Annotated in this window: 44 protein-coding genes and 1 tRNA gene (1 of these 45 only partly in view); 30 read left to right on the plus strand and 15 right to left on the minus strand. The window is 66.2% G+C overall.

The window, feature by feature from the left end; all coding sequences use genetic code 11:
- Positions 1–897 carry the 3' portion of an IMP dehydrogenase gene (gene guaB / locus PV761_RS05235; RefSeq protein WP_028269502.1) on the plus strand. The gene continues 615 nt to the left of window position 1, outside the view, so only the last 897 of its 1,512 coding nucleotides appear in the window; its start codon lies off the left edge, out of view; its stop codon occupies positions 895–897.
- 133 nt (positions 898–1,030) lie between these two features.
- Complete coding sequence (locus PV761_RS05240; protein WP_028269501.1) at positions 1,031–2,890, plus strand: ABC transporter ATP-binding protein; 1,860 nt, start codon at positions 1,031–1,033, stop codon at positions 2,888–2,890.
- Between the two features lie 139 nt (positions 2,891–3,029).
- Here PV761_RS05240 and PV761_RS05245 read toward each other — a convergent pair whose 3' ends face one another.
- Positions 3,030–4,952: a S8 family serine peptidase gene (locus PV761_RS05245; protein WP_347894928.1), complete on the minus strand. Its 1,923-nt coding sequence runs from the start codon at positions 4,950–4,952 to the stop codon at positions 3,030–3,032.
- Between the two features lie 218 nt (positions 4,953–5,170).
- Here PV761_RS05245 and PV761_RS05250 point away from each other — a divergent pair, with 218 nt between their 5' ends.
- From PV761_RS05250 to guaA, 6 genes are all read left to right on the plus strand, one after another.
- Complete coding sequence (locus PV761_RS05250) at positions 5,171–6,307, plus strand: GuaB3 family IMP dehydrogenase-related protein (RefSeq protein WP_028269499.1); 1,137 nt, start codon at positions 5,171–5,173, stop codon at positions 6,305–6,307.
- A gap of 145 nt (positions 6,308–6,452) precedes the next feature.
- On the plus strand, positions 6,453–8,204 hold the full coding sequence (locus PV761_RS05255) for a glycerol-3-phosphate dehydrogenase/oxidase (RefSeq protein ID WP_028269498.1): 1,752 nt from the start codon (positions 6,453–6,455) through the stop codon (positions 8,202–8,204).
- A gap of 51 nt (positions 8,205–8,255) precedes the next feature.
- Positions 8,256–8,744: a PTS sugar transporter subunit IIA gene (locus PV761_RS05260; RefSeq protein ID WP_028269497.1), complete on the plus strand. Its 489-nt coding sequence runs from the start codon at positions 8,256–8,258 to the stop codon at positions 8,742–8,744.
- 134 nt (positions 8,745–8,878) lie between these two features.
- Positions 8,879–9,793, plus strand: coding sequence for an SURF1 family protein (locus tag PV761_RS05265; RefSeq protein ID WP_347894931.1), 915 nt, complete (start codon positions 8,879–8,881; stop codon positions 9,791–9,793).
- On the plus strand, positions 9,790–10,317 hold the full coding sequence (locus PV761_RS05270) for a DUF3817 domain-containing protein (RefSeq protein WP_347894933.1): 528 nt from the start codon (positions 9,790–9,792) through the stop codon (positions 10,315–10,317). The genes PV761_RS05265 and PV761_RS05270 overlap by 4 nt, the downstream gene beginning before the upstream one ends.
- Positions 10,318–10,414: 97 nt before the next feature.
- Positions 10,415–12,004 carry a glutamine-hydrolyzing GMP synthase gene (gene guaA, locus PV761_RS05275; RefSeq protein ID WP_347894939.1) on the plus strand — a complete coding sequence of 530 codons (1,590 nt, stop codon included), beginning with the start codon at positions 10,415–10,417 and terminating at the stop codon, positions 12,002–12,004.
- Positions 12,005–15,802: 3,798 nt separating this feature from the next.
- On the opposite strand, the gene PV761_RS05280 is transcribed toward guaA, so the two are convergent.
- From PV761_RS05280 to PV761_RS05295, 4 genes are all read right to left on the minus strand, one after another.
- The gene (locus PV761_RS05280; protein ID WP_347894990.1) at positions 15,803–16,348 is read right to left on the minus strand and encodes a pentapeptide repeat-containing protein; all 546 of its coding nucleotides are present in this window, start codon (positions 16,346–16,348) and stop codon (positions 15,803–15,805) included.
- 133 nt (positions 16,349–16,481) lie between these two features.
- On the minus strand, positions 16,482–17,210 hold the full coding sequence (gene cpaB, locus PV761_RS05285) for a Flp pilus assembly protein CpaB (RefSeq protein WP_347894941.1): 729 nt from the start codon (positions 17,208–17,210) through the stop codon (positions 16,482–16,484).
- A gap of 145 nt (positions 17,211–17,355) precedes the next feature.
- The gene (locus PV761_RS05290; protein WP_028269492.1) at positions 17,356–17,595 is read right to left on the minus strand and encodes an FmdB family zinc ribbon protein; all 240 of its coding nucleotides are present in this window, start codon (positions 17,593–17,595) and stop codon (positions 17,356–17,358) included.
- 138 nt (positions 17,596–17,733) lie between these two features.
- A complete protein-coding gene (locus PV761_RS05295) occupies positions 17,734–18,330 on the minus strand; it encodes a 5-formyltetrahydrofolate cyclo-ligase (protein ID WP_156037051.1) in 597 nt (198 codons plus the stop codon).
- A 112-nt stretch (positions 18,331–18,442) separates the two neighbouring features.
- Here PV761_RS05295 and galU point away from each other — a divergent pair, with 112 nt between their 5' ends.
- The 6 genes from galU (at position 18,443) to PV761_RS05325 (ending at position 24,058) form a co-directional block, all read left to right on the plus strand.
- Positions 18,443–19,348 carry a UTP--glucose-1-phosphate uridylyltransferase GalU gene (gene galU, locus PV761_RS05300; protein WP_028269490.1) on the plus strand — a complete coding sequence of 302 codons (906 nt, stop codon included), beginning with the start codon at positions 18,443–18,445 and terminating at the stop codon, positions 19,346–19,348.
- A gap of 6 nt (positions 19,349–19,354) precedes the next feature.
- Positions 19,355–19,972 carry a GNAT family protein gene (locus PV761_RS05305; protein WP_028269489.1) on the plus strand — a complete coding sequence of 206 codons (618 nt, stop codon included), beginning with the start codon at positions 19,355–19,357 and terminating at the stop codon, positions 19,970–19,972.
- A gap of 128 nt (positions 19,973–20,100) precedes the next feature.
- Complete coding sequence (locus PV761_RS05310) at positions 20,101–21,066, plus strand: hypothetical protein (protein WP_347894945.1); 966 nt, start codon at positions 20,101–20,103, stop codon at positions 21,064–21,066.
- Positions 21,067–21,271: 205 nt separating this feature from the next.
- A tRNA-Ala gene (locus PV761_RS05315) sits at positions 21,272–21,344 on the plus strand.
- A 104-nt stretch (positions 21,345–21,448) separates the two neighbouring features.
- Entirely contained in the window at positions 21,449–23,041 is a 1,593-nt protein-coding gene (locus PV761_RS05320) for an ABC-F family ATP-binding cassette domain-containing protein (RefSeq protein WP_347894947.1), read from the plus strand.
- Between the two features lie 180 nt (positions 23,042–23,221).
- Complete coding sequence (locus tag PV761_RS05325) at positions 23,222–24,058, plus strand: S1 family peptidase (RefSeq protein WP_347894949.1); 837 nt, start codon at positions 23,222–23,224, stop codon at positions 24,056–24,058.
- Here the strand turns inward: PV761_RS05325 and PV761_RS05330 are convergent.
- Positions 24,039–24,422 carry a hypothetical protein gene (locus PV761_RS05330; RefSeq protein ID WP_028269485.1) on the minus strand — a complete coding sequence of 128 codons (384 nt, stop codon included), beginning with the start codon at positions 24,420–24,422 and terminating at the stop codon, positions 24,039–24,041. The genes PV761_RS05325 and PV761_RS05330 overlap by 20 nt on opposite strands.
- A gap of 154 nt (positions 24,423–24,576) precedes the next feature.
- Between PV761_RS05330 and PV761_RS05335 the strand changes: the two genes are divergently transcribed.
- Entirely contained in the window at positions 24,577–27,297 is a 2,721-nt protein-coding gene (locus tag PV761_RS05335; RefSeq protein ID WP_347894952.1) for a PEP/pyruvate-binding domain-containing protein, read from the plus strand.
- Here the strand turns inward: PV761_RS05335 and zapE are convergent.
- Genes zapE through PV761_RS05350 form a run of 3 tightly spaced genes read right to left on the minus strand, consistent with a single transcriptional unit; the run spans position 27,294 to position 29,284 of the window.
- The gene (zapE, locus tag PV761_RS05340; protein WP_347894954.1) at positions 27,294–27,767 is read right to left on the minus strand and encodes an AFG1/ZapE family ATPase; all 474 of its coding nucleotides are present in this window, start codon (positions 27,765–27,767) and stop codon (positions 27,294–27,296) included. The two genes, PV761_RS05335 and zapE, sit on opposite strands and share 4 nt — an antisense overlap.
- Before the next feature lie 11 nt (positions 27,768–27,778).
- On the minus strand, positions 27,779–28,774 hold the full coding sequence (corA, locus tag PV761_RS05345; RefSeq protein WP_347894956.1) for a magnesium/cobalt transporter CorA: 996 nt from the start codon (positions 28,772–28,774) through the stop codon (positions 27,779–27,781).
- Between the two features lie 15 nt (positions 28,775–28,789).
- Positions 28,790–29,284 (minus strand): Lrp/AsnC family transcriptional regulator, encoded by a 495-nt coding sequence (locus PV761_RS05350; RefSeq protein ID WP_347894957.1) that lies wholly within the window; start codon positions 29,282–29,284, stop codon positions 28,790–28,792.
- Between the two features lie 178 nt (positions 29,285–29,462).
- Here PV761_RS05350 and PV761_RS05355 point away from each other — a divergent pair, with 178 nt between their 5' ends.
- From PV761_RS05355 to PV761_RS05365, 3 genes are all read left to right on the plus strand, one after another.
- A complete protein-coding gene (locus PV761_RS05355) occupies positions 29,463–30,704 on the plus strand; it encodes an MFS transporter (RefSeq protein ID WP_347894958.1) in 1,242 nt (413 codons plus the stop codon).
- Positions 30,705–30,866: 162 nt separating this feature from the next.
- Complete coding sequence (locus PV761_RS05360; protein ID WP_347894959.1) at positions 30,867–31,598, plus strand: helix-turn-helix domain-containing protein; 732 nt, start codon at positions 30,867–30,869, stop codon at positions 31,596–31,598.
- On the plus strand, positions 31,595–31,834 hold the full coding sequence (locus PV761_RS05365) for a 2-nitropropane dioxygenase (protein ID WP_347894961.1): 240 nt from the start codon (positions 31,595–31,597) through the stop codon (positions 31,832–31,834). The genes PV761_RS05360 and PV761_RS05365 overlap by 4 nt, the downstream gene beginning before the upstream one ends.
- Before the next feature lie 20 nt (positions 31,835–31,854).
- Here the strand turns inward: PV761_RS05365 and PV761_RS05370 are convergent, their stop codons facing one another.
- Positions 31,855–32,358, minus strand: coding sequence for an Lrp/AsnC family transcriptional regulator (locus tag PV761_RS05370; protein WP_028269478.1), 504 nt, complete (start codon positions 32,356–32,358; stop codon positions 31,855–31,857).
- Positions 32,359–32,491: 133 nt separating this feature from the next.
- Here PV761_RS05370 and PV761_RS05375 point away from each other — a divergent pair, with 133 nt between their 5' ends.
- Positions 32,492–33,655, plus strand: a complete 1,164-nt coding sequence (locus tag PV761_RS05375) for a PLP-dependent aspartate aminotransferase family protein (RefSeq protein ID WP_347894962.1) — start codon at positions 32,492–32,494, stop codon at positions 33,653–33,655.
- Here PV761_RS05375 and PV761_RS05380 read toward each other — a convergent pair.
- Entirely contained in the window at positions 33,652–34,941 is a 1,290-nt protein-coding gene (locus PV761_RS05380) for an MFS transporter (protein ID WP_347894992.1), read from the minus strand. The two genes, PV761_RS05375 and PV761_RS05380, sit on opposite strands and share 4 nt — an antisense overlap.
- A gap of 97 nt (positions 34,942–35,038) precedes the next feature.
- On the opposite strand from PV761_RS05380, the gene PV761_RS05385 reads away from it, so the two are divergent.
- Positions 35,039–36,022, plus strand: coding sequence for a LysR family transcriptional regulator (locus PV761_RS05385; protein WP_347894963.1), 984 nt, complete (start codon positions 35,039–35,041; stop codon positions 36,020–36,022).
- 78 nt (positions 36,023–36,100) lie between these two features.
- On the opposite strand, the gene PV761_RS05390 is transcribed toward PV761_RS05385, so the two are convergent.
- Positions 36,101–37,150 (minus strand): nitronate monooxygenase, encoded by a 1,050-nt coding sequence (locus PV761_RS05390; RefSeq protein ID WP_347894964.1) that lies wholly within the window; start codon positions 37,148–37,150, stop codon positions 36,101–36,103.
- Positions 37,151–37,291: 141 nt separating this feature from the next.
- Here PV761_RS05390 and PV761_RS05395 point away from each other — a divergent pair, with 141 nt between their 5' ends.
- The gene (locus PV761_RS05395; RefSeq protein WP_051628699.1) at positions 37,292–38,164 is read left to right on the plus strand and encodes a BadF/BadG/BcrA/BcrD ATPase family protein; all 873 of its coding nucleotides are present in this window, start codon (positions 37,292–37,294) and stop codon (positions 38,162–38,164) included.
- Between the two features lie 78 nt (positions 38,165–38,242).
- Here the strand turns inward: PV761_RS05395 and PV761_RS05400 are convergent, their stop codons facing one another.
- Positions 38,243–39,334 (minus strand): pirin family protein, encoded by a 1,092-nt coding sequence (locus PV761_RS05400; protein WP_347894966.1) that lies wholly within the window; start codon positions 39,332–39,334, stop codon positions 38,243–38,245.
- A gap of 354 nt (positions 39,335–39,688) precedes the next feature.
- Here PV761_RS05400 and rsgA point away from each other — a divergent pair, with 354 nt between their 5' ends.
- The 7 genes from rsgA (at position 39,689) to PV761_RS05435 (ending at position 46,933) form a co-directional block, all read left to right on the plus strand.
- Positions 39,689–40,849: a ribosome small subunit-dependent GTPase A gene (gene rsgA / locus PV761_RS05405; RefSeq protein WP_347894968.1), complete on the plus strand. Its 1,161-nt coding sequence runs from the start codon at positions 39,689–39,691 to the stop codon at positions 40,847–40,849.
- Between the two features lie 247 nt (positions 40,850–41,096).
- Positions 41,097–42,197 carry an ATP-binding cassette domain-containing protein gene (locus PV761_RS05410; RefSeq protein ID WP_347894970.1) on the plus strand — a complete coding sequence of 367 codons (1,101 nt, stop codon included), beginning with the start codon at positions 41,097–41,099 and terminating at the stop codon, positions 42,195–42,197.
- The gene (locus tag PV761_RS05415; RefSeq protein WP_028269470.1) at positions 42,197–42,907 is read left to right on the plus strand and encodes an ABC transporter permease; all 711 of its coding nucleotides are present in this window, start codon (positions 42,197–42,199) and stop codon (positions 42,905–42,907) included. Before PV761_RS05410 ends, PV761_RS05415 begins: the two co-directional genes overlap by 1 nt.
- The gene (locus PV761_RS05420; protein ID WP_028269469.1) at positions 42,904–43,650 is read left to right on the plus strand and encodes an ABC transporter permease; all 747 of its coding nucleotides are present in this window, start codon (positions 42,904–42,906) and stop codon (positions 43,648–43,650) included. Before PV761_RS05415 ends, PV761_RS05420 begins: the two co-directional genes overlap by 4 nt.
- Positions 43,647–44,603, plus strand: coding sequence for an ABC transporter substrate-binding protein (locus tag PV761_RS05425; RefSeq protein ID WP_347894973.1), 957 nt, complete (start codon positions 43,647–43,649; stop codon positions 44,601–44,603). The genes PV761_RS05420 and PV761_RS05425 overlap by 4 nt, the downstream gene beginning before the upstream one ends.
- Before the next feature lie 154 nt (positions 44,604–44,757).
- Positions 44,758–45,978, plus strand: coding sequence for a pyridoxal phosphate-dependent aminotransferase (locus PV761_RS05430; protein ID WP_028269467.1), 1,221 nt, complete (start codon positions 44,758–44,760; stop codon positions 45,976–45,978).
- Positions 45,979–46,078: 100 nt separating this feature from the next.
- On the plus strand, positions 46,079–46,933 hold the full coding sequence (locus tag PV761_RS05435; protein WP_347894976.1) for a polyphosphate kinase 2 family protein: 855 nt from the start codon (positions 46,079–46,081) through the stop codon (positions 46,931–46,933).
- 8 nt (positions 46,934–46,941) lie between these two features.
- Here the strand turns inward: PV761_RS05435 and PV761_RS05440 are convergent, their stop codons facing one another.
- Positions 46,942–47,172, minus strand: coding sequence for an exodeoxyribonuclease VII small subunit (locus PV761_RS05440; RefSeq protein WP_028269465.1), 231 nt, complete (start codon positions 47,170–47,172; stop codon positions 46,942–46,944).
- A gap of 54 nt (positions 47,173–47,226) precedes the next feature.
- A complete protein-coding gene (gene xseA / locus PV761_RS05445) occupies positions 47,227–48,513 on the minus strand; it encodes an exodeoxyribonuclease VII large subunit (protein ID WP_347894978.1) in 1,287 nt (428 codons plus the stop codon).
- 186 nt (positions 48,514–48,699) lie between these two features.
- Between xseA and PV761_RS05450 the strand changes: the two genes are divergently transcribed.
- A complete protein-coding gene (locus tag PV761_RS05450) occupies positions 48,700–49,569 on the plus strand; it encodes a hypothetical protein (protein ID WP_347894980.1) in 870 nt (289 codons plus the stop codon).
- Positions 49,570–49,578: 9 nt separating this feature from the next.
- Positions 49,579–50,658: a 4-hydroxy-3-methylbut-2-enyl diphosphate reductase gene (locus PV761_RS05455; protein ID WP_028269462.1), complete on the plus strand. Its 1,080-nt coding sequence runs from the start codon at positions 49,579–49,581 to the stop codon at positions 50,656–50,658.
- Positions 50,659–50,705: the final 47 nt, after the last annotated feature.

Raw genomic sequence — 50,705 nt, forward strand, 5'->3', positions numbered from 1 at the left:
AAGGACTTCACCAAGGCGGAGCAGTATCCGCTGGCCACCAAGGACGACGAAGGCCGCCTGCGCGTTGGCGCCGCAATCGGCTTCTTCGGTGACGGCTGGGAACGTGCCATGGCCCTGATCGATGCCGGCGTGGACGCGCTGTTCGTGGACACGGCCAACGGACACTCCCAGGGCGTGCTGGACATGATCCGCCGCCTGAAGTCCGATCCTGTCGCCGCCCACGTGGACATCATCGGCGGCCAGGCAGCCACCCGGGAAGGCGCCCAGGCGCTGATCGACGCCGGCGCCGACGGCATCAAGGTGGGCGTGGGTCCGGGATCCATCTGCACCACCCGTGTTGTGGCCGGTGTGGGCGTTCCGCAGATCACCGCCATCTACGAGTCCGCGAAGGCGGCCATCCCGGCCGGCGTTCCGCTGATTGCCGACGGCGGCCTCCAGTATTCGGGCGACATCGGCAAGGCGCTGGTTGCCGGCGCCGACACCGTGATGCTCGGCTCCCTGCTGGCCGGTTGCGACGAATCGCCGGGCGAGCTCATCTTCGTGAACGGCAAGCAGTTCAAGAGCTACCGCGGCATGGGCTCCCTCGGGGCCATGCAGACCCGCGGCAAGAACACGTCCTACTCCAAGGACCGCTACTTCCAGGCCGACGTCTCCGGCGACGACAAGCTGATCCCGGAAGGCATCGAAGGCCGCGTGGCCTACCGCGGCCCGCTGGCATCCGTTGCCTACCAGCTGGTGGGCGGCCTCCGCCAGACCATGTTCTACACCGGTGCGCCGACGGTTGCCGAGCTGAAGGCCCGGGGCAAGTTCGTCCGCATTACCCCGGCCGGCCTCAAGGAATCGCACCCGCACGACATCCAGATGACGGTGGAAGCGCCCAACTACGGTTCGCGCTAGCCCCCAGCGCCGCCCTGACCTGGCTTCGCTGCGGCCAGGGAACCCGGGCGCCGTGGGCCACCCTCTTCAAGCAGGCCGCGGGGAACTGACCCCGCGGCCTGTTTGTGTCTGTGCGCGGGATTAGGCTGGAGCCATGTCCGAACCACGCCACCCCGCCGAACTAAACCCGAAAAGGGAACCCCAGCGGCGGCTGGCCCTTAGGCCCTATGCGCGGGCCGTGGCGCAGGTGCTGCGGGTCAGCTTCCGGGCCTCTCCTGCCGCCGTCGTGATGAAGGTGGTGGGCTCGCTCATCTCGGCCCTCCTGCCCCTGGTCACCACCTACTTTGCGGCGCTGACCACCACCGCGTTGGCGGCCGCGTACGCCGGCGATGCCGCCGCCGGCCAGCAGGCGATTGTCTATGTCATCATCACGGCCGCGCTGGGGCTGTTCTGGGGCGCCTTCAGCAGCGTGGACCGGTACATCCAGCAGCTCATGAGCTTCAGGGTGGGGGCCATTGTGGGAGACCTCATGTATGAGCGGTTCCTGGCACTCGAGTTCTGGCGGTACGACGACAAGGAAACGGTGGATCTGTACGACCGCGCCAAGCGGTTTTCCGATTCCTATGCCCGGGTCCTTGACCGGATCGCGGCGATCTTCACGCAGCTTGTCTCGGTGATCCTTGCGGTCGGTGCACTGCTGCTGGTCAGCTGGTGGATCGCCGTGATCGTCCTGGTGGCCATCGTCCCGAGCGTCTACCTGCAGTTCAAACTCTCCCGCGAACAGATTGCCCACTGGAACACGCAGGTGGACTCCCGCCGCCAGCGCCGGATGATCGAAACGAACCTGCTTCGGCCGCAGCACATTGCCGAGATGCGCCTGTACGGAATCGTCGGGTACCTCATGGGGCTTCGCTCCCTGCTCCGGGACGCCGATGAGAAACGGCGGCTGGACTTCCAGAAGCGCTATATCCCCAAGCAGCTGGCGGCGGACGCCCTGCAGTACGGCGCCGAGGTCGTTTCGCTGATCTGGGTGGTGGGCCAGATCATCGCCCGCGCCCAGCCGGTGGGGCAGTTCCTTTACGTCCAGCAGATCGTCAGCAGGGCGCTCTCCACGGCCAACAACCTCGTTTCCTCGTTGAGCTCCATCGACGAGGACCTGGCGAACCTCAAAGACTACGAACTCTTCATGGCGATGCCGGTGCACACGGACCACGCCCCGCCGCTGCTGCAGGCTCCGAAAACCGTGGAGCTGCGGGACATCCGCTTCACCTACACAGGCAGCGACATCGAGGTGATCCGCGGCATCAGCATGACCATCCGCGAGGGCCAGCACATCGCCATCGTGGGGGAGAACGGTGCCGGGAAGTCAACGCTGATCCGGATTCTGGCGGGACTGTACCACCCCGATTCCGGCCAGGTACTGCTCGACGGCGTCGACCTCGCCGCCGTCGACGTCAAGTCCTGGCACCGGCACCTGGCGGTCCTCAGCCAGGAGTTCCTCAAGTACGAGTTCGCGACGGCGGCAGAGAACATTCTCTTTGGCGACATAGATTCACCGCGGGACGAAGACCGGATCCGGCGGGCCGCGTCCGACGCCGAGGCCCTCGAGTTCATCAACAAACTGCCGAACGGCCTGGACAACCACGTCAGCAACTGGATGGAGGATCCGCGGGGCCGGAAGGGAAGCGGTTTGAGCGGCGGCCAGTGGCAGCGGCTGGCGATGGCCCGGAACTTCTATCGGAACGCATCCTTCATGGTGATGGACGAGCCGACCTCGGCGATTGACGCCCTTGCCGAGCACCGGATCTTCACCCGGCTTTTCGCCGACCGCAGCAGCACCATCATCGCCATCAGCCACCGGCTAGCCACCATCGAGAAAGCTGACATCGTCTACATGCTTGAAGACGGCCGGATCGTGGAACAAGGCACGCACCGCGAGCTTGTGGCGCTCCGTGGCCGGTACTTCCGGATGTTCGAATCCCAGCTCACCGTGGACGAAGCCGAGGGCATCTGACGCGTGCGGGACCGGCCGCGCCGCCGGGGACCCACGCCCGCACAGGGAACCGCCGTCCGCGCAGGGAACCGCCGTCCGCGCAGCATTGCGCGGACGGCGGTTCCGGACTTGGCTATGCCAGAAGCGGATATGGCGGACGCTAGGAAGTGGTCACGGCAGTGTCATCAAGGAAGAAGTACGTCGACAGCGATGAATCCTCGACGCCCAGGAAGCGCAGGGTCACGCTCTTCCCCTTGTAGGCGGAAAGGTCCAGCTGCTTCTGGACGTAGCCGGTGGACTCGTTGAGGTTGGAGTACGAGGCGAGCGTGGTGGTGGTGCCACCGCTGATCACCTGGACTTTCAGGGTGTCGTAGGCCGAGCTTGCGGTGGTCTCGTCCGACTGCACTTTGAGGTAGAAGGACAACGACGCGGCTGACACGGTGGAGGGGACTGCCAACGCCTGGTCCAGCTTGTAGGAGGTGGCCTGGCCCCAGCCGTTGAGTCCCGCGAAACCGGAACCCGTCCGGGCGTTCGTGCCGGTCTCAAAGGTATCGGCGTGGTCAGAGGTCCAGGAAACTGCGCCCTCTTCGAAACCCGGGTTCAGCAGGAGGTTGCCCGACGGCGGGGGAGTGGTGCCGCCCAGCAGGCCCATGGTCTTGGTCGCGTCCGAGAGTCCCGCGCCGCAGCCGGTGGTGCAGCCGCCCGGCATGGCCCGGGTTCCCTGCTTGAGGGTGGATTCAACCTGGGCCGGGGTGAGCGAGGACGTCTTGGATTTAATCAGCGCGGCGAGTCCGGCCACGTGCGGAGCGGCCATGGACGTGCCCTGGTAGTTGGCGTAGCCGGCCGCGGACGGTGTGGTGGTGCCGGTGTTGATGGTGGAGAGGATTCCGCCGCCGGTTACCCTGACATCGCCGCCCGGCGCGGTCAGGTCAACCGAGGCGCCGAAGTTGGAGTAGTAGGAGAGGGTGCCGCTCGGATTGCTTGCGGCCACGCTCACCACGCTGTTGCAGTTGGCGGGACGGAAGCCGGAAGCATCCTGGTTGCTGTTGCCAGCTGCCACCACCACCGTGGCCCCGCGCGAGACGGCCGAATCGATGGCCGCCTGGTAGGTGCTGCCGCAGGCGCCGGAACCGCCCAGGCTCATGTTGATCACCTTGGCCGGGTTGGCGTTGGCCGGGATGCCCGAGACGGTGCCGCCGGCTGACCAGATGATTGCATCGGCAATGTCCGAGAGCGAACCGCCGCACTTTGCCAGGACACGGACCGGCACCACTTTTGCGTTGGGCGCGACGCCGGCCACCCCGGTGGCGTTTCCCCTCACAGCGGAAATGGTCCCGGCGACGTGTGTTCCGTGCCAGGAACTGTTGCCGGCCGTCGTCTGGCCGCATTCGCCGGCTGCGTACCAGTCGCCCTGGTCCTGGGCACTGGCGTCCCGTCCGTTCCCGTCCCGTGCCGCGGTGGCGTCCGAGACAAAGTCATAACCGGGGAGCACATTCGCATCCAGGTCCGGGTGGGCGGTGATGCCGGTGTCGATCACGGCCACCGTCACGCCGGTTCCGGTTGCAACGTCCCACGCACCGGGGATCCGCATCCCGTTCGTGGCGGTGAAGTCCCACTGTTCGCCGTAGCGCGGATCATTGGGCGTGAGCGCCACGGTCATCCGGGCGTCAGGCTCGACGGATTCGACTGCACCCGACGCCGCAATTTCGGCCATGAAGTCCTCGGCAGCCTGCCCGGACAGGGCCTTGTCCGCCTCGATCAGCGTTCCGCCGGTGGCCAGGGTGCGCACTTCCTTCACGGTCACGCCCTGTGACTTGGCCGCCTTGCCCCAGGCGTTGGCGCGGCCGTTCGGGGTGGCATTCGCCGCACTCTCCTTGTAGTCCACGATGAACTTCGTATAGGCCTCGCCGGCGGCCACGCCCGGCACCGGAGAACTCTGGACCGCGGCTGGCGCGGACCCTTCCCCGGCTTCGGTCGTGGCGAACACCGGTGAGCTGGCGAAGGCCAGGGTACCGACTGCTGCGGCGAGCGACAGGGCCAGGACGCGGTGGCGCCTGATGGATGCACTAGCTGATCTTCCCAAGGGATCTTCTTTCTCGGATCGGGCACAGGGTGGCCCGGATGATGGAGTGATGGATGGTCACGTAGTGGATCAGGTGGTAACCGAGAGTAAACGTAAGGGTATTTTCTAGACTTGTAAACAGTTGACAAAAGCGGTCAATAAAGTGTGGACTATCAGTTTCCGGACCGTCTTGCGGGAGCCGCCCCGCCGTATCCCGCGTGGTCAAGTAAAGTGGTCACGTGACCTATGAGATTGAGATTGGCCGTGGCAAGCGTGGGCGTCGTGCCTACTCCCTGGATGACATCGCGATCGTCCCCAACCGTCGGACGCGTGATCCCAAGGACGTCTCCGTCGCGTGGCAGATAGATGCCTACAAGTTCGACATGCCCGTCATTGCGGCCCCCATGGATTCAGCCATGTCGCCCGAGACCGCCATTGCGCTGGGCCGCCTCGGCGGACTCGGCGTGCTGGACCTGGAAGGGCTGTGGACCCGGTACGAGGACCCCCAGTCCGTCCTCGACCAGATCGCGGCCCTGGAGGACGAGACCAACAGCCCCGCCGTCACCCGACGGATGCAGGAGCTGTACCAGGCGCCCATCCAGCCCGAATTGATTACCTCCCGCCTGGCCGAAATCCGTGCAGCCGGGGTGACCGTTGCCGGATCGCTGACGCCGCAGCGCACGCAGGAACACTACAAAACCGTCGTCGCAGCCGGCGTGGACATTTTCGTCATCCGGGGAACCACCGTCTCGGCAGAGCACGTCTCGAAGGACCACGAGCCGCTGAACCTCAAGCAGTTCATCTATGAGCTCGACGTCCCCGTGATCGTGGGCGGCGCCGCCGGCTACACGCCCGCGCTGCACCTCATGCGCACCGGCGCGGCCGGTGTTCTGGTGGGTTTCGGCGGCGGTGCCACCACCACCACCCGCCGGGCGCTGGGCATCCATTCGCCGATGGCCTCCGCCATCTCCGACGTCGCCGCCGCGCGCCGTGACTACATGGACGAGTCCGGCGGCCGCTACGTTCACGTTATTGCCGACGGCGGCATGGGATCCTCCGGTGACATCGTCAAGGCCATCGCCATGGGCGCTGACGCCGTTATGCTCGGCAGCGCGCTTGCCCGCGCCGAGGAAGCACCGGGCAAGGGCTGGCACTGGGGCCAGGAGGCACACCACCTCGAACTCCCGCGCGGCGACAGGGTCAACGTCGGCACCGTCGGTCCGCTCGAGGAGGTCCTCTTCGGGCCCGGCCACCACACCAACGGCACGTCCAACCTGATCGGTGCCCTGCGCCGGTCGATGGCCACCACCGGCTATTCGGACCTGAAGGAATTCCAGCGGGTCGACGTCGTAGTATCCCCCTACTCGGGAAACTGACGCACCCTCCTGCTGAAGGCACCGTGGGTGCCGGTCCCGGCGCCCCGGAACCGGCACCCATAGTGCCTTAAGCGGGGCCTGCCCATCCGCATGCCTAGGAAGTAGTCTGGTGAACTACGAGGTTTGATGCGGATGGAGGCGTGAAATGAACAGTTCTTCCGGAGGTTCGTCCTTTGCCCAGGGGGCGCTCGGCCCCGCAGCCCGGGAGGCGTCAATGGCGGCGCTCAAGGCAACAATGGAGCCGGGCAAGGAACTCGACATCCTCATCGTCGGCGGTGGCATCGTGGGTACGGGCGCCGCCTTGGACGCCGTCACGCGCGGCCTGAGCGTAGGCATCGTGGAGGCCAGCGACTGGGCCGCGGGTACGTCGTCGCGCTCGTCCAAGCTCATCCACGGCGGTCTGCGCTACCTCGAGATGCTGGACTTCGGGCTGGTCAAGGAGGCGCTTCACGAACGCGGCCTGCTGCTGTCGGAGATCGCACCCCACCTGGCCCGGCCGGTGCCGTTCCTCTACCCCCTGACCAAGCCCTTCCTGGAGCGGCCCTATGTGGGCGCCGGAATTGCCCTCTACGACGTCATGTCCATCTCCAGCGGCCACCAGCGGGGCGTGCCCTTCCACAAGCACCTGAGCCGCCGCGGGACCCTGCGTGCGGCGCCAAGCCTGAAAGACGATGCGTTTGTCGGGTCCATCCGCTACTACGACGGCCAGGTGGACGACGCCAAATACGTGGCCAACCTGATCCGCACAGCCGCGTACTACGGCGCCCACGCGGTCAACCAGACGGCTGTGGTCGACTTCCTGCGCGAAGGCGAGCGGGTGGTGGGCGCCAAGGTGGTCAACCGCGAGGACGGCTCCACGTTCAGCATCCGGGCCAAACAGGTCATCAACGCCACCGGCGTGTGGACCGATGAAACCCAGGCCATGGTGACCGACCGCGGGCAGTTGAAGGTGCGTGCGTCCAAGGGCATCCACCTCGTGGTGCCGCGCGACCGGTTCCAGTCCACCGTCGGCCTGATCCTGCGGACCGAGAAATCGGTGCTGTTCGTGATCCCCTGGGGCCGGCACTGGATCATCGGCACCACTGATACCGACTGGCACCTGGACAAAGCGCACCCGGCGGCGTCCAGCAAGGACATCGATTACATCCTTGAACACGTCAACAAGGTGCTGAAGCGGCCGTTGACCAGAGAAGACGTGGAAGGAGTCTATGCCGGGCTGCGTCCGCTCCTTGCCGGGGAGAACGACTCGACCGCCAAGCTGTCCCGCGAACACGTGGTGGCCCACCCGGTGCCCGGCCTCGTGGTGGTGGCGGGCGGAAAATGGACCACGTACCGCGTCATGGCCAAGGACGCCGTCGATGAAGCGACGCGAAGCATGGACGAACGTGTCGCCCCCAGCTGCACCGATACGATTCCGCTGCTGGGTGCCAGCGGGTTCAAGGCGGCGTGGAACCGCCGGAACCGGACGGCCGAAGAGTACGGCGTGCACGTGGCCCGAATCGAGCACCTCCTCAACCGTTACGGATCGATGGCCACGGAGGTCCTGGCGCTCATCAAGGAGAACCCGGCCCTGGCTGAACCGCTGCCCGGCGCCGACGACTACCTGCAGGCCGAGGCCGTCTATGCGGCCACGCACGAAGGCGCGCGTCATGTACACGACGTTTTGACCCGCAGGACGCGCATTTCCATCGAGTCCTGGGACCGGGGTGTGTCCGCTGTCCCGGTAGTCGCTAAGCTGATGGGAGAAATTCTTGGCTGGAGCGATGCGCAGCGCGAAAGCGAAATCAAGCATTACCTTGCCCGGGTGGAAGCTGAACGGCTGAGCCAGGAGCAGCCCGACGATGAATCTGCCGACGCCGCGCGGCTGGGTGTGGAGGACATCGTCCCGTTGCGCTGACACAAGGCGGATAACTGACCCGCGCCTCCTGCCTCACTGAAGGGACAACTCTTGGCGGAACCACTGGACCGGTACGATGCCGAACTCACCACACCGGAAATGGTGATTCTTGAGCTTGATGCCAAGGACAAGACGGATGCGGCCACCCAGCTTGCCGAACGGCTCTACGCGGCCGGCCGCGTCTCGGACCTCGACGGCTTCCTGAAGCACGTCAACGCCCGGGAGCACCAGCTGGCCACGGGGCTGCCCGGCGGAGTCGGGCTGCCGCACGCCCGCAGTGAGTTCGTGTCCCGGACGTCGATTGCCGTTGGCATCACCAAGTATGGACATGCCTTGGACTTCGGGGCGGCTGACGGGCCGGCAACGGTCATCCTGTTGATTGCGACGCCGGCAAGTTCCTTCTCGGACCACCTGGAAGTACTTGCCACGCTGGCCCGCTCGCTGTCCAAGGAGTCGTTCCGCGAATCCCTGCGCCGGGCCTACGACCCCGAGGTCATCGCCGAACTCATCAACTCCAGCCTGGTGTTCTTCGACCACTAGAGATTGGGGCAGGCCCTTTCGTGTCGACTTCGTCGCCACGTAGGGACCCGGCTGCCCCACTCTAGGGCCCGCAGCTGTCCGCTCGCGCAATCGGCGGTTCGTTGTTCTACACAAGGACGAAGTACGGTTAATGGGTGTTGAAAACTGCCCTCAAACCCCGCTGGATCGCAGGCCTGGTGTTTGCGATCGTCATTTCCGGGGTTTTTGTGCTGCTGAGCCAGTGGCAATTCGGCCGGTCAACCCAGCCGGAAGCACCCGTTTCGACCGGCACCGAAGAGAGCAAGCCGCTCACCACAGTGCTGCAACCGGGTGACTTCTTTCACGGCTCAGTGGCGGACCAAATGGTCACCGCCAAGGGATCCTACGACCCCGACAAGCAAGTGCTGGTCCCGGGACGGCTTTACGACGGCGCCACGGGCTACTGGGTGGTGTCGGCATTTTCGGTCCAGGACGCCCCCGTCCTCAACGGCGTCGGGGCGTCGCCCCAAACGTGGATCCCGGTGGCCCGCGGATGGGTGGAGGACCCCGCGGAAGCCGGCACGCCGCCGTCGGGCATTATTGAACTGACCGGACGGCTCCTGCCGTCCGAAGCCCCGCTGCCCAACATTGCCCCCGAAGCCGGACGCGCCACGGCAGTCTCCGTGGCGGAACTGATCAATGTCTGGGAAGTCAGCAGCTATCCGGGGTTCGTGGCAGCCACTTCCGAGCTGGCGGGAGGCACGGACGTCAGCCCGGCGGCTGTCAGCAGTGAACTGAAACCCTTGCGCATTGGTCCGCAGCCCCCGGCCCAGCAGGTGAACTGGCTCAACCTCTTCTACTCCGTGGAGTGGATCGTTTTCGCCGGCTTCGCGTTGTTCATCTGGTGGCGCATGGTGAAGGACGACTACCGCCGCGACCTTGAGGACGAGCTCGACGACGAACACGACGAACACGACGCCGGGCCTCCGCCGGCCGAGCCCCACGCCAGCACACCGGAAAATTCCAGCCCGCCTGAACAACCCAGCCCGCCTGAACAACCCAGCCCGTCTGAACAAAAGGTACAGCCATGATCGATCCCAAGCCGGCCATCCAGCCACAGCCAACCGAGACCAGCGGATCAGGCACCGCAAAAAAGGGCACCGTGAAGAAGCGCAGGTTCGGCGGAACGGAAGCCCAGATCCGGTCCGCACTCAAGTTCTACAAGGTCCTGGCGTACATGACGGGCGGAATGCTGCTGCTGCTCTGCGCCGAACTGATTGCGCGGTACGCCTTCGGCCAGTACCTGTTCGCCGGTGGAACCAACGCGGTGACGGGCCAGCCGTTTGGCTTCGGGTTCGCCGACGCCGAGCCGCAGGGCGTCCTCGGGGGAGTGAACCTCTCCGTGGCGGTGCTCATTGTGCACGGCTGGATGTACGTCGTGTACCTGATGTCCAACTTCCGCCTGTGGTCGCTGATGCGGTGGCCGTTAGCGAAACTGATCATCCTCGCACTGGGCGGTGTGGTTCCGTTCCTGTCCTTCTTCGTGGAGAAGAAGTTCCACGCAGAGGTGGAAGCGGAACTCGCAGCGAATCCGCAGGCGTCCAAGCGCTACTGACCCGCGCCGGTGTGAGATCCCTAACGCGGGAGTGGTTTTACGCCGCGGACAGCCGTCTCAAGGTGCGACGGGGCAAACGCCCAAGTAGTCTAGGACGGTGACTACTCCCACTGCATCCCAGACTTCCCAGAAGCCGGTGCTGGTTGTTGACTACGGTGCCCAGTACGCGCAGCTGATTGCACGCCGCGTCCGGGAAGCAAACGTGTATTCGGAAGTGGTTCCGCACACGTACAGCACCGAGCAGCTCCTGGCTAAGGACCCCGCTGCCATCATCCTTTCCGGCGGCCCTTCCAGCGTGTACGCGGAAGGTGCTCCAAGTGTGGGTGCCGACCTCTTTGAAGCCGGGATCCCCGTCTTCGGCATTTGCTACGGCTTCCAGGCCATGGCCAACGCCCTGGGCGGAAAGGTCGACAAGACCGGCCTGCGTGAGTACGGTTCCACGCAAACCACCCTCCTGGGAGAGGGCCGCTCGGTCCTCGAAGGAATGCCGCAGCACCAGAACACCTGGATGAGCCACGGCGACTCCGTGCACGAGGCGCCTGAGGGCTTCGAAGTGCTCGCGACGACGGCGGGCGCCGAGGTTGCCGCCTTCGCCAACGAAGAGAAATGCCTCTACGGCGTGCAGTGGCACCCCGAGGTAAAGCACTCGGCTTACGGCCAGCAGGTGCTCGAGAACTTCCTGTTCAAGGGCGCCAAGCTGGAACCGAACTGGACCACGGGGAACATCCTCGAGGAACAGGTGGACCGCATCCGCAAGCAGATCGGTGATGCCAGGGTCATTTGCGGCCTTTCCGGCGGCGTGGATTCGGCTGTCGCGGCTGCCCTGGTCCAGCGTGCCGTGGGCGACCAGCTGACCTGCGTGTTCGTGGACCACGGGCTGCTGCGCGAGGGCGAGGCCGAGCAGGTTGAACGCGACTTCGTGGCAGCCACGGGCGTCAAGCTCTACGTTGCCAACGAGCAGGAGCGGTTCCAGGCGGCACTGGCCGGGGTCAGCGATCCGGAGACCAAACGCAAGATCATCGGCCGCGAGTTCATTCGCGCCTTCGAAGAAGCCGAACTGGCCATCATCGCCGAAGCCGCTGCGCACGGCGAAAAGATCAAGTTCCTCGTCCAGGGCACCCTGTACCCCGACGTCGTCGAATCCGGCGGCGGAGAGGGTGCTGCGAACATCAAGAGCCACCACAACGTGGGCGGCCTGCCGGAAGACCTGCAGTTCGAGCTCGTTGAGCCGCTGCGGGCCCTGTTCAAGGACGAGGTCCGCGCCGTGGGCGCCCAGCTGGGACTGCCGCAGGAAATCGTCGGTCGCCAGCCTTTCCCCGGCCCGGGGCTCGGCATCCGCATCGTCGGCGAAGTGACCAAGGAACGCCTTGACCTGCTGCGCAAGGCTGATGCCATCGCCCGTGCCGAGCTGACCGCGGCCGGCCTGGACAACGAGGTATGGCAGATGCCGGTGGTGCTGCTGGCGGACGTCCGCAGCGTCGGCGTCATGGGTGACGGCCGTACCTACGGCCACCCGATCGTTCTCCGTCCCGTGTCGTCCGAAGACGCCATGACCGCCGACTGGTCACGGCTTCCGTACGACCTGCTGGCGAAAATCTCCAACCGCATCACCAACGAGGTGGAAGGCGTCAACCGGGTAGTGCTCGACGTGACCAGCAAGCCGCCGGGAACCATCGAGTGGGAATAGCAGTGTGAGTGGCCGGTCTCAGGGATGAGGCCGGCCACTTTGCTTTATTCTCGCTTTATCCGGCTCAATTTTGGCCCGCTCCAGTGTTGCGGACCCTCACTGGGCCCCGATTCGGGCTACGCTCGAAAGTATGCCGGTATGGTCCAGGGCGTCACGTGCAAGCGCAGAAAAGAAGGCAGTAGTGTCAGTTGGTCAAGGCCTCCCAGAGGGCTCCGAGGAGCTCAGGAAGTGGCTGTCCGGGCTTAAGCCGGTCACCGGAGCAGACACAATGCTTCGTTTCACCAAGACCCCGGAAGGCTCCATCGACCTCACGCATGCGCATCCCTCCGGACTGGCGCAGCTCATGGCGGGGCGGCGCACCCGCCTGTCCACGCTGATCCGCGACCACGATCAGTACGTGGTGGCCGCCCGGGCCTCGCGCAACCTTCGCTCCAAGATTTTCGAGCTCAGCAACGACCGCGGCATCGATGCCGGGTATTTTTCGGCCGGTACGGTGTCCTGGACGTCGGCTGTGGGCGGAAAGCCGCAGCGGGTGTCCGCTCCTGTGATGCTCACCGCCATTTCGTTGACCGTCCGTCCGGGCGAGGACGACTACGAACTCCAGCTCACGGAGCAGGCGCAGATCAATCCGGCGCTCATCCGGCACCTGAAGACCATCCACGGCATTGTTTTCGACGTCAACGCTGTGACCCGGATGGCCTACAGCACGGCCCGGTTCGACCCCCTGCCGGTCCTGGACCGCCTGGGCACGCTCATCAAGCCCATCCACGGGGCCGAGGTGGAGCACAACCTGCTCGTTTCAACCTTCGCGGACCTGTCGGGGAACCTTGAAGACCCGTGGATCAACCAGAACAACGCCCTCGTCGCTGCCCTGGCCCGTACCGCCGCCGGCGAGGCCGTGGACGTGGCCGAACTGGCGGAGGACCGCTTCCAGGACATCGACCAGCGCGACCCGGCCCAGGAACTGCTGCTTCTCGACGCCGACTCGGACCAGCAGTACGTGGTGGACGCCGTGCGCGCCGGGGACTCCCTCCTCGTCAGCAGCCCGCCGGGAACGGGCCAGACCCAGACTGCCATCAACACCATCGGCGCCCTGGTGGACGAAGGCAAGACCGTCCTTGTGGTGGGTGACCGCCGCGCCAGCCTCAGCGAGATCGGGGCCCAGCTTGAGACGCTGGGCCTGGAGTCCATCCTGTTTGCGCTCTCCGGAACGGTCACGCCCCTGCAGCTCAAGGGACAGCTGGTCCGGTCCATTATGCGGAACGAAAAGTCCCTTCAGCCCCAGCTGGAAAACCTGCACACCACCCTTGCCGAGCACCGCCACGCTCTCATGGACCATGTGGACTCCCTGCACAACGTCCGCCAGCGGTGGGGTTGCTCGCCCTACCAGGCCATGCAGTCGCTTGCTGAGCTGACGTCCATCCAGCCTGCTCCCGCCACCACAGTGCGCCTCAAGCGAAGTGTCCTGGACAACATCCGCGACCGTGAGGAACTGGCCGGCCGCCTTCACCGTGCGGCCGAATTGGGCAGTTTCAGCCGGGCCGCGACTGCCAGCCCCTGGCACGGAGCGCGGCTCCTGACCCGCAAGGAAACCGAGGAAGCGCAGGACGTTGCGCGTACGGTTGGGAAGAACCTCCCCGTGCTGCGTCACCGGATGAACGACGTGGCAGAGCACGCACAGATCCGCCTGGGTGCGACCTTCTCCGAATGGGGTGCCCAGCTCGAGTTGCTGATGGCAGTCAGGGAGAGCCTGGACAAGTTCACCCCGGACATCTTCGACCGTCCGGTCCACGACCTCATCTCCGCGACGGCCACCTCCCCGTGGCGCCGCGAACGCAACATCGAGATGCCCTCCATGCAGCGTTCCCGCCTCCGCCGCGTGGCCAAGGAATACGTCCGTCCCGGCGTCCACATCGCCGACCTCCACAGCTCCTTGGTGCTTGTCCAGGAGCAGCGGGCGCTCTGGGCGGACTACGCCACCACGCAGCGTCATCCGGCAGTGCCTTCCGGCCTGGGCGAAGTGAACGTGATGTACCGCAGCCTGGAACGCGAGCTGGCGCAGCTGGGTGCCGCCGTGAAGCACACGGCAGCAGGCGGGGACCTCCAGAACACTCCGTACGAGGAATTGATGGAACGCCTGGAGCGGCTTGTGGCCGACACCCGGACGCTCAAGACCCTCCCGGAGCGCACGCTGCTCATCGAGAACATGCGCGAGCACGGGCTCGGGGAACTGCTCGCCGACCTGGCGGATCGTGAAGTGCCCGCGGAGTCCGTTGCCTCGGAGCTGGAACTCGCCTGGTGGCAGTCGGCCCTCGAAGCCATGATCAGCGGCGACGACTACCTGGCAATGTCCGACGGCGATGCCCTGCGCCAGCTCGAAGCCGAATACCGCCTGGCGGACAATGCCCATATTGCCAGCGGTGCTGCCCGGCTGCGGTGGACACTGTCGGAGCGGTGGCGCGCCGGCATTGCCGAGAACCCGCGGCAGGCGGACCTGCTCCGCAGCCTCCTGAAGGACGGCCGCGTCACGTTGGCCGCCCTCACGGCGCAGGCCCCGGCACTGGTTCCCATGCTGGTGCCCGTGTGGTCCGTGAGCCCCTACCTCATGACCGGATTGCTGCCAGCGGAGCAGAAGTTCGACGCCGTGGTCATCCTCGACGCCGAAGCGACCTCCCTCCAGGCAGTCCTTCCGGCAATCGCCCGGGCCAAGCAGGTCATTGCCTTTGGCGACGACAAAATCGCAAGCCCGCGCACGTTCACGGTCGGCGTCGAGCGGCTCGCTGCCGGGGAGACCGCCCATCAGGCGGTGGAGAGTGCCTACACGGCGTTGTCCTCGGTGCTGCCGACCCGGCGCCTGACCTCCGCATACAGGGCAGTGGACGAGGAGCTGGTGCTGCAGCTGAGCAAGAGTTTCTACGACGGCCGCCTTCACCGGCTCCCCGAGGGGCAGACGGCCACCGGGCTCGACCGCGCGTTGCTCGTGGAATACCTGCCGGATGGCACCGGCCTTCCGAGCGCCGACCAGGAGGGCGTGGAATCCGCTGTGGCCGAGGTCAACCGGGTGGTGGGCCTGGTCTTCGAGCATGCCCGACTGCGCCCGCGGACGTCCCTCGCAGTAGTCACGGCCAGCCTCCGCCACGCAGCCCGGATCGGCGAGGCCATCCGCCTTCAGCTGCCCAACTACCCCCTGCTGGCAAGCTTTTTCAGCGCCGGACCCGAATCTTTCCGCGTGGTGGACCTGGAACGGGCACAGGGCCTGGTCCGGGACCACGTGATCTTCTCTCCGGGTTACGGCCGCACACCGCACGGCCGCGCGCTGCACAATTTTGGTCCGTTGTCCGCCGAGGGCGGCCGGGCGAAATTCGCACTCGCCATGACCCGTGCCCGGCGTTCACTGCATGTGCTGACGTGCTTCAAGCCGGAGGACCTGGACGTCACGCGCCTCAGCCACGGCGCCCTCGACTTCTATGAACTGCTGAACCGCGAGATTGCCGGCAATACCGACCTGGGGACGCCGGCGTCCCGCGCAGCAGCGAGCGAGCAGGCACTGGGCGCCGATCCCCTGGTGGCAGACCTGGGTGACAGGCTGCGCGCCCGCGGAGCCCGGGTCTGGCACCAGTACGACGGCGTGCTTGACGTGGCCGCGGCCGCGGACCCGGTGCATTCCATCGGCCACGACGAAGCCGACATCCCCCGGCCGGTGGCCATCGAGTCAGACGGCACGGAGCAGTACCGGCGGATGAGCGTCCGTGAACGGAGCAGGCTCCGCCCACAGCTGCTGGAACGATTGGGCTGGCGCTACATGCCCTTGTGGACCATCGAGGTGTTCACGGACCCGTCCGCATGCGCGGACCGGATCGGCGGGTACCTGGGGCTGGAGAAGCCGGCTGTCACGGGCTTCACCTCCTCGTCGCAGGCGTTCTTCGAGGACGACGTGGACAACCTGACCTTAAACAGCGCCGACCGGCGCAACGGGGACGCAACGGCAGCCGGTTCCGGCAGCGGCGACTCCGGCAGCGCTGGCAGTGGAGAGCCGGGCGATTCCGGCGAATCCGCCGCTCCGGACGGGCACTCGGTATCCTTGGAACAGGGCGGCAATGACCCGGAGGAGTCCGTCAGGACCCGCACTAATGCAGTGGAAAATATCAAGGACAACGGCATGGACACGAACAACAGCGCAGCGGACAGCCAAGGCGCTCCGCACCGTGAGGCGGACAATTCCGCGCCCGGCAGGACAGCGCCCGGCAGGACAGCGCCCGACAGAACGGCACCCGAGAGGGTAGCGCCTGACCGGACCCCGCAGACGGCAGGCGCCGGCGTTCCCTCGGGAGTGCTGCCCAACAAGGCTTCCGAGGATGACCCGAAGCGCTGGGGCGATCAGGGCTCTGACTACGACCACGATGCCTGGCTTCAGGAACAGAAACCGCCGCACTGGGGCTGATTTCCCTTCTGGGGGAGTGTGCCGGTCCGGACGCAGCTAGCCCTGTGCTCCGACCATGACGAAAAAGAGTTTGCCCTGCGTTGACGAGCCGGCGAGTGCTCGTGCCTGGTCCGGATCCGCTGCAACCACAATGAGCCCTTCTGTTTCGCCCGTCCCCGGCCATGGTCCGCTTTGTCCGCCTTGGCCCGATGTCCAGAGAACGGGAACCGAGGCCGCCAGGACCTGCGATTCGGCGGCCTTGCCGTAGTCGCTGCCGTTCGTCATGACGATGTTGACGAGTTGGCCGGGTGCCACGAGCTGGATGGATGAAGGGTCTGCCATTCTCAGGGGCACGGCCGCCGATCCCGGGGGAGTGCCGGCCAGCAGGCCCGGGCCGAGCAACTGCGTATCGGAGATCAGCTGGCCTTTGCGCAGCGGTCCGGCCAACTGCTTGCCCACAATGGCGGCGGTGTCAGCGAACGCTCCTGCGGGCACCATCCCTGGCGGGACCTCGACCAGCACCACTTCGTTGCTTGAGAGGGCAGTGCCGGCGGGAAGGTCACGGGCGGAGGCCAGGGCAGTGACGGTGCGGGCAGGGGCCGGCGTCATTTGCTGGACGGAAATGCCGGCAGCAGCGCACAGCAGAAGCGCGACCAGCAGCCTGCGATTGCGGTTGAGCCATGACGGGAATCGCTGCACGCCGGACACGCGCTGACGGCCGGGACGTCCCGACCGAAAGCCCGGCCGCGGCGAGGAAGGTCCGTTGTTGCGGAAGGTGAATGGCATGCCGTCAGGCTACGGTGGCGCCGTGTCGCGGTGACAGCTCGGGGAGGTCCTATGTGGAAAACCGCTAGCCGCAGCGCAGCTTCAGTGGCGGACCAACGCTGATGGCGCTCACGCGCCGGATATGGCGGCGGACGCCGGGTTCAGGTCAGCTTGCAGCTGCGGCAGCGGGAACGGCCGCCGGAGCGGCAGAGACGCTGCTGCCCTTGCTGTCGCGTGAGTCGGTCCGGTAGAAGCCGGAACCCTTGAAGACGACACCGACGCTGTTGAACTTCTTGCGCAGGGTCCCCTCACATTCGGGGCAGGAGGTGAGGGAGCTGTCGGTAAACGACTGCACGATCTCGAAGGCGTGGCTGCAGTCCTTGCAGGCGTATGCATACGTGGGCACTGGTAATCCTCCTCTGGGACAAACGAGCAGGTCCCGTGCTGCCTGGCAGGAATCGCCGCCGATTGTTCCTCGGCAGGTTCCTTCCCTTAGCAGTCGCAGGGCCTGAGTGCCAATTCTATCATCCGCGGCGAGCCGGCTTCACATCAGCTGCGCGAGGCGTGACGGTGTGACTGCCACCGGGATTTTTCGGTCGAAGGATTCAGCGGGGATACTGCCGGCGGGAAGGACCTCGTCGTCAAAGACCACCGCAGCGGCGGGCACCGGCAGGCCCTCATCTTCGAGACTCGCGAGGAACTTGTCGTAGTAGCCCCCGCCCTGGCCGATCCGGTTGCCCGATAGGTCTACTGCCGTGGCAGGGACGAAGATCCCTGCCGCTTCGCGCATGGCCTCGTTGCCGTGCTGTTTTCCGACCGGCTCATCGATGGGGGCGTAACTGCTGCGGATGAAGTCGGTCACCGGGGTCCAATAGACCCAGGAGAGTGTCCGGTCGGGTTGGCAGACCGGCAGGAGAACGCGGTGCCCTGTTCCGTGAAGCGCGGCAATGAGCGGCAGCGTGGGGGGCTCGAAGCCCACGCCCAGGTACACGGCAAAAGTGCTTCGTTCGCCGGCGGCAACCATGGTGGCCCACTGGAGGCCGTGGCGTGCAATACCGGCTCCGGCGGCTTCCAGGCCGACGGGAGGGATAGCTGCACGCCGGGTGCGGTGGGCTGAGCGGATCTCGTCCTTGGATGGCATCAACGCCCGTCCTTCCATGTCAGCAGGCCCGCCGGCGGAGGCCTTGGTGAGGGCCATCCGGGGCGGTCAATGCAATTACCCAATGTTTGGTCCCTGACGCTAGATTAGTCCAGTGACTACCACCAATACTTCCGTCCGCAAGGCTGTCATTCCTGCTGCCGGACTCGGCACCAGGTTCCTACCGGCCACCAAGGCCATGCCCAAGGAAATGCTGCCGGTCGTGGACAAGCCCGCGATCCAGTATGTCGTCGAAGAGGCCGTCAACGTTGGCCTCACCGACATCCTGATGATCACCGGCCGGAACAAACGCGCCCTCGAAGACCACTTCGACCGGGTCCCGTCACTGGAGTCAACCCTCGAAGCAAAGGGCGACACCACCAAGCTCGAAGCCATCCAGGCCGCCAGCAACCTCGGTGACATCCACTACGTCCGCCAGGGCGACCCGATGGGCCTTGGCCACGCAGTGCTGCGCGCCAAGCAGCACGTCGGCTACGAACCTTTTGCGGTGCTGCTTGGCGATGACCTGATCGATGCGCGGGACGAGCTGCTCAGCAAAATGATTGAAGTCCAGGCCAAGACAGGCGGCTCGGTGGTCGCGCTGATTGAAGTGGAGCCTTCCCAGATCAGCGCCTACGGTTGCGCCGACATCGACGAGACCGACATGAACGGTTTTGTGCGGATCCGCAAGCTCGTGGAAAAGCCCGACGCCGCGGAAGCACCGTCCAACCTGGCCGTGATCGGCCGCTACGTCCTCCACCCCGCGGTCTTCGATGTCCTCGAACGCACCGAACCGGGCAGGGGCGGGGAAATCCAGCTGACGGACGCCCTCCAGGAACTGGCTGCCGGAGAAGGCGAAGGGTACGGCGTCTACGGCGTGGTATTCCGCGGCCGCCGCTACGATACCGGCGACAAGCTCAGCTACCTCAAGGCCTGCGTCCAGCTGGCCTGCGACAGTGAGGACCTCGGCCCCGGCCTGCGCGAGTGGCTGCCGCAATTCACCGCTTCACTGGCCAAGTAACGTCCCATGCGGGGCAGCATCTGGCCGGCGACGCTGGAATGCGGCGATATTGTGCTGCGCCCTATCCGGTACCGGGACCGCAAGGAGTGGATGGCGGTCCGATCCCGGAATTCTGAGTGGCTGGCTCCCTGGGAGGCCTCGAATCCGGCCCCCGGAGGGGCGCTCCCCGACTACCGGCAGATGGTCAGGTCCCTCAACGCCCAGGCTGCGCAGGCCACGGCGCTGCCCTTCGTCATCACGGAGCGGACACCCGGCCAGCGGGATCCGGTCATCGTCGGACAACTGACGGTGTCATCGATCATCTGGGGCTCCGCCATGATGGCCACGCTTGGATACTGGGTGGACAAGTCGTGTGCCGGCCGGGGAATCGCTCCCACGGCTGTTGCCATGGCCACGGACTATTGCTTCGGCAGCCTCGGTCTGCACCGGATGGAGATCAACATCCGGCCCGAAAACGGGCCCAGCCTCCGGGTTGTGGAGAAGCTTGGTTTCCGGGACGAAGGCTACCGGCCACGGTTCCTGCACATCAACGGCGAATGGGCGGACCACCGCTCGTTCGCCCTCACGTCCGAGGAAGTTCCCGAGGGGCTGCTGGCCAGGTGGCTGAGGAGCCGGCCGGCCTGACCCCGCCCGGCGTTGCCCTGACATTCTCCAAGTGTTTTCCGTCATAAATCCATTGAATTGCCACCTGCCCTGCGACACACCGGAGCGAATGCCAGAGCTGTCGGCTAATTGCTCATACGGTTTTGAATGTGGACTTCCCCCTTAGCAGCTCAGTGATCCTTGTTGTCGCTGTCGCGCTCTGGATTGTGTGGGTGGCCCCGTATGTACTGAGAAACCGCCAGCATCAGCTCCAGCCCGCAGCCGAGCTGATCTCCGAAATCAACTTTGCCGAACCCGCAGACCCCCAAGCCGGAAACGTCATGAAAATGGCCGCCCAGCAGGAGAACTCAATGGAAACCAAGCAGGCCACCGGATCCGCGCAGGGATCCCGGACACCCGCCGTCGGCCCGGGGGCGGCGACGGCGCGCCCGGGCGCACTGAGGATCCGGTACGGACGATGTGCGCTCGCGCTGGTGGGACTGGTGTCGCTGCTCACCGGGCTTGTGGCCGGCGTCTTCCTCATGTTCGGGATGGGCTCGTCCTGGCTGCCTGTCGGGGCCCTCTTGGCTGCTGTAGCGTCCGTCGCCTGGCTCCGGCGGCTGGCGGTGCGGGACCGGCGCGCCCGAATGAACGCGGCCTTCCGCGCAGCCATGACTGCCCCCGAGCGGCAGATGCGGGTTGCCGTACCTCGTCCCAGCCGGGAACCGGCCGTGGACGCCCCGGAAAGCCAGCTTTTTGATGCCGAGGCGGGAAGTAAACCAAAGGTCAAGCCGCTGACGGCCCAGGAACTGCGTGAAGCTGCCCTCGCCGAAGCCAGGGCCTCGGGCGACACCGCCTTGAGGACTGCCGCCGCACCGGGATCGGCCGTCAACGCCGAAGCCAAATGGGAACCTGTCGACGTTCCCAAGCCCACTTACGTGGAAGCCGCCAAGGCCGAACGGGCCGCCCCGGAGCCGCTGGACCTGCCGGAGGCTCCGAAAGCAGTTGGCAAACCGTCCCTCAAGCAGGGTCCGGCCGCGGCACCGGCAGCCAGCGGAAGCGCTCCCAAGACCCTGACCAAAGCTCAGAGCGCCCTGAGCAACCTGGACGACGTCCTGCAGCGCCGCCGAGCCTAGCCAGCCTCTCCGCCCCGGGCAGCCGATTGCTGCCTGGGGCTTTCTATGCCCAAAACGCGCGGATGGTGGCCGGGACCTGGTTCCCGAGCAGCGGTTCGGAAGCGAGACATTCCGGAGCTGGCTGGCGAAGCGCGCCGATAGTTTGTAGCCTAGGGACACCGGTTTGCCTGTTCCCGAAGTTGGTCCGAGGGAAGGGCAGCTGCCCGGGGCTATAGCTCAGTTGGTAGAGCGCTTCGTTCGCATCGAAGAGGTCAGGGGTTCGAATCCCCTTAGCTCCACAGAATAAGCTCCCTGATCCGGCGCCACCGCCGGGTGAGGGAGTTTTCTTGTTGCCGGTCCGGCACCACGCGCCCACGAACCACCCCTCGAGAGGACAGCAGCAATGAGCCTTGTCCGGCTGCATGACGTCAGCGTGCGATTCGATAACACCATGATTTTGCGGGAGGCGTACTTCCGTCTTGAGCCGGGCGACAGGGTGGGGCTCATCGGCAAGAACGGGTCCGGCAAGACCACCATGCTCCAACTCGTCCTTGACCGGATTTCCCCGGAATCCGGAACCGTTACGGTGGATCCGGGAACAAGGATCGGCTACTTTTCGCAGTTCTCCGAACTCAACGGGGAATCAACCATCACCGAGGTCCTGGACGGGCTGTTCTCTGGCATCAAGGCGGTGGAGGCCGAACTGGCGTCCATCGACACGGCCATCGCAGCAGACCCGGCCGGTGCAGAACTTGACCGGCTCATCACCCGGCAGGCCGAACTGTTCGAGGACATGGACCGCCTCGACGGCTGGGACTATCCCCGGCGCATCGACAAGGTCCTGACGACGCTGGGCTTCAGCGAGGCCCACAGGGTCTGCGCCATTGACGAACTGTCCGGCGGCTGGCGCAACCGGGCCGCGCTGGCAAAGATCCTCCTTGAGGACCCCGATGTGCTGCTGCTGGATGAGCCCACCAACTTCCTGGATGTGGCCGGCGTCGAATGGCTTGAAAGCTGGTTCCGGGATTTCAAGGGTGCCGCAATCATCGTCTCGCACGACCGGAAGTTCCTTGACGCCGTGGTTACCCGGATCATCGAAGTGGAGAACTTCCACCTGCATGAGTACCCCGGCAACTTTGGCGAATACATCGTGCAGAAACAATTCCGGCTCAAATCCCTGGAACAGCAGTTTGTGCACGAATCCGAACTGCTGGCCTTCGAGGCTGAAGGGATCGCCGACCGCCGCGAAGCCGCCAAGGCCGCCAGCCGCGGGCTGGGAAACCAACTGGCCAAGATCAAGAAGTCACGTACACCCCGCCCGGTGGACCAGATCGTCACCGAGATCTACGGCGGCCTGCACGTCAAGGACGTACTCTGCCGCGTGGAGGGGTTGGCCAAGTCCTACGGTGACAAAGCACTCTTCAACGACCTTGGCTTCGAGATCAGGCGCGGGAGCCGGATCGTGGTGCTGGGCGCGAACGGCAGCGGAAAATCCACCCTCCTGAAAGTGCTGACGGGTGAGGAAGAAGCAGACGCCGGCGTGGTCTCCTGGGCAAAGGGTCCCGGCTTCGTTTCCTACAACCGGATGCTTGAAGAGCTCGACGACGCCGACACCGTTTCGCACGCAGTCAACGCACTGCCGGACAGCCTGGCTTTCAGCGCCACCAGAAAGTCTGTCAACCGGTTCCTGGCAATGTTCCAGTTCTCCGAAGCGGATCTCAAACAGAAAATCGGGAACCTCTCCGGCGGCCAGAAAGCCCGGGTCGCGATGGCGCAGTGCCTGCTGTCCGGCGCGTCGGTCCTGTTGCTTGACGAACCCACCAACCACCTGGACCTGTCCAGCACCCAGGTCATGGAACGGGCCCTGATGCATTTTCCGGGTGCCGTGGTGGTGGTCAGCCATGACCGGTTCTTCAGTGAAAAGATCGCCAACCGTTACCTGGTCTTCGGTGCCGACGCGGCCCTGCCTGGTGAGGTCGAGGTGCGTGCCGCGTAGCTGTCACCGCCCCGGTATTTGAGGGCCCGCATCCAATCGCGCTTGACGGCCGCTTGCGGGGAGGAGCAGAGTTATGGTGCTGCGACTGGGGGCAGATGTGTGATCTCCGGGGACCTGGGTTCGTTCCGGTTCCTTCACCACATCCGCAAATAGCTTCAGGCACTGATGAGGAGCAACCTCATGCGCAACAGAATCCCCCCGCAGACCACGCCCCGCGAAGGCGGAATATTCCTGGATTCCGAACGGCGGCACCGGCGCGTCGTGGCCAGGCTGCTGTCGTCGGTCTTTGCGGCAGTCCTTGCGGCCGCAACGGCCGCGCCGGCCCAGGCCGTTTACAACGGAAGCAGTGCGGACTCGGACGACTATGCGTGGGCCGCCAAGGTCCAGCTGGCCTACCCGGAAGGGATTGCTTCCTGTACGGGGTCCCTGATCAAGGAAGACGTGGTGGTCACGGCGGCGCATTGCATCAGCAACAACGGACGGAGTCCGTCCGCCATCGACGTGACATTCCACTTCGGCCAAAAGCGTTCCGCATACACCGTGGGGGTGACAAGGGCCGTTGCTTCGCCGCACTACAACCCCGCGCTGATCAAGGACGACATTGCCCTGCTCTTCCTGCAGTCTGCGGTCTCGGAGCCCACCGTTCAGCTGGCCTCCACACCGGCTCCCGTCGGGGAGGAAGTAACGGTGGCCGGTTACGGCTGCACCGGGGACCCGTTCAACGCGGCAGACCCGTGCGACCCGGCGCGCCGGCTTATGGAAACCCAGCTCACGACAGTTCCTGCCGAATCTTGCCCGGACATTGCGGGACCCTGGCAGTTCTGCACGTTTTCGCCGCACACCACAGCCAACCGCGGCGATAGCGGTGGTCCCGTCGTCTGGTCCGACCACGGTGAACAGAAGCTGGTGGGTGTAACGAACGCCATCGAACTGCCGCCGTCACCGGCCTACCTGAACCTGTCGGCCTCGATTCCGTACGAGCTGGACTGGATCAAGGCTACCGCCGGCCTGCGCTGACCGTCTTGAGCACCCCGCGAACGGACATTCCCACGGCACATACCACCGGAACCAGTCCCAGCAGAAGGGTAAGCGTGTTGGCGCGGAACACCACCCGGCCCTGCGCGTTCGTCGTGTAGGCGCCGAGCGGGAGGACGAAGCCGCCTCCTCCGCCGCCTTCAGCGCCGCCGGCGCCCGTGGGAGCACTTGCGACTGCGGGACTGCCTCCGCCCGTGGTACCGGAATCGCCGCCGCCGCCGAACCCGAAGGACACCAGCGCCACGGGAACGAGTTCCTCACCGCCCACCTGCACCGGAGCGCCGTACGCCCTCGCCACACCCACGTTCCTGAATGCCTCCACGAGGGAGGAAAATGCATCAGCCATGGACCCACCTTAGGGACCCGGGCCAGGCAGCGGAAGGGCCTCGTATCAGCTCCCCTTCCGGTGGCGTCGGGCCATGGCATGACGCCTCCCCACGTGCCAGTATGTTGTGAATCAGGGGCTGCGTGGCCCCCGCCGGACAGGAGGCGCCGTCGTCATGGACTACATCGATGATTTCAGCGAGGTCGGCAGGAGCGACGTCCCGACGGCGGGGGGCAAGGGTGCCGGGCTCGGCGAACTGGTTCGGGCAGGACTTCCCGTACCGCCGGGATTCCTGCTCAACACGGCCGCCTACGAGCTGTTCGTCCACAGCAACGAGCTGGCCGAACGCATCCAGGAGTACGCCGCGTTGCCGCCCTCCGCGAGCGCCCAGGACTACGAGGACGCCTCGGCACGGATCCGCGGGCTGTTCGCCGGCGGAATGATCCCGGAAGCGATAGCAGCCGAACTCCGCGCCGCCTATCACCAGCTGGGCCCCGCCCCGGACTCCGGCCCCGCCCCGGACTCCGGCCCCGGCTCAGGCGAGGGCGCCGGCCTTGGCGAAGGCGCGGAACCGGCGGTGGCGGTACGGTCGTCGGCCACCGCCGAAGACCTCGCCTCGGCCAGTTTCGCCGGCCAGCAGGACACGTATCTCAACGTGCGGGGCGCCGACGCCCTGATGGAGGCGGTCATCACCTGCTGGTCTTCCCTCTGGACCTCCCGCGCCATGGCCTACCGTTCGCGGGAGGGCATCCGGCCGGACCAGGTCCGGTTGGCTGTGGTGGTCCAGCAGATGGTGGACGCGGATGCCGCGGGCGTGATGTTCACTGCCAACCCCGCCACCGGTCGCCGCGACCAGATCGTGATCGGTGCCGCGTGGGGCCTGGGCGAATCCGTGGTGAGCGGAGCCGTTTCCACCGACGACGTCGTCGTCGAGGCCGCGACAGGGACGGTGGTTTCCCGCCGGACGGCCGACAAGGAAGTCATGACGGTCTATGCCGGCCGGGGCACGCGGGAGGAGCCCGTGCCGGCGTTCCGCAGGCATCAACCGGTACTGGACGATGCCGCTGCGGCCACCCTGGCGGGTTACGGGGCACGCATCGCCCGGCACTTCGGTTCCCCGCAGGACATCGAGTGGGCGCTGGTGGGCAACGAATTCTTCATCCTGCAGTCCCGGCCCATCACTGCGCTGCCCGAGCCGGCCGGGGAGACCCCGCGCGACTGGAGCGTGCCCTACCCCAAGGGGCTCTACTTCCGGGCCAGCATCGTGGAGCAGCTGCCCGATCCGCTCTCGCCCCTGTTTGGGGACCTGATCGACGGCTCGGTCTCGCGGTCCCTGAACGCCCTGATGGACGAGGCGTTCGGCAAAAGCAGCCTCCGCACCGGCGATCTGGGCCTTCCCGCGATCAACGGCTACGCCTATTATTACTACCGCACGGCGGCCTTATGGCGGCTGATGGGGAAAACGCCGGCCGCTGTCCGCGCCCTCATCCGGGGCGAAGCTCACATGGGGATCCAAGGCTGGCGAGACTACTCGCACCCGCGCTACGTGCGCGTGGTGGAATCCTGGTCGGCCAAGCCCGTTGCAGACCTCACCGGGCAGGAGCTCCTCGAGGGGGTGTCGGCCCTCCTGGATGCCGGAACCGTGTACTACACAGCAGTACAGTCTATTATTCCGGTCGCGACATCCAGCGAACTCGCCTTCCAGAAGTTCTACGACAGGTTCGTCCGGCAGGACGGCGACCCGACTGCGCCGGCGTTCCTGCTCGGCTACGACAGCGAACCCATCCGGGCGGAAAAGGCACTCTTCGACCTCGCCCGCTGGTCGCGCACAGTCCCTGGGCTCGCCGAAGCCATCCTGGGGACGCCAACCAAATCCCTCGCCCGGGCACAGGCTTCGGGGACGACTCCGGAGGAGATGGATCCCGGGCTGTGGGGGCAGTGGGAACACCGGTTCCAGCTCCACCTGGACCACTACGGGCACACGGTCTACAACCTTGACTTCGTCAACCCCGTGCCGGCGGACGACCCGTCGCCGCTGCTGGACACGCTGAAGTTCTACCTGCGCGGGCAGGGCAACGACCCCCACCGCCGGCAGGCGCTCGCTGCCGGCCGGCGGGAGGACAGCACCGAAACGATACTTTCCCGGCTGCACCCGGCCCGCAGGGCCGTCTTTGTGCGTTTGCTCCGGTGGGCGCAGGGGGCGGCGCCGATCCGCGAGGACGCCCTCGCCGACGTCGGACTCGGTTGGCCCCTGATGCGGCGCATGCTCCGCGAACTGGGGCAGCGGCTGGCAGCCGCCGGACTCATCGCCGACCCCGGCGATGTGTTCTGGCTTCGGTACGGGGAACTCAGCAGCGCCGTCGAATTCGGCCTTGCCGCCGCCAGCAGCCCGGCGGCCATCACCGGTGCCGGCCGGCCCGTCCTGGCGGAGGCAGTCGCGGAGCGCAAGATGCGGTGGCGGGGTCAGCGCAATGCGTCTCCGCCGCAAATGCTGCCCGAGATCCGGTGGCTGCAGAAATCCCTCGCCGGGATGATGCCGGAAGGATCCCAGGACCAGGAAGGGAACACCATCAAAGGAGTCGGCGCCAGCCAGGGCCGGGTCAGCGCTCCGGCCCGGGTGCTGGCCGGTCCCGAAGACTTCTCCCGGATGCAGCCGGGGGAGGTTCTGGTGGCGCGCATCACCACTCCCGCCTGGACCCCGCTGTTTGCCATGGCATCCGCCGTGGTCACGGACGTTGGCGGGCCGCTGAGCCACGGCTCCATTGTGGCCAGGGAGTACGGCATCCCGGCAGTGCTGGGCACCGGGGTGGCAACCCGCCGGATCGCCAGCGGACAGCAGATAGAGGTCGACGGCGGCGCCGGCACCGTGACGCTCGTTCCGGCCGCCCGGGGCTAGCTTCCGGACGAAGGCCCTTCCGGCAGGTCTTCGTCGGATTCAACGCGAAGCAGGAGGGCCAGCGGGCTGCCGGCGCCGAAATCCGGAAGCACCGCACCGACAACGAACAGCGTGACGTCCGCGGCAAACAGCAGCTCCACCACGTCGAGGAAGAGGCGCCACTCCGGCGTTCCGCCGGCAACAGCCTGGGCCGGGATGCCGTCCACCACCCACTCGCCGAACCGGGCAGCCAGCGCGGCAAAGTCCCCGGCGGACGCCGGTCCGCCGGTGAGTTCGCCGAAGCCGACCCACAAGAGGTCGCCTTCGGCGCTTTTCACGGCCAGCGGCTTGCCGGCCACGTCAAGGGTTCGCCGCTGGCCGGGCGCGGGTTCAAACAGGCCGAACGTGCCCAGCTGGCGGGCTGTGCCGGGAATGAGCAGCCTGCCCGGCCGGTAAGGGGGCTGCTGTCCGGCATCGAATGCATCCGACATGCCGGTGGCTCCTAGAGCCAGCCCTTCCGCTTGAAAATGGCGTACATCAGCGCGGCGGTGGCCGCCATCATGGAGATCGCCAGGGGGTATCCGAGCGTCCAGTGAAGTTCCGGCATATTGTCGAAGTTCATGCCGTAGACGCCCGCCACGAAGGACGGCGCGAAGAAGATGGCCGCCCACGACGAGATCTTCTTGACCTGCTCGTTCTGCTGGGCGCTAGCCTCGTTCTGCCGGTTGGCGGTCAGGGTGCCGTCCAGGGTGAGCGCGTTCTGGAGGATGTCCCGGAAGGTGTCGGCGCGTGAAATCAGCCGCTCCACGTGGTCCTCGACGTCGCGGAGGTGGTGCTGCAGGTCCGTGTTGACTTCGTACTTGTCGAACCCGCGCCGGAGCAGTTGCATCATTCCCGGCAGTGGATGGATGGCCCGCTGGAACTGGATCACTTCGCGGGCAAGCTCGTAAATGCGCCGGGAGACCGCGGAGTCCCCGCTGAACAGCTGGTCCTCGATCTCGTCAATGTCGTTTTCCAGGCCTGCAACCACGGGTACGTAGTCGTCCACCACCCGGTCCATCAGGGCGTACAGCACGGCTTCGGGCCCGTGGGACAGGAGTTCCGGGCGGCTCTCCAGCCGTTGCCGTACCTGGGCCACGCCGGCTGTCTCCGCGTGCCGGACCGTGATCACGAAGTTCTTGCCGGTGAAGACGTGCAGTTCGCCGAACTCCACCGTTTCCGTTTCGTCGAGGTACCGCGCGGGGCGGAGCACAGTGAAGAGGACGTCGTCATAGCGTTCCAGCTTGGGCCGCTGGTGGGCCGAAATGGCATCCTCCACTGCGAGCAGGTGAAGGCCGAACTCCTCTGCCACTGCAGACATTTCGGCCTCGGTGGGCCGGTACAGCCCGATCCAGGCCATGCCGCCATGGTCCGCCAGTGTCTCAAAGGTCTGCTCGAGGTTGTACGGCTCTGCGGTCCGGTGGCCGTCCACGTACACGGCGTTGTCAATGATGGTCACGAGTCATTATCCCAGTCACTTGCGTGGTGCCGCCTCAGCCCGGCTCTGCGCGAGCCGGCTGATGAGCGGTTCCGTCCGGTAGGGGATGTGCGTATGCAGCGCCAGGACGGTCTCCGTGCGGATCACGCCCTTGATCCTGAGGATCGAGCGCAGCGCTGTTTGCAGGTTGTGGGTATCCGTTGCCACCACCCGGCACCAGACGTCTCCGCGCCCGGAGATCTCGTGGACCTCCAGGACCTGCGGGATCAGGCGCAAGGCGCCCACCACTCCGTCAAGTTCCCGGTGGCTGACTTCGATCGTCACGAACGCGACGACGTCGTACCCCACCGCCTCAAGGTCAATTTCCCGTCCGCCGTCGTGCAGCAGGCGGGAACGGAGCATCCGGCGGACCCGCGACTGCGCCGTGTTGCGGGCGATGCCCAGGGATTCGCTCAGTTCGCCGATCTGCACCCGGGGGTCGCGGATCAGTTCGAGCAGGATTCTCAGATCCGTGTTGTCCAGGCTGTTCAAATCATCACTCCGGGTTATATCCGCCAGGCATCATTGACTATTTTGATCAATATTGGCACGAATATTGATAGCCAAGGTCATGAGTAGACCATCCTGTAGGTAACAATTTCTTTCGCCCGGCCCGCGGTGTTCCCACAAGGAACGGCCCGGGGCAGGCACTGCAGGCAAAGGCACGTAGATGACTGTCTTCAGCGAACTCCGCATGCGTCCGGCTACCGGCGGGGGCTGGGCATGGGACGCTTCCACTACGGCACGGCTGGTCATGGCCGGCGTGGTGATCTTCACGCTCCTAGTTGGCGCGAACCTCGCGACCCCGCTGTACCCGTTGCTCCAGGCGAATCTTGGCATCGGATCCTTCGGAATCACCGTGGCCTTTTCCGCCTACGTCCTGGCCCTGGTGTCCACTCTCATGCTGGCAGGGCACTGGTCCGATCACATCGGCCGCCGGGCGGCGCTGCTCCTCGCCGTGGTGGTCGGCCTGTTCGGCGGAATGATCTTCGCCAACGCGGACAGCCTGGCGATGCTGTCCGCCGGGCGCGCCTTCCAGGGTGTTGCCGTTGCCCTCGCCACCGGCGCAAGTTCAGCGGCGCTGCGCGAACTGCTACCCACGCGCCCCGACTGGGCTTCACGCTTCACCCTGCTGGCATCCGCCGGGGGAGTGGCGGCCGGTCCGGCCATCGGCGGAATCCTGTCCCTCCTGCCGGGACCGACCTCCACGCCCTACTACCTTCATTCGGTGGTCCTCATCGCCATGCTGGTGCCCCTGTACCTGCTCAAGGCGCGGCCGGCCATCACCTCCGTCTCGGGGCCGCAGCCGCTGAAGGTACTGGCACCCCGCCGCCCGTCCGTTTCGCGGGAAGCCCGCGGTGCCTTCTGGCTGGCCTCCGCCGTGGGGTTCCTGAGCTTTACCGTTTTCGGATTTTGCTTGTCGCTGGCTCCGGGCTATTTTGCCCAGATCGTCGGCGCCGACTCCCGCCCGCTGATCGGCGTGCTCGCCGGATTGACCCTCGGCGCTTCCGCCCTCAGCCAGCTGCTCGCCGTCCGCGGGAGGTTTGTGGTGCCTGCCGGCCTGGCTGTACTGGCGGTATCGGTGCTGCTGATTGCCGCTGCCGCCGCCTGGACCAGTCCGTGGCTGCTCATTGCGGCCAGCCTCGCCGCGGGTGTTGGCCAGGGCGTGGCCTTCCGGACCGTGTTCAACGACGTGGCTGGAAAAGTCGAAGCATCACGCCATGCCCAGATCATCAGCACGGTCTACGTGATCACCTACCTCGGCAGCGCTCTCCCGGTGATCGGGCTGGGACTTGCGACGGCCGCCTACGGGCTGCAGGCGGCCGTGACGGGCTTTGTGGTGCTCTGCGCTGTCGCGGCGTTCGCCCTGGCCGCCGTGACGCTGGCTGCCGCACTCCGCCAGCCGGCCTGAGCCACCCGCCGGGCGTCCGGGGCTGCGGCGCCACGGCTAGTCCCCGGCTGGACAGGGCTGCACCGGCCTGCAGGCAAACAAGATGTTGCAAAGAAATGCTTGCAAAGAAGTAGTTGCAAAGAAACCCTTGCAAAGGTTTCTTTGCAAGCGTATTTTTGACGTATGAAGAGTTCACCCGATGTGGCATCAGCTGCAGCCGTGACCGCCGAAGGCGCAACGGATGAGGATCTGCCGGCCGCGCAGGAGCCGACGTTCCCGGTACGCCGGGTCGATACCGCATCGCTGAAGGCGCTGGCGCATCCGCTGCGGGTGCAGATACTCGAGATGCTCTCCCGCTACGGGGCACAGACGGCCTGCAGCCTGGGCGAACTGCTCAACGAGTCCAGCGGGTCCACCAGCTACCACCTGCGCCAGTTGGCGAAGCACGACTTCGTCCGTGAAGTCGAAGGCAAGGGCACGGCGCGGGAGCGCTGGTGGGAACGCCCCCGCGGAGCCATCCAGATCACATCGCCGGAGCTGGCCACGTCCCCGGCGACCGAGGAAGCCTCCCGGCTGGTCACCCGCGAGTTTGAACACAGCAGGCAGGCCGTCCTGGCGGACTTCATGGCACACGGCAGCGAAAGCCTTGATGCCGAATGGCTGCACGCCGCCCTGATCAGCACAGCAAATGCGAGGCTCACGGCAGACCAGCTGGCGAGGTACACCACCGCCCTGGAAGCCTACGGCCACCGGCTGCTGGAGGACATCAGGAACGAAGGCGAGCAGGAAGGCGCCCGACCGGTCCAGATCCATCTCAATGCCTTCCCCATCCTCGGCGTTCCCGCATCGGCCGGCAGCAGGGGCCACAGTTCACGGAATCAACAATCAGCAAGTCCTGAAAGGAACGTGCCATGAGCGCATTATCCGCCGCCGGTTCGACTGCCTGCGGCCCGTACCGCCGGCCCACCGTCGTCGAATCGGCTGCAGCCGCGTTGGGTGCCGCACTGGTCCGTTGGGCGGAACGCCGGCGGGTCATCCTCTCCGACTGGGCCGTGCATGAGCGCGAGGCGGCGCTCCGCCGGGAGCAGCTGGATGTCCTGCGGAGTGACATCATGGGCGCCGCGCATTCGGGGCTCTATATCTGGCACTGACGCCGGGACCCCGGGGCAGGCTAGTCGGGCAGCGGCCCGTGGTTGCCCTGGATGTGTTCGAACACCAGCGTGGTCTCGGTGTGGCCCACCACGGGATCGGTGGCGAGGTTGTCCAGGACCCAGTCGCGCAGGTCTTCAGTGGTCGCCACGGCAATATGCAGCAGGTAGTCCACTGAACCCGAGGTGTGGAACGTGGACAGCACGGCCGGAAGCCGCGGCACCCGTGACGTGAACCGGTCGATTTGTTCGCGGTCGTGGGCCCGGAGCCTTACAGCGATGAGCGCCTGGACGGACCGTCCGATGGCGGATAGGCTCAATTTCGCTTCGAATCCCTGGATGATGCCGCGTTCGGACAGGGCGCGCGTGCGCATGAGCGCCGTGGACGGGGCAATGCCCACGAGCTCGGCCAGCTGCTTGTTTGAGATCCGGGCGTCTTCCACGAGGGCGGCAAGCAGCCGCTCGTCGATGGCGTCCAGCGGTTCGGTTCCGGCTCCGAGCCGAATATTCTTCGCACCGGTACTCACAGCGCCTCCTCAAAGTGTTATGAGTTCATCATAAACTCCGGTTTCCGACAGTTCCATTCGTTAGGCCTGTGAAACTCCGAATTATTGCCAGATACTTGCCGGATTCAATGGCGAATAATTCAAAAGGAGTCCCGTGTTTTCACCCGATTCACTGGCTGTCCATGCAGGCCGGAGCGGCCTGACCGAACAAGGCGTGCACGCCGTGCCGATCGACCTGTCCACCACAGCACCGCTTCCTTCAGTCCACGACGGAGGGCAGGCGTACGAACACATGGCCACCGGCGGCATGCACCAGGAAGGCCAGAGCACGGTCTACCAGCGCCTGTGGAACCCCACCGTTGCCCGCTTCGAGCAGGGCGTGGCCCTCCTTGAGGGCGCCCCGGAAGCAGTGGCCTTCGCCACCGGCATGGCGGCCCTGTCGGCCGTGCTGCTCGCAACGGTGGCTGCCGGGAACAAGCACGTGGTGGCGGTCCGGCCGCTGTACGGCGGAAGCGACCACGTCCTCGCCTCGGGCCTCCTCGGCACCGAAGTGACGTTCACGACGGCGGACGGGGTGCGGGCCGCACTGCGTCCGGATACGGGACTGGTGATGGTGGAGACACCCGCCAACCCCAGCCTCGAGCTCGTGGACATCGCGCAGCTTGTCCGTGACGCTGACGGCGTCCCGGTGCTGGTGGACAACACTTTCGCGAGCCCCGTCCTCCAGCAGCCCCTGGCTCACGGCGCCGCCCTGGTGCTTCACAGTGCCACCAAGTTCCTGGGCGGACACGGGGATGCCATGGGCGGGGTGGTGGCGGCTTCGCCGGAGTGGACCACCAGGCTGCGCCAGGTCCGTGCCGTGACCGGTGGCATCCTGACTCCCTGGCCGGCCTACCTGCTGCACCGCGGCCTGGCCACGCTTCCGGTGCGCGTGCGGGCGCAGCAGGCAACCGCCCACAAGGTTGCCGCGGCCCTGGCCGGACACGGACTGGTGAAGGCGGTCTATTACCCGGGGCTCCCGGAGTGCGACCCGATGGGCCTGGTGGGGACGCAGATGTCGGGCCCGGGTTCGCTGCTGGCTTTTGAACTGGGCAGTCCCGAACACGCAGAGCGGATCCCGGCGGCGGTCCGGATGATCACCCACGCCGTGTCCCTGGGCGGCATAGACACCCTCATCCAGCATCCCGCCGGCCTGACGCACCGGCCCGTCGCCGCCGAGGCGAAGCCCCATGCCAGCCTGCTCCGGTTGTCCGTGGGGTTGGAGGACGGCGCCGATATCGTCGAAGACCTGGTGCAGGCCATCGAGGGAACGCGCTAGCAGGCCTGCTTCGCTTCCCCGGGACCCAGCTGTCCGGGACCCAGCTGTCCGGGGTTCGCCTGCCCGGCGCCGGACCCGGGATGCACGACGGCGGTGATCACCGCCGTCGTGCATGCCAGCCCGATGACGGTCAGGGCCAGCGCCGTCCAGCCGAACGACTGGAAAACCAGGCCGCCGGCCCACCCGATGGCACTGGAGCCCAGGTAGTAGGCAAGGTTGTACAAGGAGGACGCCTGTGCACGGCCCGTCGTGGCGATCCCCCCGGTCCAGCCTGCCCCGATGCTGTGGGCCGCAAAGAACCCGCCGGTAAACACCAGCAGGCCGGCGAGGATCAGCACCAGCACCTGCGTCAGTGTCAGCGCCAGGCCCGCGGCCATCAGCAGGATGCCGGCCAGCAGGATGGTCCGGCGGCCGAACCTCAGCGTGAGCCCGCCGGCCAGCCGCGAGGTCACCGTCCCGGAAAGGTAGGCCACAAAAATCAGGCTGATCACGGTGGCCGGCAGCCCGAACGGGTCGCCGGACAACCGGAACCCGAGGTAGTTGTACACCGCTACGAAGCCTCCCATGAGCAGGAACGCCTGCACGTACAGGGCCAGCAGGCGGGGATTGCGCAGATGGCCCCCCAGCGTCCTCGCCGCCCCGCGGAATCCGCTGGCGCGTGCGGGGGTGAAGCCGCGGGCCTTGGGGACCAGGATCAGGAACAGGACGGCGGCGGCCGCGGCAAGGCCGGAGACGGCAAATGCGGCCGCCCGCCATCCCCACAGTTCTCCCACGGGACCTGCAACAAGCCGTCCCGCCAGCCCGCCCAGCGTGGTTCCTGCAACGTAGGTTCCGGCGGCGAGGGCGGCGTGCGCCTTGTGGACCTCCTCGTTCAGGTACGCAATCGCGATGGCCGGTATCCCGCCAAGTGCCATGCCCTCGAGCAATCTGAGGCCCAGGAGGATGGGGAAGGTGGCGGCCAGGGGCGCCAGCAGTCCAAGGACGGTCGCGGCCGAGATGCCCAGGGTCATGGCCCGTACACGGCCGATCCGATCTGCCAGGAATGACCACGGGATGACCGTGATGGCGAGCCCCACCGTGGCCAGTGAGATGGTGAGCGCCGCTTCAGCCGCCGTGATCCGCAGGTCCGTCGCCATGATCGGCAGCACGGCCTGGGTGGAGTACAGCTGCGCGAACGTTGCCACCCCGGCGAACGCCAGGGCAGCCAGCAGCCGTCGGTAGGCTGCCGAGCCTTTCGGGTGGCCCGCCCACAGCCCGGATTGTGACGTGTCCTGCGTTGGCAGCATGTGCATAACTCCAGCCTAAATCGGCCGCTGACATGCTTCCAATGCATGATTTACATAGAATAGATGCTGAAATCGGATCAGTTACCGGGAGGCCCGGATGGACATTGAGCACAAACAGCTGGCGCAACTGCTGCCGCTGCTCCCGGTCCTGTCCGAACTGGGGCGGACGCAGCACGTCACAGAAACAGCGGAACTGCTCGGGATACCGCAGTCCACCGTGAGCCGGGCGCTCTCCCGCGCCAGCGCAGTGGTGGGCACTGAACTGCTGATCCGCGACGGCAGGGGAGTCCGGCTGACCCCTGCGGCCAAGGCGCTGCTGCCCTATATCGACGCAGCACTCAACGAGTTCCGGACCGGGCTGGACCTGGTGCGGCACGAATCCGAGGTGGTGCGCGGCCGGATCGCGGTCGCGTTCCAGCACACCTTTGGCGAGGCTACGCTGCCGTTGCTGATCAATGCCTTCCACCAACGCCACCCGCAGACCGCCTTCGACTTCAGCCAGGGGGCACGTGACGGCTGCCTGGCCGAACTCTCGGCCGGGACCGCTGATCTTGCCTTGACAGCGCCCGTCGCCACGGCGGGCCGGGGCATCGGCTCAGCCGCGCTGTACCGGGAGCCGCTGCGGCTGGTGGTGCACCATGAACACCCCCTGGCCGGCCGGAAAAGCGCCCGGCTCGCGGACATCAGGCAGGACCCGTTTGTGGCGATGGGGCACGGCTACGGCATGCGCTCGCTGACGGACGCCTTGTTCCGCGAAGCCGGGTTCCGCCCGCGCATTGCCTTTGAAAGCCAGGACTCGCATACCGTCCGCGGGCTCGTGTCCGCGGGGCTGGGCGTCAGCATCCTGCCGCCCGGCGGGCTGGCCCCGGGCCGGACGGTGAGCCCGCACACCGGCAACCTCGGCTGGGTGGAGGTTCCACTGGAGTCCGGACTGGCGTTCCGGGAAATCGGGTTGGCGTGGCGCGAACGGCGAGGCGGCCAGGAAGCCGAGCCGGACCAGGTCAGGCTGTTCCGGGAACTGGTCCTGACCGAGGGCCCGGAGCTGCTGGCAGGACTCATCCGGGCGCGTTCGGAGGGCTGACCGGCGCGGGATGCAGGATGCGCGGGACGCCCAGCTGACTGCGGCAGGGAAGCATGTCGGCGTCCGGCGTCGGGACGATCAGGAACGCGAGGATCCCGCGAGCAGGCCGGCCATAATCTCGGGGACGGGCCGGGCTGCCGCCTGCCGCCATCCGGTTCCCGCCCAAAGGTTCAGCCGTTCCGGATCGCCTGCAGCTGCCGCCGCCGCGCGGATCGGAGCGGTGAGATGGTGAATGGCAGGGTACCCCTCCGGTGCGTCACCGTGGTCCCGGACGAAGGCGTTGACCAGGGCCCGTGCCTGCCTGCCGGTGAACGCACGGGTCATTTGTGTCTCGCTGAAATCGCGGCTTGCGAGGGCGTCCTTGTGGAGCTGCCGCGCGCCGCTTTCGTCGCTGCGGAGAAAGGCCGTGCCCAGTTGGGCCGCGGTTGCGCCTGCGGCAAGCACCGCGTCGAGGCCTGCTGAATCCATGATCCCTCCGGCGGCCACCAAGGGAACGCCGACGGCGTTGCGCACCGCGGTGAGCAGCTCAGCCGTGGTCGCGGGGCCGGGGGAGTCCGTCGTTCCTGCCCGGGCCAGGAAGGCCCCGCTGTGGCCACCCGCGCTTCCGTGCTGGACCGCCAGGATGTCCGCTCCCCGCTCCACGGCAAGCAGCGCTTCGGCCACGCTGGTGACGGTGGCAATCAGGGTGGACCCTGCACGCTTGAGCGCCTGGACCTCAGCCGGCTCCGGGAGGCCGAACGTGAAGCTGACAAACTCCACCGGATCCGCCAGCAAGGCGTCGATCTTGTCCTGCCATGCATCATCGTCGTCGAGCCGCAGCCCGGGGAGCGTGACTCCGTAGCGCCGGGCGTCCGGCTCGACGCTCCGCCGGTAGTCCTCAAGCTGCCGGCGGACGTCGGCGGGCGGATCGAGCTGGGACCGGTCGGGAACGAAGAGGTTCATGCCGAAACCCGCCCCGGCAGACCGGACCTCGCGCATGTCGGATTCCATGGCCGCCGCGGTCTTGTAGCCCGCGGCGAGGAAGCCCAGACCGCCCGCCAGATGCACGGACTCCACGAACCGGGGCGTGGAGGTGCCCCCGGCCATTGGCGCCGCAATGATTCGTGTACCGAAAATGGCGCTCGTCATGACCTGCTCCCTGTAGCGACTCAGTAGTCTGTTCACGTGACTAATTCTGACAACTTGCCAGCAACGGATTCTGTTCCTTCCACCGGCGGGCTCCACGCGGCCCCCGTTCAGGCAGCGCCCGGCCAACCAGGGCCAGGCGCCGTGATCGGCCTGGACATTGGCGGAACCAAGACGCGCGGCGTCCGTTTCGAAAACGGACAAGCCGTGGCCGATGAATCCGTGGGCAGCTCAAACGTGCAGAATGTCAGCCGCGATGAAGCGGCACGTCACCTGGCAGAGCTGTTCGCCAAGATCGGCGGCGGGGTGATTGCCCAGGTCTACGCCGGTGCCGGCGGAATCGACACGGATGAGGACGCGGCCGCGCTGGCGGCCCTGATCGCCCCCCATGTTCCCGGCGCGAAGATCACGGTGGTCCACGACTCCCGGCTGTTGCTGGCCGCCGGAGGGGCGAGCACCGGCGTCGCCGTCATTGCCGGCACCGGTTCCGCCGCCTGGGGCAGGAACGCCAGCGGCGAGGAAGCCAGGGCCGGCGGCTGGGGCTACCTGCTCGGGGACGAAGGCAGCGGCTACTGGCTGGGCCGGGAAGCGGTCCGGCACAGCCTCCGCCGCATGAACCAGGGCCTGGAACCCGACGAACTCACTACGGCACTCCTGCAGTCCTGCACCATCGATGACCCCAACAAACTGATTGCCCTTTTCCATTCGCCGGACACGGGCCGCCGCTACTGGGCACAGCGGGCCCGCCTCGTGGTCGAGGCTGCGGACGCCGGGCACGCGCCCAGCCAGGCGCTTGTTGAACAGGCAGGCAGGGACCTTGCCGGCCTGGCCGCGCAGGCCCTGCGGAAACTGGGCATCAAGGGACCGGTGATCCTGGGCAGCGGGCTCGGGATGAACGTGGCAAGGCTGCAGGAGTCCTTCAGGCGCAGCCTTGCTGCTGAAGGCGTGACCGATGTCCGGGTCCTGGAGAAGGACCCCGTGTTCGGAGTCCTGCAACTGGTGGCCGAACAGGGGTAGCCTTTCGGACCTCCCTCGGACCACGGACCTCCCTCGGACCTCGGGCCCTGCGCGAACCCGTTCCTGTCAGGATGCCTGTCAGGAACGCGTGCGCGGCCGGAGCCGGACGCCCGGTAACGGGGGAGCAGGAATGCGCCCGGCTTCGGCTCCCGCAGCAGGGCCGTGTCCCCGGACCAGCCCGAACCGGGAACCCCCGGACTCCTGGTCCGGGAGATCCGCCTGGTCCTCCCAGTCCTGGCGCGCCTGGGCCACTTCATCGTGGGTCCTGCCCACGAAGTTCCACCACATCAGCAGCTCCTCCTGGAACGGTTCCCCGCCCAGCAGGATGAAGCGCGTGCCGGGGGCCGCCGCGATTTCCAGGAAGCCGCGGCCGGTGCCGAGGTAGCCCAGCGGACCCGGCGGCACATCCTGCCCGTCGAGGGTGATGCCGCCGTCGAGCACCAGCACCGCGTGCTCGAACTCCGGGTCCAGCGGCAGGACGACGGATCCGGCGCAGGAGATGTCCGCACCGACGATCGGGGAATACATCGTGGCCGGCGCCTCCACTCCGGCGAAGGTTCCCACCATCACGGTTGCTCTGAAACCATCTCCGGTCACTTCCGGGAGGTCGCGGTGCTGCTCGAAGGCCGGGGCACGGTGGCGCTCGCCGTCCGGAAGGGCCACCCACAACTGAAGGCCCCGCTGCAGCGGCACTTCCGTGCCGGCGTCGGCCGTCCCAGTGTCGGCCGTCCCAGAGTCGTCCGTCCCTAGGTCGTTCGCCCCGGTGCGGGACGCCCGGTCCGGCAGCACAGCGAACTCGGAGTGGGAGACCCCGTGGCCCGCGGTCATGATGTTGAGCTCGCCCGGACGCACGATGACGTCGCTGCCCACGCTGTCACGGTGCCGGATGTTGCCTGCGAGCGGCCAGGTCACGGTCTGCAGGCCGGTGTGCGGGTGCGGCAGCACGGACATGGCCACCCGGTCCGGACCGAAACTGTCCAGGAAGCACCACGCGCCCACCGTGGGGAGGCCACGCTGCGGAAGGGTGCGGAGGACATTCATTGCCCGGACCCCGCCGAGCGGGACTTCCCGGGCCGGCCACAACTGCAGGCACGGCCCGGTTCCGGCGGAGCCTCCGGGCTGTCCTGCCGGGCACAGTTCTTCCTTGGGGCTTACTTCGAGGTTCGTCACAGGATCAACTCTAGGCTCAAGGGCGGAATACGGGCAGGGCCGGACTTCGGAGCCGGAACCCCTAGCCAATCCGTGGCCGGACGGCTTACCCTTGAAACGCCGCCGGCAAGAGCGTCCGGCGAAGCGGACGGACCGACGTCGAACTGGTTCGACAGTTGGCATGGCAGAAGCGGGGAGGTGGAGACGATGACTGCAATATTCCTGCGCGCCCGGCGCGCCAGCAAAGTCATTATTCCTGCCCCGGCCAAACGCACGTCCTGATTCGCACTGCCTGAATCAAGCACTGCCTTAATCAAGCAGCGCCTGAATCACGCACCCGTGTCCGTGCCTACGGGGCCTCAGCAGAGGTTTCCAGTGAAAACAACAGCAAATTCAACAACCACCAACTCAGCTCCACCGCTGGCCGGTCCCGTGGATTACGGTTTCACAGCCCGGACGGCAGCACTTTTTGACGCCCATCCCATGCCCGGCGGGGAGGAACCGGGGCGGGTGGTCCGCGTGGACCGGAACAGGGTGCTCATCGCCGCCGCGGCGGAGCTGTGGCATCTGCCCTACCCGGCCCGCGGCGAGGTGCCGGCCACCGGTGACTGGGTATGGCTCGGTGCCAACGCAGCAGGGGAGCCCGCCGTCATCGGTGTGCTGCCCCGCGAGTCGGCGCTCAGCCGCAAACGCGCCTTCGAGGCGTCTTCGGAAGCCCAGGTCCTCGGTGCCAACGTGGACGTCGTGGGAGTGGTGGTCCCCGTGGACCGGCCCCTTACCCACAACCGCTTGGAGCGGACGCTCGTGGCCGCGTGGGATTCGGGGGCCACTCCGCTGGTGATCATCACCAAAGCGGATCTTGCCGACATCGCGGACGACGTCGTCGGAAAAGTAATCCTGCAGGCAGCAGGCGTTGCCGTGGTCACCACCTCGGCGGAACAGGGCGACGGCCTCGACGAAGTGCTCGGACATGTGCCGGCGGGCGGAACGCTCGTCCTGCTGGGACCCTCGGGCGCCGGAAAGTCCACGCTGATCAATGCCCTTGCCGGGCACCATGTCCAGGACGTCGGGCCGGTACGGTCCGGCGACGGCAAAGGCAGGCACACCACCACGGCGCGCGAGCTCGTCCCGCTGCCGGGAGGAGCGGTGCTCATGGACACCCCGGGCGTGCGCGGCTTTGGGCTCTTTGACGCGGACGACGGAATGGACGAGATGTTCGGCGACCTTGAAGGGCTGTTCGGCCGCTGCCGCTTCGCCGACTGCGCCCATGACCGGGAACCGGGCTGCGCTGTCCAGGCCGCGCTCGCCGACGGAGCCCTCGAGATGCGCCGGTGGGAAAGCTACCTCAAGCTCCAGCGCGAGTTGGCGGCACTCAACCGCCGGCACGACGCGGCAGCCCGGCGGGCCTACCAGCGGGAGTGGCACCAGAAGGTGGTGGTGGCGGGCAAGAGCCAGCGGGCAGCCGAGCGGTACGGACAGGAAATGGCCCGCGAACGCACCGGCGGGGACGGAAAGGGGAAACGGAAGCGCCGTTGACGCACGGCGGTTGACCGGCGGGGGAGGGGCGGCGGCGGGGATTGAGCGCGGAATCACAGTCCGGTGCCGTCGCCGCCCATCCAAACGGCGTAGGTTACCGAATGCTTACGGTAGCCGCGGCACCGCTGACTTTGCCGGGGCCGCTGGTTACGCTGTCTATTAACTGCTTTACTGCCGAATATCAGTAACCTTATGATCTTTGGCCTGACCGTCCGATGTTGCCGCCAACAGTTAGGTAAGCCCGGAAATGGCTGAAGCCATGATCGAATTCCAGAGCGTCACCAAGCAGTACCAGAGCGGGCAGCCGGCCGTGGACAACCTCACCATGTCCATCGACAAGGGCTCCATCACGGTTTTTGTGGGTCCGTCGGGCTGCGGGAAGACCACTTCCCTGCGGATGATCAACCGCATGGTGGAGCCCACGTCGGGCACCATCACGGTGGACGGGAAGGATGTCACGTCAGTGCCTGCCGCGCAGCTGAGGCGGTCCATGGGGTATGTGATGCAGTCCTCCGGCCTGATGCCGCACCGCTCAGTGCTGGACAACATCGCCACGGTCCCGCGGCTCAACGGGGTCTCCAAATCTGAGTCGCGCAAGCGCGCCGAGGAACTGCTCGACGTCGTCGGGCTGGCTTCGGTGCTGGGAAAGCGGTACCCGTCGCAGCTGTCCGGCGGCCAGCAGCAGCGGGTCGGCGTGGCCCGGGCCCTCGCGGCAGACCCGCCCGTGCTGTTGATGGACGAACCGTTCAGCGCCGTGGATCCCGTGGTGCGCGACGAACTCCAGCAGGAGCTCCTCCGGCTGCAGCGGGACCTGGCCAAGACCATCGTTTTCGTCACGCACGACATTGACGAAGCCACCGTGCTTGGAGACAAGGTCGCTGTTTTCGCCACCGGCGGCAAACTGGCGCAGTACGCGACGCCGGAGGAGATCCTCCGCGCCCCTGCCAACGACTTCGTGGCCTCCTTCGTGGGTAAGGACCGGGGGTTCCGCCACCTGGCGTTCAGCCCGTCCGACGCCGTTATCCTCCATGAGGTTCCAATGGTCAGTCACAGCGCCCTGGAGTCCGGAACGGCCGCACTCGAAGGCAGTGATTGGGCGCTCGTGGTTGATGCGGATTCCCGGCCGATGGGCTGGACGAGTCCCGGGTCCGGTTCCGTGCTCATCCCCGGCGGCTCGCTGTTCCGGAAAGGGGAGACGCTCCGGCGGGCTCTTGACGCGGCGCTGTCGTCGCCGTCGGGCTTGGGCGTCGCCGTCGACGCGGACGGCAGGCTTGCCGGTGTCCTCCGCGCGGACGAAGTGCTTGCTGTCATCGAATCGGCACGGCTGGTCCGGCAGGGTGCCCTCTGATGGAATGGTTCCTGGCCAACAGCGGGAGGGTGTTCGAACTGGCAGGTCAGCACCTGGTGCTGGCCATCCTGCCCATGGTGTTCGGTTTGCTGCTCTCCATCCCGCTGGCACAGTTTGCCCGGCAAAACCGGACCCTGCGTTCCGTGGTGGTGACGGCGACGTCCCTGCTCTACACGGTCCCGTCCCTTGCCTTGTTCATCATCCTGCCCTCAATCCTGGGGACCAGGGTCCTGGACCCGCTGAACGTGATCGTCGCCCTGACCATCTACGCGGTGGCACTGCTGGTGCGGGCCGCACTCGACGCCTTCGACTCCGTGGATGAAGACCTCCGCCAGGCGGCCGTTGCGATGGGGTTCAAGCCCGCCGCGCGTTTCCTGCAAATTGACCTGCCGTTGTCCCTTCCGGTGCTTTTCGCCGGCCTGAGGGTTGTGTCCGTCAGCAACATCTCGCTGGTAAGCGTGGCCGCCCTCCTGGGCATTGGAAACCTCGGGATGCTGTTCACGTCCGGCCTCCAACGGGGCTTTATTACCGAGGTGCTGGTCGGGATCATTGCCATCCTGGTGCTGGCACTGGTGATGGATGCCTTTCTGGTGCTCCTGGAGCGACTCCTGACGCCGTGGACCAGGGCCGTGGCCAAAACGGACAAAGCAGGCCTCCCGTCGGCGGCCGAGCGGCTGTCGGATGTCCGGACCGGGGGTGCCTCCGCATGAGCAACGTCTTCACCGACACTTTTGCGTGGCTGGGCGATCCCCTGCACTGGTCCGGAAGCACCGGCATTCCCGTCCGGCTGGCCGAGCACCTCCAGTACACGGGTCTCGTGATGCTCATCGCCACGGCGATAGCCGTCCCCATCGGCCTCTATGTCGGCCATACCGGCCGCGGCCGGGTGGCGGTTGTCGCGCTGGCCGGGGCTCTCCGGGCACTGCCCACGCTCGGCCTGCTGACACTCTTCGTCCTCCTTGCCGGCATCGGACTGATGCCTCCCATCTGGGCCCTCGTGATTCTGACCGTGCCTCCGCTGCTCGCAGGCACGTATGCCGGGATTGCCAGCGTGGACCGGAACGTCGTGGATGCGGCCCGCGCCATGGGCATGACCGAACTGCAGGTGCTGTTCCGCGCCGAATTTCCCAATGCCCTGGCCGTGATGTTCGGCGGCTTCAGGACCGGCGTGCTCCAGGTCATCGCCACCGTTTCAGTGGTGGCGTACATCAACCTCGGCGGCCTGGGCCGGTACCTCTTCGACGGCCTGGTGCTCTCCGATTTTCCGCAGATGCTCGGCGGCTCGCTGCTGATAGCAGCACTGGCCATTGCCGTCGATCTGCTGCTCGCTGTTTTCCAGAGGCTCTTCCTGTCCCGGGGATCCTCTGACACGCCACGCCGGAGCCAGCAGGCACCGGCTGATCTCACAGACCCCGTGTCCGCGGAGCCTGTTGTTCAAGGAGGTAGATCATGAAGGAAACCCACCCTAGTATTCTGGGCCGCCGCGCGTTCGGCGGCCTGGCCGCCGGCGTCGGACTTGCCCTGGCGCTGTCCGCATGCGGCGGCGGATCCGATCCGCTGGGAAGCGCGCCCGCGACGGGCGGTTCGGGCTCTGGTTCCGCACTGGTGATCGGATCCGCGGACTTCCCGGAGAGCCAGATCATCGCGGAGGTGTATGCCGGCGCGTTGAACGCAGCCGGCGTCACCGCAAGCACCAAGCCCAACATCGGCTCGCGGGAGGTGTACTTCAAAGCGGTCCAGGACGGCTCCGTGGACATCATTCCCGATTACAGCGGCAACCTCCTGCTGCATGTGAACAAGGGCGCCACCGAGGTCTCGGCGGAAGACATCTTCAAGGCGCTTCCGGGCAAGCTGCCGGAGGGACTTGCGGTCCTGGAGCCGTCCAAGGCTGAGGACAAGGACGCCATGGTGGTGACCAAGGCGACGGCGGAAAAGTACCAGCTCAAGTCCATAGAGGACCTCGCCAAGGTCTGCAGCGAACTGGTCGTGGGAGCTCCGGCCACCTTTGCCGAGCGCGCCTACGGCCTGCCCGGGCTGAAGAAGAACTACAGCTGCGAACCCAAGAAGCTGGAACCGTTCAGCGACGGCGGCGGCCCCATCACCGTCAAGGCACTCCTGGAGGACCAGGTCCAGGTCGCGGACATCTACACCACCACGCCGGCCATTGCCGACAATGACCTGGTGGTCCTGGACGACCCGAAGAATAACTTCATCGCCCAGCAGGTACTGCCGCTGTACAACAAGGCCAAGATGACGGACAAGGCCAAGGAAGCGCTCAACTCGGTGTCCAAGATCCTCACCACGGAAGACCTGATCAACCTCAACCGTGCGGTCAGCGGCACCCAGAAGCAGAACCCGAAGGACGCAGCAGCGGCCTGGCTCAAGGACAAGGGCCTGGTCAAGTAACACCGGCCGGGTAACAGCAGTGAAGTAACGCAGGCTGAACAGCCCGGCCCGACGGCGGCTGCCGGACCTCACAAGGTCCGGCAGCCGCCGTCGTTGTTCCTTGTGTGAGTCAAGTCTCAGCTGAAGTACATCCTCCCTATGGCATATTTGATGGATGGCAGAATTCAAGCAGTCCACCAAGCTTCATAATGTCCTCTACGACATCCGTGGACCGATTCTTCAGGCCGCCCAGCAGATGGAGGCAGAGGGTCACCGCATCCTTAAACTGAACATCGGAAACCCGGCCCCGTTTGGGTTTGAAGCGCCGGACGCCATCCTGGTGGACATGATCCGCCACCTGCCGCACGCCCAGGGCTACAGCGACTCCCGCGGCATATTTTCCGCCCGGACCGCAGTGTCGCAGTACTACCAGACCCGCGGCATCCAGAACATCCACGTGGACGACATCTACCTCGGCAACGGTGTCAGCGAGCTCATCACCATGTCGCTCATGGCCCTCCTCGACGACGGCGACGAGGTTCTGATCCCCACACCGGACTACCCGCTGTGGACCGCCTCCGTGGCCCTGGCCAGCGGACGGCCGGTGCACTACCTCTGCGACGAGGAGTCCGGCTGGCAGCCGGACCTGGAGGACCTCGAATCCAAGATCACCCCCCGGACCAAGGGAATCGTGGTGATCAACCCGAACAACCCCACCGGCGCGGTGTACCCCGAGGAAACCCTCAAGAAGATCGTGGCCCTGGCTGAAAAGCACGGGCTGGTGCTTTTCGCGGATGAGATCTACGAGAAGATCCTGTACGAGGACGCCGTTCACGTAAACCTGGCAGGCCTTACCGGCGACGACGTTCTGTGCCTGACCTTCAGCGGCCTGTCCAAGGCATACCGTGTCTGCGGGTACCGGGCCGGCTGGATGGCGATTTCCGGGCCCAAGAAGGATGCCGCCGACTACCTTGAAGGCATCAGTCTGCTCGCCAACATGCGGTTGTGTGCCAACGTGCCTGCCCAGCATGCCATCCAGACTGCACTGGGCGGATACCAGAGCATCAACGATCTGATCCTGCCCGGCGGACGGCTGCTGGAACAGCGGAACAAAGCTTATGACATGCTCAACGCCATCCCCGGCGTCAGCACCCAGCAGGCCAGGGGCGCGCTGTACCTGTTCCCGAAACTGGATCCGGAGGTCTTCCACATCCGCGACGACGAAAAGTTCGTCCTGGACCTGCTCCGAGAGCAGAAGATCCTCGTTTCCCACGGACGTGCCTTCAACTGGGTACGGCCGGACCACTTCCGGATGGTCACGCTTCCGAACGTGAAGGACATCGAAGAGGCTGTCGGGCGCATGGGGGACTTCCTGAGCAGGTACCAGGGGAACTAGCCTGATGGCAGCAGCTGCCCGTGAAGAGCGGGCGGCTGCAGCCGGACGGGCGCAAGGATGCGGCCCTCCGGACTCGCGGCACATCGGCGGAAGGCTTCTCATGGCAAACATCGAAACGTTCGACGAACACCCGTCCGGGACCCTGGCGGCCGGTGACGGGTTCAGGCTGGCGGATGTGGACCCTGATTCCACGCCGGGATACCCGGGTGGCAAATCCGACGGCCGGGCACTCCTCGAGGAACTCGACGGAAAACTTGCGGCCCTCCAGGAGCAGCTGTTCGCCGAAGCCAAATTCGGCGGGACCAAGCGTGTCCTGCTGATCCTCCAGGCCATGGACACCGCGGGCAAGGGCGGCATCGTGGCCCATGTGGTGGGTGCCATGGACCCTCAAGGTGTGCAGCTCAAAGCGTTCAAGGCGCCCACGGACGAGGAAAAATCCTACGACTTCCTCTGGCGGATCGAGAAGGAAGTCCCGGCAGCCGGCATGGTGGGCGTCTTCGACCGCTCGCACTACGAGGACGTGCTCATCCACCGCGTCCACGGCTGGGCCCCGCCGGAGGAACTGGAGCGCCGCTATACGGCGATCAACGAGTTTGAAGCCCGGCTGGCCGCCTCCGGCACTCGAATCGTCAAGGTGATGCTGAACATCAGCCGCGACGAACAGAAAGCCCGCCTGCTCGCACGGCTGGATGATCCCTCAAAACACTGGAAATACAGCAGCAGCGACCTCAAGGAGCGCGCTTTCTGGGACGACTACATGGCCGCCTACCAGGCGGCATTCGACAAGACCCACACCGAGGTTGCCCCGTGGCACGTGGTGCCGGCGAACAAGAAGTGGTACGCCCGCATTGCCGTCCAGCAGCTGCTGCTCCAAGCGATGGAGGACCTCAACCTTAAGTGGCCCGCGGCTGAGTTCGACGTGGCTCTGGAACGCAGCCTGGTGGAAAGGTCCTGACGGGCCCCCTACGACTCGGGCCCGGCCTGGTTCCGGGCGGCGGCCAGCCGCTTGCGGGCCCCTTCCAGCCACTCCTCACAGCGCTTGGCCAGGGCCTCGCCCCGCTCCCACAGTGCGAGTGAGTCCTCCAGGCTGGCGCCGCCGGCTTCCAGCTTGCCCACGACGGCCACGAGCTGCTCGCGGGCTTCCTCGTAGCTGAGCGCTTCGATGTCGGCGTTCGGTTTCTGTTCTGCTGCCATGGTGGTGCTCCCTGCTGGTTGTCAGTGGATGAACGGGGCCGGTAGGCGACCGGGTCAGCCGTCGGATATCTGGTGGCCGCCCGTGGACCGGGCGGAAAAGCTGCCGCCGGCCACCCGTACGAAAAGGTCCGCGCCCTCCGGGGCCTGTGACGGATGCCGGACTACTGCCGGCGTCGCGTCCGTAGGCTGGTCTGTGCCGGCAACCTGTACCACGGCGTAGCCACGGTCCAGCGTCTGTTGCGGCGAGAGGGAGCGGACCTGGTTGCGGAGATGCACGATCTGGTCGGCTGCCCTCAGTACCGCCGTGCTGATTGCCGCGCGGGAGCGGCTGCTGAGCCGCGCCACATCCTCGGCGCGTGCGCTGACCATCGTCTCCGGTGCGGCCAGCACCGGCCGTGAATGCAGGGAAGCCAGCCGGTCGGATTCCCGTTCCACGAGCCGGTTAACCCCGCGCCGGAGCTGGTCCCGGGCCTGCCGGACCCTGGCGAGTTCTTCCACAACGTCAGGAACGATTCTCTTCGCGGCGTCCGTGGGCGTCGAGGCCCGCAGATCGGCGACGTCGTCGAGGATGGGGCGGTCTGCCTCGTGGCCGATCGCGCTGACCACCGGCGTGGACGCATTGGACACAGCCCTGATCAGGTCCTCGTTACTGAAGGGGAGGAGGTCCTCGAGTGCGCCGCCGCCACGGGCGATGACAATGACGTCGACGTGCGGGTCAGCATCGAGTTCCCGCAGCGCGGCCATGATCTGCGAAACGGCAGTGTTTCCCTGGACGGCAACTTCGCGGACCGCGAATTCGACGGCGGGCCAACGGAGTGCGGCGTTGCGCAGCACATCCTTCTTGGCGTCGGAATCGCGTCCGGTGATCAGCCCGATCCGGTGGGGGAGGATGGGCAGGCGCTTCTTCCGGGAATCCGCGAAAAGTCCTTCCAGGGAGAGCGCGTGGCGGAGCCGCTCGATCCGCGCCAGCAAGTCGCCGAGCCCCACCGGCCGGATGTCCTTCACGGACATGTTGAGGCGTCCGGTCTTGAGCCAGAACTCGGCCTTCAGAAGCGCCACCACCCTGGATCCGCGTTCCAGGGGAACCTCCTGGCGATCCAGCACGGTCGACCAGATGGAAGCGGGCAGGGAGATTTCGGCGTCGACATCCCGGAGCGTCATGAAGGCACTGCCGCCACGGCGGTTCAGCTCAATGACCTGGCCCTCGACCCATGCCGAGGGCGTCCGGTCGATATGGGCCTTGAGCTTCTGGGACAACAGCTGCAGCGGCCAGGGATTGTCCGGACTCGTTTCGGCAGCCGTGGCAGGAACCGTGGTGGCCGCGGGCAAGTTGTCAGGCATGGGCGGGCCGTGACGGGGAGGGAGCCTTGGGCATGGGAATCCTTTGCAGATGGCGGTGCATCAAAACGGAATGGCATCAAACCGAATCAACTCTATCCATAGCTCTACCACTGTCCGCCGACATTTTTGCTTCCCGGCCGGCGCCCCTAGGATGGCAGTACCGCCCAACCACAACCGAGGAATCCCTTGCGCACTTTTGTCTCCGCTGCCGCCGTCATCCTTGGACTGCTGCTGGCCGCCGTCTCCGTTCCTGCCATCTGGGTGGACCGGAACATTGTGCAGGAGGATGGCTTTGTCTCCGTCGCCGCCCCGCTGGGCAAGGACACCGTCTTCCAGCAGCGGCTGGCCTCAGCGGCTGTCGGGAGCATCGACCCGACCGGACAGATTCCTGAACCATTCGCCCAACTGGTGCAGCCGATCCTGGACTCCGCCGCCAAATCCCTGACGACGCTGCCCGGCTACCCTGCGGCCTGGGAAGAAACGCTGCGGAGGAGTCACCGGCTTAACTTCCCGGCCGCCGGGGACGGAACGGCGGCAGCTGACCCGTCCACGTCCCTCACCCTGGATGTGGCGCCCCTGGTTGGACTGCTGACCAAGCAGATTTCGGAGGCCACCAACATCCCGATTGAAGCGCCCGGCCAGACGCCCATCGACATCGGACAGCCGAGCCACCGGCAACTCGTTGACCAGGTTGCGGCCTATGCCCCCCTGGGGTACGCGTTGGCTGCCGGCTCGGCCATCGCCCTCCTGCTGGCCCTCATCGCCGCCCGCCGGCGCTGGATTGTGCTGGTAGGTACCGGTGCAGGGGCATTGGTGCTCGCCGCGGCGTGGAAGCTCGGATCTGATGCGGCCGGCCTGGCGGTAGGCGGGACGGCCAGCGGGAATGAGGTGGCGGACATCTTCAAGAGCGAATTCGTGGCCGCATCCTCCGAGCGGTTCGGACAGTGGATCCTGGCGGCTCTCATCGCCGGTGCCGTCCTCATTGTGGCCGGTGTCCTTTTCCGCGTCGTTGCCGGTGCCGCTGCCGGAGCCGGACGCGACCAGCATTCCCGGTAGCATTGAACAATGACCACCTCAGCAGTCTCCATCCCCATGCCGTCAATTCCACGCAGGCGCCGTTCGCCTGAGGACGTGCTGGCTGCGGCCCCGGTCTCAGGTCCCAAAAAAGTGCTGCTCGCGGCTCCCCGCGGCTACTGCGCCGGTGTTGACCGGGCAGTCATCGCCGTGGAGAAGGCACTGGAACACTATGGTCCGCCCGTTTATGTGCGGAAGCAGATCGTCCACAACGTCCACGTTGTGAGCTCGCTTGAGGAGAAGGGCGCCATCTTCGTCGACGAGACCGATGAGGTCCCCGAAGGCGCCCTGGTAATTTTTTCTGCCCACGGAGTTTCGCCGGCCGTCGTACAGTCCGCCGAGGACCGCGGCCTTCGCACCATTGACGCCACCTGCCCGCTCGTGACCAAGGTCCACCGCGAGGCGGTCCGTTTCGCCAAGGACGACTTTGACATCCTCCTCATCGGCCACGACGGTCACGAGGAAGTGGAAGGAACCGCCGGCGAGGCCCCCGACCACATCCAGATCATCAACGGACCGCACGAAGTGGACAAAGTTACCGTGCGGGATCCGGAAAAGGTCATCTGGCTGTCACAGACCACCCTGAGCGTGGACGAAACGATGGAAACCGTCCGGCTCCTCAAGGAACGCTTCCCGACTCTGCAGGATCCGCCCAGCGACGACATCTGCTACGCCACCACCAACAGGCAGGTGGCCATCAAGAAGATCTCCCCGCAGGCTGATCTGGTCATTGTGGTGGGCTCCGCCAACTCCTCCAACTCCGTCCGCCTCGTTGAGGTTGCACTGGAATACGGTGCCAAGGCGTCCTACCGCGTCGATTTCGCCAACGAAGTGGACGAGGCCTGGTTCGAAGGCGTCGCCACGGTGGGCGTCACCTCGGGCGCGTCCGTTCCGGAAGTGCTGGTCAAGGATGTGCTCCGACTCCTGGCGGACTACGGCTACGGTGCCGTGGAAGAAGTGGTTACGGCAGAGGAAGACCTGCTCTTCTCCCTGCCCAAGGAGCTGCGCGCCACCCTCAAGAAGTCGGGCGACGTGACCCGCGCACTGGGCGGACGGGGAGCGCGGAACTGACCCCTTCGCAGTCAGGAGCGTCCGGCCTCCGCGGAGGCCGGACGCTC

This window comes from Arthrobacter sp. CC3 (assembly GCF_039907775.1).
Classification (GTDB): domain Bacteria; phylum Actinomycetota; class Actinomycetes; order Actinomycetales; family Micrococcaceae; genus Arthrobacter.

Bases quoted from the DNA above. Each gene is read 5' to 3' on its own strand.
- PV761_RS05240 (WP_028269501.1), top strand. From the start codon at position 1,031: ATGTCCGAACCACGCCACCCCGCCGAACTAAACCCGAAAAGGGAACCC.
- PV761_RS05255 (WP_028269498.1), top strand. From the start codon at position 6,453: ATGAACAGTTCTTCCGGAGGTTCGTCCTTTGCCCAGGGGGCGCTCGGC.
- PV761_RS05270 (WP_347894933.1), top strand. From the start codon at position 9,790: ATGATCGATCCCAAGCCGGCCATCCAGCCACAGCCAACCGAGACCAGC.
- cpaB (WP_347894941.1), bottom strand. From the start codon at position 17,210: ATGCCATTCACCTTCCGCAACAACGGACCTTCCTCGCCGCGGCCGGGC.
- PV761_RS05295 (WP_156037051.1), bottom strand. From the start codon at position 18,330: ATGCCATCCAAGGACGAGATCCGCTCAGCCCACCGCACCCGGCGTGCA.
- PV761_RS05305 (WP_028269489.1), top strand. From the start codon at position 19,355: ATGCGGGGCAGCATCTGGCCGGCGACGCTGGAATGCGGCGATATTGTG.
- PV761_RS05320 (WP_347894947.1), top strand. From the start codon at position 21,449: ATGAGCCTTGTCCGGCTGCATGACGTCAGCGTGCGATTCGATAACACC.
- PV761_RS05325 (WP_347894949.1), top strand. From the start codon at position 23,222: ATGCGCAACAGAATCCCCCCGCAGACCACGCCCCGCGAAGGCGGAATA.
- PV761_RS05330 (WP_028269485.1), bottom strand. From the start codon at position 24,422: ATGGCTGATGCATTTTCCTCCCTCGTGGAGGCATTCAGGAACGTGGGT.
- PV761_RS05335 (WP_347894952.1), top strand. From the start codon at position 24,577: ATGGACTACATCGATGATTTCAGCGAGGTCGGCAGGAGCGACGTCCCG.
- zapE (WP_347894954.1), bottom strand. From the start codon at position 27,767: ATGTCGGATGCATTCGATGCCGGACAGCAGCCCCCTTACCGGCCGGGC.
- PV761_RS05355 (WP_347894958.1), top strand. From the start codon at position 29,463: ATGACTGTCTTCAGCGAACTCCGCATGCGTCCGGCTACCGGCGGGGGC.
- PV761_RS05360 (WP_347894959.1), top strand. From the start codon at position 30,867: ATGAAGAGTTCACCCGATGTGGCATCAGCTGCAGCCGTGACCGCCGAA.
- PV761_RS05365 (WP_347894961.1), top strand. From the start codon at position 31,595: ATGAGCGCATTATCCGCCGCCGGTTCGACTGCCTGCGGCCCGTACCGC.
- PV761_RS05380 (WP_347894992.1), bottom strand. From the start codon at position 34,941: ATGCTGCCAACGCAGGACACGTCACAATCCGGGCTGTGGGCGGGCCAC.
- PV761_RS05385 (WP_347894963.1), top strand. From the start codon at position 35,039: ATGGACATTGAGCACAAACAGCTGGCGCAACTGCTGCCGCTGCTCCCG.
- PV761_RS05390 (WP_347894964.1), bottom strand. From the start codon at position 37,150: ATGACGAGCGCCATTTTCGGTACACGAATCATTGCGGCGCCAATGGCC.
- PV761_RS05410 (WP_347894970.1), top strand. From the start codon at position 41,097: ATGGCTGAAGCCATGATCGAATTCCAGAGCGTCACCAAGCAGTACCAG.
- PV761_RS05415 (WP_028269470.1), top strand. From the start codon at position 42,197: ATGGAATGGTTCCTGGCCAACAGCGGGAGGGTGTTCGAACTGGCAGGT.
- PV761_RS05420 (WP_028269469.1), top strand. From the start codon at position 42,904: ATGAGCAACGTCTTCACCGACACTTTTGCGTGGCTGGGCGATCCCCTG.
- PV761_RS05425 (WP_347894973.1), top strand. From the start codon at position 43,647: ATGAAGGAAACCCACCCTAGTATTCTGGGCCGCCGCGCGTTCGGCGGC.
- PV761_RS05430 (WP_028269467.1), top strand. From the start codon at position 44,758: ATGGCAGAATTCAAGCAGTCCACCAAGCTTCATAATGTCCTCTACGAC.
- PV761_RS05435 (WP_347894976.1), top strand. From the start codon at position 46,079: ATGGCAAACATCGAAACGTTCGACGAACACCCGTCCGGGACCCTGGCG.
- PV761_RS05440 (WP_028269465.1), bottom strand. From the start codon at position 47,172: ATGGCAGCAGAACAGAAACCGAACGCCGACATCGAAGCGCTCAGCTAC.
- xseA (WP_347894978.1), bottom strand. From the start codon at position 48,513: ATGCCTGACAACTTGCCCGCGGCCACCACGGTTCCTGCCACGGCTGCC.
- PV761_RS05455 (WP_028269462.1), top strand. From the start codon at position 49,579: ATGACCACCTCAGCAGTCTCCATCCCCATGCCGTCAATTCCACGCAGG.